Genomic DNA, 55,236 nt, shown 5'->3' on the forward strand with positions numbered 1-55,236 from the left:
CAACAGCTTGAACAATCATTGCTTTCAATCAAATGAAGAATTAATTCAAACACTCAAGAATGATTTATCGAAAGCTGCTGGTGCCAGTGTTTCTGTGCAATTAAATGCGCCAGAACAGCAATGCACCAAAGGCATGAAAGAGATGACCGGAAAATTGTTGGATCGACTGGATTTAGAGATTGATCCCAAGCAATTGCCAGATGCTGCATTACTCTCATCAGACACAAGCCTTGGCATCGTTGAAGAATCACTGGTGAGCCATCTGCTGCGCTCTAACTGCCCAGTGACTGCTCAACCTGATTGGGCAAGTATTCAGATTAACTACGTTGGTCCAAGCATTGATGAAGAAGGTTTACTGCGCTACTTGATCTCATTCAGAGAACATCACGAGTTTCATGAGCATTGCGTTGAAAAAATCTTCATGGACATCAAAGAAAAATGCCGCCCTAGCAAGCTATCGGTTTATGCCCGATACACACGCAGAGGCGGCATTGATATCAACCCATTCAGAGCTGATTACAACGCTGAGTGGCCAGACAATGTCCGTCACTCACGTCAATAATTAAAACGGAATATCGTCGTCGATATCACTGATGCTTGGGCTGCTCATCGGTGCAGATGATCTTGGTGCAGATGAAGCAGACGAGCCTTGGCTTGGCATACTGCCATCAGAAGAACCAGGGGCCTTACCACCTAACATTTGCATTGTTTCAGCAACGATTTCTGTAGAGTATTTTTCCTGACCGCTTTGATCAGTCCATTTACGTGTTCGTAAACGGCCTTCTACATAAACCTGTGAACCTTTTTTGAGGTATTTCTCTGCAACCTCAGCCACCTTGCCAAAGAATGCAACGCGATGCCATTCAGTGTTTTCACGCATCTCGCCAGATTGCTTGTCGCGATAACGATCAGTGGTAGCGATTGAAATATTTGTCACTGCGTCACCACTTGGTAGGCGACGAGTTTCTGGATCACGGCCAACATTACCCACAATGATTACTTTATTAACTGATGCCATTTTTGTCTCCCGAAGAAAAGTTTGTTGTACCGAAGAAATTGATCGAATTAAGTTGGTGAGCTAACCTTTGGAGGTAACTCTCTCATCGATGAAGCGATTATAAGCCAGGCAAAAATCAATGCAGCGCAAGCGTAAAAAACACTCGATTCACCACCCCATTGCAATAACCAGCCTCCGCCCAAGCCACCAATGAATAAACCAATCGATTGAGTGGTGTTGTAGATGCCCAAGGCAGTTCCTTTGGCTTGACTCGCCCAACGAGAAACCAAGGATGGTTGCATCGCTTCCAAAATATTAAAGCCAATGAAATAAATCAGTACTGCTGTTGCAAGAGCTGGCAAGGTGTCAAAGCTGGCAATCATCAACTGAGCAATCATCATAGAAACAATGCCGAAGATGAATGCTGGTTTCATGCGCTTTCTTCTTTCGCTCATCATGATGATGGGTGCCATACAAGCAAAAGAAATCAACACAGCAGGTAAATACAAATGCCAGTGAGAAACCAAAGGCAAGTCAGCTTTCACCAACAATCTTGGCAAGGTCAAAAATAAAGCAATTTGGGCTGCATGCAAAGCAAACACCCCAAAGTTCAATCTCAATAAATCAGCATTAAAGAAAACATCAGAAAACTTCGCTGTGAATGGCGTGTTTGACTTTTCTTGCTGTGGAACCACGAACAAGGCTAACAAAATAGCCCCAATGCCCAAAACAGCCATCAGATAGAACATGCCATCCAAGCCAATCGATTCATGCAGCGGGGAGGCCAATACCAAAGATATGGCAAATGTCAGGGCAATACTGCCTCCAACCATGGCCATTGCTCTTGTGCGGGTCTCTTCCTTAGTTAAATCTGCTAACCATGCTGTAACAGCCGCTGAAACAGCACCCGCACCTTGAATCGCACGCCCCACGATGATCCACATTAAATCGTCCTGGCTACCCGCTATCACGGCGCCTAAAACAAACAATAAAAGCCCGGCCACAACCACTGGTCTTCGACCGTACTTATCAGAAAGCATTCCCAATGGGATGTGCAGGCAAGCCTGAACGAGGCCATAGACCCCCAATGCCAAGCCCACCAATAGGGCTTGATCACCGCCTGGTAAGCCTTTGGCGTGCATACTAAAGACCGGCAGGATTAAAAATAGCCCCAACATGCGTAGAGCAAAGATGCCGGCCAAAGCCAAAGATGCGCGAAGTTCTGTTTTTTCCATAAAGAAGAGCTATATTAACTGGTTACGCAGAGAAAAATCATGGATACGATAAAAATTAGGGGTGCACGCACCCACAACCTTAAAAATATCAATCTCGATATTCCTAGAAACCAGTTGGTTGTCTTAACTGGCCTATCTGGATCGGGTAAAAGTTCTTTGGCTTTCGATACGCTTTATGCCGAAGGACAACGACGTTATGTCGAATCTTTGTCTGCCTATGCTCGTCAATTTTTGCAGTTGATGGAAAAACCAGACGTTGACTCTATCGAAGGTTTATCTCCTGCCATTTCTATTGAACAAAAAGCGACCAGTCATAACCCACGCTCAACTGTGGGTACCGTGACAGAAATACATGATTATTTGCGTTTGCTTTTTGCACGCGCCGGCACACCACATTGCCCAGAACATCAGCTACCACTAGAAGCTCAGAGTGTTTCGCAAATGGTGGATGCGGTCATGTCAATGCCTGAAGACACCAAGCTAATGATCTTGGCGCCCGTTGTGAGCGAAAGAAAAGGCGAGCACGTCGATCTATTTGAAGACTTGCAAGCACAAGGGTTTGTGCGTTTTCGGATTCGCTCAGGTGGCGGCACTGCTTTGCATAACAAAGCAAAAATTTATGAAGTCGATGAATTGCCAAAGTTAGTAAAAAACGAAAAGCACACGATTGATGTGGTCGTTGACCGCATCAAAATAAAGGCCGACATTCAGCAGCGCTTGGCCGAGTCTTTTGAAACCGCTTTGCGCTTGGCCGATGGCAGAGCAATCGCGCTTGAAATGGACACTGATAAAGAGCAGCTTTTTTCAAGTAAGTTTGCCTGCCCTGTTTGTTCTTACTCTTTACAAGAATTAGAGCCAAGATTATTTTCATTCAACAACCCCATGGGGGCTTGTCCTAGTTGTGATGGCTTAGGTCACATCAGCTTTTTTGATCCCAAGCGTGTAGTGGCTCACCCTGAGCTATCCCTTGCTTCAGGCGCCATCAAAGGATGGGATCGTCGCAATCAGTTCTACTTTAGATTGCTACAGAATCTTGCCAAGCATGCGAAGTTTGACTTGGAAGCTCCATTTGAAGAGTTGCCAAAAAAAGCTCAAGAACTACTGCTGTTTGGATCTAACAATGAAGACATTCCGTTTGAGTATTTAAACGAAAAAGGTAAGGTTGTTATTCGAGAGCATGCTTTCGAAGGAATTGTGGCGAACTTCGAGCGGCGCTACAGAGAAACCGACTCTCCAACAGTGAGAGAAGAACTCGCAAAATATCAAAACAACAAACCCTGCCCAAGTTGCGAAGGGACGCGCTTAAGAACTGAAGCCAGAAACGTCAAAGTGGGCGATGGCAAACAAGCTCGGGCCATTTATGAAGTCAGCAACTTACCCTTGGGTCAAGCACGCGACTACTTCCTCTCTTTGGAATTAAAAGGTGCCAAAAAAGAAATTGCAGGAAAAATCATTTCTGAAATTGGTGCGCGTCTTAGCTTTCTCAATGATGTTGGTTTGAATTATTTGTCTTTAGATAGAAGCGCAGATACTCTTTCAGGCGGAGAAGCGCAGCGCATTCGATTGGCCTCCCAAATTGGTTCTGGTTTAACTGGCGTCATGTACGTATTGGATGAACCATCTATTGGCCTGCATCAGCGCGACAACGACCGACTCATTGGCACGCTCAAGCACCTGCGAGATTTAGGTAATTCAGTCTTGGTGGTTGAGCACGATGAAGACATGATCAGAGCTTCAGACCATGTGATTGATATTGGTCCTGGCGCTGGAGAGCATGGCGGAAAAATCATCGCAGAAGGCACACCAAAAGAAATTGAAGCCAATCCAAATTCATTAACAGGCGCCTACCTTTCAGGCAAAGAAGCCATTCAGGTTCCTAAAAATAGAACCCCTGTGGGAGAGCACTCTTTAAAAATATTGGGTGCCACAGGAAACAATCTTAAAAATGTTGATATTGAGATTCCTTTGGGATTATTGACCTGCGTAACAGGCGTATCTGGGTCAGGCAAATCAACTTTGATCAACGACACGCTTCACCACGCCGTTGCTCAGCATCTCTATGGCTCTAATGCAGAGCCAGCGCAACACAAAGAAATCATTGGTCTAGAGCACTTTGATAAAGTGATCAACGTTGATCAATCTCCTATTGGTAGAACACCAAGATCAAACCCTGCCACTTATACCGGCCTCTTCACGCCGATCAGAGAACTGTTTGCTGGTGTACCAGCAGCGCGAGAGCGCGGCTATGAAGCCGGTAGGTTTTCATTCAACGTCAAAGGTGGTCGTTGTGAAACTTGTGAAGGTGATGGCGTCTTAAAAGTTGAAATGCACTTCTTGCCTGATGTTTATGTTCCTTGCGATGTGTGTCACGGGAAACGTTACAACCGAGAAACTTTGGATATTCGCTACAAAGGCAAAAATATTCACGAAGTTTTATCAATGACCATTGAGCAGGCTCATGAATTTTTTGAGGCAGTTCCAACAGTCAAACGAAAACTAAAAACCTTGCTCGATGTTGGTTTGGGTTACGTCAAACTGGGTCAAAGTGCCACCACCCTATCGGGAGGTGAAGCTCAGCGTGTGAAGCTCTCCCTAGAACTTTCAAAACGAGACACCGGTAGAACTTTGTATATTTTGGATGAGCCCACCACCGGTCTTCATTTTCATGATATTCAGCTTTTGCTCAAGGTGATTCATACCCTGAAAAAGCATGGCAACACCATTGTTATCATTGAACATAATTTGGATGTCATCAAGACAGCCGACTGGATCATTGATTTGGGCCCAGAAGGTGGTGGCGGTGGCGGCGAAATTATTGCGGTTGGCACCCCTGAAAAAGTTGCTAAAGTAGCAAAAAGCTACACTGGCAAATACCTGGCCCCCTTATTGAAATAGGTCTAAAGACATATACTCTAGCCATGACTCAACAAACTTCTGCACAAAACCAGCGAGCCATTGATTTGGCTAGAGAAACTTTGGCCATTGAAGCTGAAGCAATTTTGACGCTCCAAAAAAATCTCACGCAAAAAAATGCTGAGAAATTTGCCTATGCGATTGAATTGCTATTAGCTTGCAAAGGTCGCATCGTGGTTTCTGGAATTGGCAAATCTGGTCATATTGGTAGAAAAATTGCAGCGACTTTTGCGTCCACTGGTTCACCTGCCTTTTTTGTTCACCCGGCTGAAGCAAGTCATGGTGATTTAGGCATGGTCACTCAGCATGATGTCTTCGTGGCATTTTCAAATTCTGGAGAAACCAGCGAACTGACTGCAATCGTTCCAATCATCAAAAGAACTGGTGCAAAACTCATTGCACTCACAGGCAATCCAGAATCATCATTGGCTTCATTGGCAGACTCACACATCAATGTGTCAGTCGAAAAAGAAGCGTGCCCTCTCAATCTAGCGCCCACCGCCAGCACGACTGCTGCATTGGCCATGGGAGATGCACTAGCGGTTGCATTGCTTGATGCCAGAGGCTTTAAACCTGAAGATTTTGCACGCTCACATCCTGGTGGCAACTTGGGAAGAAAATTACTCACCCATGTTCGTGATGTGATGAGAGGTGGCGCAGAGGCTCCTCGCACAAATATCAAAGCAAGCATCACCGATGCTTTACTTGAAATTACCTCCAAGCGCATGGGCATGACGGTAGTGATTGATGACTCTCAAAAAGTTGTTGGTATCTTCACCGATGGTGATTTGCGTCGCTTGATCGAAAAGAATATTCAGTTTCAAGGAACATCTTTAAAAGATGCCATGACACCGAACCCAAGAACAATCTCCCCAGATCTATTAGCAGCTGAAGCTGTTGAAATGATGGAGCGCCACCGCATCAATCAACTCGTGGTTGTTGATGCTGAAGGTGTTTTATTGGGCGCCCTCAATCTTCACGATCTTTTTGCAGCACAGGTTATTTAATATGTCTAACGCATTCAGCCCGATGGTCACCAACCCATACACAGAACACCCTCAAGCACTTGATCGTGCTGCGAACGTCAAACTACTTGTTTTAGATGTGGACGGTGTTTTAACTGATGGCAGTTTATTGGTTGGGCAAGATGGCAAAGAAGCTCTCAAGATTTTTGACAGCCTAGACGGTCACGGCATCAAATTACTTCAGTCAACCGGTGTGATTGTTGCCATCATCACAGGGCGCACTTCGCCGATGGTCGAAGGTCGCGCGAAAGAATTAGGCATCAAGCATGTGCAAATGGGTGTCTCTGAAAAATTCAAAGCCCTACAGACATTGCTAGAGCAAACCAAATTAAAGCTTTCAGATTGCGCTGCCATGGGCGATGACTGGCCAGATTTATCAGTACTACCAAAAGTTCATTTTTCAGCCTGCCCTGCTCAAGCTCATGATGAAGTAAAAAAACGCGTGCACTTCATCACAAAGCGCTCAGGTGGCGCCGGGGCAGTTCGTGAAGTTTGTGACATGATTTTGGTGGCCCAAGATAACTATCAGCGTCTACTCCAAGAGTCTTTGTAACAATGGGAATCATGGCTCAGGTTCTAAAGTTTTTGCCCATGTTGTTAATGGCAATCTTGACCCTGGGCACTTATTGGATGGTTCAAATGAATGAACCTAATTTAGATGCCGAAAAACAAAAGCGTCACGTTCCCGACTACATCATGGATGGCATTGTTGTCACCACCTTGGGGCCTGAAGGCAATACAAAATTTCGTGTGGTTGGTCAAAAACTGACTCACTATGAAGATGATGCCAGCTCAGAAATTGATTGGCCCATCGCAAGAAGATTTCATGAGACGAAGCCGCCAATCACTGTTAAATCCGACAAGGGTTTTTTAGATGGCGACATGACAATCTTAGACTTGGTCGGTAACGCAAGCCTCACTCGCCCAGCTCAACCGGCCACCGCCAACCAAGCTGGCAGTGCCAGGTTATTCATGAGCTCGAGTAAATTCACAGTTCTCATGAACGATGACATCGTTAAAACAAATCGCCCAGTGAATCTAGAGCAAGGTCTATCAATCATGACCTCTCAAGAAGGCGCTGTTTTTGACAACGTTCATCAAAAACTCACGATGATTGGTCAGGTCAAAGGACGCATTGAATCAGAACCCAAGGGCAATACCCCGTGAGATTTCGCCTAGCCACCTATTCATTTTGTTTGAGCATTGGCATTGCACTGGGACTGCTATCCATCCCCGCACATGCTGAAAAAGCCGATAAAGACAAACCCATTGCCTTAAGCTCAGACAAAGCTCAGTTTGATGACGTTAAGCAAATTTATTATCTTGAGCGCAATGTTCTTTTGATCAAAGGCTCGCTGATCATCAAAGGCGAAAAAGCTGAAGTCAAAATTGATCCAGAAGGCTATCAATACGTCACCATCTTTGCCAAGCCAGGCGAGCTAGCGAGTCTTCGACAAAAAAGGGACACGGGGTTCAATGATTTTATTGAGGGCTTTGCCGAGCTAATTGAGTATGATGGAAAAACAGAGATTGCCATCCTTCAAAAACAAGCTCGAATGAACCAAATCTCGGGAACGAGAGTCACAGATCAATTGAATGGTGACAAAATTCATTATGATGGAAACGCTGAAAAATATAATGTGGTTTCTAAGGCATCAGTGAAATCCACTTTGTCACCAAGAAGAAAAGAATTAACAGGACCTTCAAAATAATGAGCGCTCATCAATCCACCCTAACGGCTGCTGGCCTTCAAAAAAAATATGGCGCAAGAACCGTTGTTACTGAAGTTGGTGTTGAAGTAAAAAGTGGTGAAGTGGTCGGCTTATTAGGTCCCAATGGCGCAGGCAAAACAACTTCCTTTTACATGATTGTTGGACTTGTGCCGCTTGACGGCGGAGAAATCACTCTCAATGGGCAAGTCATCACTCATTTGCCAATCCATGAACGCGCCAAGCTAGGTCTGTCGTATTTACCTCAAGAAGCTTCCGTGTTCAGAAAACTGACTGTTGAAGAAAACATTCAAGCTGTTCTAGAACTTCAAGAAGAAAACGGTAAGCCACTGTCCAAAAAAGAAATTCAAGATAGATTAGATTCTCTATTGCAAGAATTACAGATTTCTCATTTGCGCAGCAATCCGGCCATGTCATTGTCCGGTGGCGAACGTAGAAGAGTAGAAATTGCCAGAGCCTTGGCATCACAGCCTAAATTCATCCTACTGGATGAGCCGTTTGCTGGCGTTGATCCAATTGCTGTTGGTGAAATTCAAAGGATTGTGAGATTTTTAAAAGATCGCCAAATTGGTGTTCTGATCACCGACCACAATGTTCGAGAAACCTTGGGCATTTGTGATCACGCCTACATCATCAGTGAAGGCAAAGTTTTGGCCTCCGGTAAACCTTCTTCGATCATTGATAACGAAGCCGTTCGAAAAGTCTATCTGGGCGAAAACTTCCGCATGTAATTTTTTAAAGCAAAAAACGTACCAATACAGTAATGGCGGTCTAAAATGACCGTAACATGAAAGCATCTCTTCAGCTCAGATTCTCACAAAATCTAGCCTTAACGCCTCAACTGCAACAATCAATCAAGCTATTGCAGCTCTCAGCCATGGAGCTTGAGCAAGAGCTGATTCAGGCGGCTGAACAAAATCCATTGATTAACTATGAGTCTGAAACAAGTCTTTCAGAAAAAGAACCTTTAGAGCAACTATCGCATCGCAGCCTTGGTGGATCTAAAAGCAATCAATTCAGCGATGAAGATGATGATCGCCTTTCAAGAATTAGCTTGCCAGAGTCCCTACTTGATTCTTTGATTGCACAAATCAAGCTGCTGCGCATCAGTCCAGAAGAAAAATCCCTCATGGGTTTTATTGCCGGAAACCTTGATGAACAAGGCTATCTGGATGCTGACCTAGAAGATTTGGCAGAAGAGCTCAAGACATACATGGATCCAGAGGATGGGAGCCCTCTTGAGCAAATCAAGCGAGCCTTGGTCCGATTGCAACAACTCGAGCCAGCAGGTGTTGGCGCCAGAGATTTGGCTGAGTGCCTACGCCTTCAATTAGAGAACTTTGCCGCGGATAACAAATTAACCATGGCATGGAAAATTGCCCACAAGATATGCAGTGACTATCTTGATATTCTGGCAAGCAAAGACTTGGCCAGAATTAAAAAACTTCTAAAAGTAGATGATGAAGATCTTCAGGACAGCATTCAATTAATTAAAAGCCTAAATCATCATCCCGCAGCGGAATTTGACACCCACGTTGATTCAACCCTGATTCCAGACGTCATCGTCAAAAACCACAAGGGGCAGTGGACTGTCACCCTGAACCCTGCTGCCGCCCCCAAAATAAGCCTTCACGAGGAATACGCAAAAGTCATCAAAGACAATCGTGGCAAAGAAGGCATGGATGGTTTGCAGCAAAAACTACAAGAAGCTAGATGGCTGGTTAAAAATGTGCTACAAAGAAGTGACACCATCTTAAAAGTTGCAAAAGCAATCGTGGATAGACAGCAAAACTTCTTCAATCATGGGCCGATCGCTATGCGACCATTGGTTTTGAGGGAAATTGCAGACACGATTGGCATGCATGAATCCACGGTTTCTAGGGTAACCACACAAAAATACATGGCCACCCCTGCTGGCTGCTTTGAGTTCAAGTACTTTTTTGGCAGCCAAATCTCAACCGATACCGGCGGCTCAGTATCTTCAACAGCCATCAGAACTTTGATCAAACAAGCTGTTGCCGAAGAAAACAAAGAAAAACCCCTCTCAGACACCCAAATCGTTGATCTACTGGCTTCAAAAGGATTTGTGGTGGCTAGAAGAACCATTGCTAAATACAGGGAATCTCTGCGCATCCCTGCCGTTCATTTGCGTAGAAAACAATAGGGAGCAATAGATGAATATCAAAATCTTGGGTCATCACGTCGAAATCACCCCTGCGATGCGCTCGCATTTAGAAGATAAATTAAAAAAAATCAGCGGCCATTTTGACCAAGTACAGAACATGACCGTCACTTTGTCTATTAATAATGAAAAAGAGAAGGATCTTCGAAATCACGCAGAAATCACGCTGCACCTGAAGGGCAAAGACCTCTTTGCTGAGGCTCACAATGGCGACATGTATCACGCCATGGATTTAGTCGTAGACAAACTCGATAGACAAGTGCTCAAACACAAGGAAAAAGTTCAAGATCATCATCATCAAACCTTGAAAAACACTTGATTAAATAGGCCAAGGCAATCTTATAATGCATTGCACACATGAACGCCTTGGCCCAACTCATCACCCCCAACAATATCTCTTTAGATATTGAGGTTTCTACTCGTGAAGAGTTATTTATTTTCGTTGCAAAACAATTTGAAAAAAATCACGGCATTCCAGCAGATTCAGTCATCACCTGTTTGGAAGAACGTGAAGCTCTAGGTTCAACTGCCCTGGGTAACGGTATAGCGATTCCTCATGGCCGTGTGAAATTTCTTGAACAAGCTCACATTGGTTTTGTGAGATTAAAAGATAGCATCAACTTCCATGCATCAGACAGTCACCCTGTCAAAGCATTGGTGATCATGCTGGTACCTGAAGCAGCCACTCAAGCGCACCTAGATATTCTTGCAAAGGTAGCGCAAACAATTTCAGACAATACAAATAAAAACATTCTCCTCACAGAGCCCAGTGCTGATAATATTTATCAATTACTGACCGCCTGGAATTAATCAAATGACCCAGCCACTTAATTTAGCCAGTGTCACCGCACAGACACTCTTCGATGACAATATTTCTGAGTTGAAATTAAGTTGGATTGCAGGGCTTGAAGGTGCTGATAATAGTTTCAGCTCTGAAGCAGTCAAACTTGCCTCATCATCATCTGATCTTGTTGGTCACTTGAATTTAATTCACCCAGATCGAATGCAGGTTTTTGGTGTTCCAGAAATCAACTATTACGAAAAGCTAGATCCTGAGAATCGCAAGCGTGAACTTGCAGGATTGATATCTTTGAAACCACCGTGCTTGATTGTGGCGGATGGATGCGAACCTCATGACGACTTGGTGCTTTATTGCCAAAGATCCTCAACGCCTTTATTTAAATCAAGCACGTCAGCGGCAGAAGTCATTGACCGCTTGCGCATGTATCTGACCAAAGTTGGGGCACCACGCGTCACCATGCATGGTGTCTTCATGGACATCTTGGGTATGGGCGTATTGATCATGGGCGACTCAGGTCTAGGTAAAAGTGAATTAGGCCTAGAACTTATTTCAAGAGGTCATGGCTTGGTGGCTGATGATGCAGTTGATTTTGCCCGACTAGGTCCCGATTACATTGAAGGCCGCTGCCCGCCAATCCTAAGAGACCTCTTAGAGGTGCGTGGTCTTGGCCTGTTAGATATCCGCACTATTTTTGGTGAAACAGCTGTGCGACGCAGAATGAAATTAAGACTGATCGTTCAGTTGGTTAGAAGAAATGATGGTGAGTTTGAAAGATTACCAATCGATGGTCAATCCATCGATGTTCTTGGCTTTCCGATTCGCAGCGTAAAAATTCAAGTGGCGGCCGGACGAAACTTAGCGGTGTTGGTTGAGGCTGCTGTGCGCAACACCATTTTGCAATTGCGCGGCATTGACACCTTAAAAGAATTCATGGAACGTCAGCGTCAGTTGATGGCATCAGAAGATGCTAATAAAAATCAAAGTCGCCTGATTTAATATGCGTGTATTCATCATCACCGGAATTTCTGGCTCAGGCAAATCAGTTGCCTTGAATGCCCTAGAAGATGCTGGATATGATTGCGTAGATAACTTACCGGTTGATTTCATTCATGACTTAGTTCAGTCACTTAGCAAACAAGGCCGAGAAAAGATAGCCGTTGCTGTGGATGCACGTCGCGGACAGTCCATCAAAGAACTTCCAGCCATCATTGAGCAGCTTCAGCAAAACCATGATGTGCGAGTTTTATTTTTAAACTCAAACACAGAAACACTGGTGCAACGTTTCTCTGAAACACGCAGAAGACACCCTCTATCAAAACCTGATGACAACAGAACTCCTCAGGTTGCATTGATTGATGCCATAGAAAAAGAACGCTTACTGTTGGCTGATCTTGCAGAGACTGCGCACAACATTGATACCAGTCATATCAAAGCCCATACCCTGAGATCTTGGATCCAAGATTTATTAAAAGATGAACGCCCGGGGTTAACCATTTTGTTTGAGTCATTTGGATTCAAGCATGGTGTTCCAAGAGATGCAGATTTGGTATTTGATGTTCGCTGCCTACCAAACCCACACTACGATCCACAATTAAGACCATTGACCGGCAATGATCCTGAGGTGGCTAACTTCTTAAGAGAACATCCTGAAGTTCAAGCGATGGGCGACGATATACGCCGCTTTATTGAAACCTGGCTGCCCAAGTATCAAGCCGACAGAAGAAGTTACCTGACCATTGCGATTGGTTGCACAGGTGGGCAACATCGCTCGGTTTATTTGGTGAATTGTTTATTTGATTATTTCAAAAAGAAATCTCAAGCAATCGCTGGAGATGATCTTCACCTACTCATTCGCCATCGCGAACTAGATCTAAATTCTTTAAAAAAAGAGACATCGGCTTAGGCAAACCCAAACCAGCCACATCATTCAGTGAGAACCACTGTTGATTTTCTTGTAAACGAACTCGCTTCTTTAGATGAACTTTCATGGGCTTAATCGTCATCTGTCGATGTGTTAGCACATGCTTAAACGCAGGCATTACTTGAGATGGTTCTTTTACTGACTCTTGGCTTTCTGGAAAGCACCACAAGCCAGCCCAAATTCCTTTCTCGGGCCTTTTCTCCAACAAGACCTGATCTTGATGAATCATCACCCACCAAGTCATATCAATTTTTTCAACTTTGACTTTTTTAACTTTCAAAGGAATTTGATTAATACGCTCGCTTAAATGAGCAACACAAGATTTCTTAAATGGGCATGAACCATTTTGTGGATCGATACATGCCGGTTGATATTGGGTGCAGTGAGTTGCGCCAAAATCCATCAAACCCTGCGTATAAGCAATTAGATCTGTCTTTTTATGAGGCAATAAATTTTCCGCGTGCGCCCACAATTGATTCGCGTGCAAAGCCTTGCTCAAATCCTGATCAAAGCCCCAAATTCTAGCCAACACCCTTTTGACGTTTCCATCCAATATGGCAGCTCTCTTGCCATACGCAAAGACTGCAATGGCAGCGGCTGTTGATCTGCCAATACCTGGCAAAGACTCTAGGACCTTAGGATCACTTGGGAAGACCCCATCATATTCAGCCATCACAACTTGTGCGCAGCGATGTAGATTTCTGGCGCGCGTGTAATAACCCATCCCACTCCATTGAGCCAGAACTTGATCGACTGTTGCAGCTCCTAAACATTCAACAGTTGGGAATATTTTTAAAAACTCATCGTAACGATTCAGAACAGTTGAAACTTGCGTTTGTTGCAACATGATTTCTGATAACCAAACACGGTAAGCAATTCTATTTTTTTGCCACGGCAAATCATGACGGCCTGATTTTTTTTGCCAATCAATCAGATCTTGCGTGAAGTTTTTCACTTCTGAAAATTTCATTACTTTTTCTGACATTTGGAACAGAAGTAAGTAGACCGCTGCCCTTGGACTATTTGTTTGATGGGGGTTTTGCACTGAAGGCACGGCAAACCAAATCGGTCATAGACTTTGGTTTGCAACATGAAGTGTCCAGGATTGCCATCACTGTTCACAAAATCTTTCAAGCTACTACCACCGGCCTTGATTGCTCGACTCAAGGTATCTTTGATTGCAGATGCCAACATCGATGCTCTTGGCTTAGATAACTTTCCAGCTGGCATCTCAGGATGAATACCTGCTAAAAATAAACTCTCTGAGCAATAGATGTTGCCAACCCCGACCACTGCTTGACCAGCCAGCAACCACTGTTTAATCGAAATCTGTCGCCCCTTGGCATGCTCGTATAGATGTTGTCCAGCCCTCTCATCAGAAAAATCATCTGAGAATGGCTCAACGCCTAATTTGGCGATCAATGGGTGACGTTCGATTTCACCATCCTCATCAGCAGCCCACAACACAGCACCAAACTTCCTAGGATCATGTAAACGCAATAATTTTTTACCGAAGCCAATTTCAACGCGATCGTGTTTTTTGAGCTCATCCTTGGGATTGGCCACTCGGAGCACACCAGTCATGCCAAGATGAATCAACAAATATCCATCTTCCATTCTGAATAGCAAGTATTTGCCTCGTCGTTTAATTTGGGTGAGTTTTTTACCTACCAGTAATTTATTTAAATTCGCGGGAACAGGCCAACGCAAGCGGCCATCGTAAATGGCAACACTCGTCACAGTTTTACCCACAACATGGGGCTCAACCCCCTGCTTGGTAACTTCAACTTCTGGTAATTCAGGCATATGCCAATTGTAGGCGGTGAGATTAGAATGTGCTTATGACGATAAAACTTAAATTTTTGCTAAGCATTCTGCTTGCCTCTGCTAGCTTTCATACATGGTCTGCTCCGGCTAAAAGCCTCACACCAGAAGAAATGTTTCAAATCCTGGCATCTGAAATCAGTCTCCAACGAGGAGAAGCCTCGGCGGCCTACCAAACCTATATGAGTATGGCCAGATCATTACAAGATGGAGCACTTGCTCAACGAGCCATGGAAATTGCGATTGCAGGCAACTCTCCAGAATTGGCCTTGGATGCCGCAAAACTTTGGGATGAAATCAACCCAAAAGATGCCAAAGAAATATTAACAACTCTTTTTATGTTGAATCAGCGCTGGGCAGAAAGTGTCAAACCAGCGCAAGCTCAATTAAGTCAATTAAAAAGTATTGCCGCCAAAGAAAAGCTAATTAACTCTTGGCGCCCACTTTTAGCAAGAGCTCGTGATGAAGAAGCCAGTCTCGTCGCTTTTTTCAGCATACTAAAAGCCTCGATTCTTCAAATTAATGATTTAGACATTCTTTACACTTATTCACTAGGCGCTGAAAAAGCAAAAAATTATGACGAGATGGAAAAAACATTGCGTCGCATTATTCAAAAAAAGCCTGACGATAAAAATGCACTCAATGCCTTGGGTTACTCTTTTGCCGATCGTGGCATCAAACTTCCCGAAGCAGTCAGCCTTCTAAAAAAAGCACACCAATTAGCACCCAATGACATGTTCATTCTTGATAGTCTTGCGTGGGCCAACTTTCGTTTGGGCAACACAAACCTAGCGATTGAGCAGTTAAGCAAAGCTTTTGAAACCAAGCCAGAAGCAGAGATTGGCGCTCACTTGGGCGAAGCACTTTGGTCCAAGCAAGATCGCAAAGGTGCTGACCAAGTTTGGAGAAAAGCTGAATCATTGGACGCTAACAATCAAACGCTGAAAGACACCATGGCTAGACTTTGGCCAGATAGAGTTCCAAGCTCATCAAAAAAATCACCTCAATTATGGGATGGTCGTTTTGCTGTTAAGGTCAGCGGCAATGATTCTAAGAATGGTGGAAGCGGTGCATTCACTCTCAGCCATGAAGCTCAAACGGATGTCTTAGATATCAGAAACCCAATGGGTGGCGCCATGGCAAAAATCACCATCAATGCCTCTGGTGCAAAACTAGAAGATGGCGACAAGATTTTTGAGGCTCATGATGCTGATGCATTGTTGCAAAGCTATACAGGCCTTCCCTTGCCTGCCAGGGGTTTATCCAAATGGTTAAACGGTGAAGCCAGAGTTGGTGCACCTGCCAGCATTGAACGCGACGACAAACTAAGAGCGCAAAAAATGATTCAAGATGGCTGGACCATGACATTCCAATGGACCGAAAAAAATCAAATAAAAAAATTAGATCTGACTAGAAACTCACCGACTGGTCTGATTGAGATAAAAATAATTTTTGAAGAACTAGATGACTAAGGCATTGCACCTTCAAGCGCCGGCAAAAATAAATCGCTTTCTTCACATTGTTGGACAAAGAGAAGATGGTTATCACTTGCTGCAAACTGTCTTTCAGTTAATTGATCTTCATGATGATATTTCTCTGACCCTTTCTCCCGATGGATGCGTGCATCGAACTGCAGGGGCTGCAAACATCCCAGCGGATGATGACCTGGTAGTTCGGGCGGCAAAATTACTTCAGGAACACACCCAAACCAAGCAAGGCTGCACCATTCAAGTTGAAAAGCGCATCCCCATGGGGGCTGGCCTAGGTGGGGGATCATCAGATGCAGCAGCAACCCTTTGGGGTCTCAATGAGTTATGGAATCTTCAGTTAAGTCGCCAGGAATTGATGGATTTAGGGGTCAAACTGGGCGCTGATGTGCCATTTTTCTTGTTTGGTCAAAATGCTTTTGCAGAGGGCATAGGCGAGCTTCTTCAAGCTGTAAGCCTTCCAGAGTCCTGTTTTTTATTGGTTTATCCAAAAGTACACATCCCAACCGTGGATGTCTTCAAAGACCCAAATTTGACGAGAAATCACCCAGCCGTTACAATCTCAGACTTTATTGATTCACCCAATCTTGAGCAATTTGGTAAGAACGATTGTGAAGAGGTTGTGATTCAAAAGTATCAGGAAGTTGCAGCAGTATTAGACTGGATTCGCCAACAGGCTCCGCAATCGAGCCCAAGGATGTCAGGATCAGGTAGCAGCGTGTTTGTTGCCCTTGAAACTGATCAAGCCAATCATTTACTGAGTCAACTGCCTCATCAATGGATCGGTTTTGTGGTGCGGGGGCTTTCAAGGCATCCGTCATACAATCCAAGTTCATAGGAGTAGATGCGAGAGGGGAGTCGCCAAGTTGGTTAAGGCACCGGATTTTGATTCCGGCATGCGAAGGTTCGAATCCTTCTTCCCCTGCCAAAACTTGTCGCATAATCTAACTACTCATTCATAAAACACCAAATATGACAAAAGAACCTATGCAACATGAAACCATGATGGTTTTCACTGGCAATGCCAACCCTGCTTTGGCGAAGGCCGTGACTGATCACTTAAAAGTCCCCCTCGGAAAAGCTGCAGTGGGTCGCTTTTCAGACGGTGAAATTCAAGTAGAAATTCAAGAAAACGTTCGTGGCAAACATGTGGTAGTTCTTCAATCAACCTGTGCTCCGGCCAATGACAACCTGATGGAACTCATGATCATGGTTGATGCTCTAAAGCGAGCATCTGCAGGCAGGATTACCGCAGTGATCCCTTACTTCGGTTATGCGCGCCAAGATAGAAGACCTAGATCTGCCCGTGTTGCGATCTCTGCGCGCCTAGTAGCCAACATGCTCCAGCAAGTTGCCGGCGTTGACCGCGTCTTGACCATGGACTTGCATGCTGACCAAATTCAGGGATTTTTCGATATCCCAGTAGATAACATTTACGCCTCACCGATCCTTTTGACTGATCTTCAGACCAAAAAGAGCCCCGATTTATTGGTAGTGTCTCCAGACGTTGGTGGTGTTGTTAGAGCACGAGCTCTCGCCAAACAGTTGGGATGTGACTTAGCCATCATCGACAAACGTCGTCCAAAAGCCAACGTTTCTGAAGTGATGCACGTGATCGGTGAAGTTGAAGGCCGTCATTGCGTGATCATGGATGACATGATTGATACAGGCGGCACACTTTGCAAAGCAGCCCAGGTTCTCAAAGAGCGTGGCGCTAAGAGTGTGGTGGCCTACTGTACCCACCCAGTTCTATCAGGCGGCGCTGTTGGTCGTATCGCTGAATCTGCCTTGGATGAAGTGGTAGTAACTGACACCATTCCATTGAATGATGAAGCTAAAAAACTCAATAAAATCAGAGTTTTATCTACAGCACCATTGCTAGCCGAGACACTCTCTCGCATCAGCACTGGTGATTCTGTGATGTCACTATTTGCTGATTCTTAATTTATTCCCCTAAGAATCAAGCTTTTTACGATAGAATAGAGGGCTTTCCTGTTTGGTCGCGAACAGGAAAGCCTTTATTTTTTAATTATTTGGAGTTCATATGAAAGTTGTCGCTTACGAACGTAGCGTACAGGGAACGGGTGCGAGCCGCCGCCTGCGCAATGCTGGAAAAACACCCGGCATTATTTATGGTGGTACTGAAGCCCCTCAAGCTGTAGAGCTAGATCACAATGCACTATTTCACGCTTTGCGTAAAGAAGCATTCCACTCATCAATTTTAGACATTGAAGTTGCAGGAAAGACTCAAAAAGCTCTTTTGCGTAACTATCAAATGCACCCTTTCAAGCCATTGGTTTTGCACATTGACTTCCAGCGTGTAGACGTCAATAAGAAGATTCACGTTAAAGTGCCTTTGCACTTTGTGAACGCTGAAACTGCACCTGCTGTTAAATTAGGCGGCGCTTTGATCAGCCACATTGCAACTGAAATCGAAGTAGTTTGCTTACCTGCAGACTTACCAGAATTCATTCAAGTTGATTTGGGCAGTATCGAAGTTGGTCATTCAATTCACGTTAAAGACGTTGCTTTGCCAAAAGGTCTTTCACTGGTGCCTCACCTTGAAGTTGAAAACCCAGTGGTTGCGAACGCTCGCGTTCCAACCGTTAAGGCAGAAACAACTGAAGCTCCAGTTGCTCCAGCAGCACCTGTTGCAACGACTGCTAAAGAACCAAAGGAAGAAAAGAAGTAATCTTTTCAACCTGATGAAAAACCCGCATTGCGCGGGTTTTTTTTCGCCCCAAAAATAGACTAAAGTAGCGGTATGTTCAAATTAATTGTTGGCCTTGGTAACCCTGGCACCAAACACGAAAAAGATCGGCACAATGCTGGCTTTTGGTTGCTAGATGAAATCGCACGCCTGCACCAAGGCAACTGGCAAGATGATCCGAAATTTTTTGGGCAAATCTCTAAAGTTAAATTAGGGTCTGAAGATACCTACCTTTTAAAGCCTTCAACCTTTATGAATCGAAGCGGGCAAGCAGTTGCTGCCTTGTGCCGCTTTCATAAAATAAATCCAGACTCGATGCTGATCGTTCACGATGAACTTGACTTAAAGCCTGGCGTTGCGCGCCTGAAGTGGGCTGGCGGCTTGGGTGGGCACAATGGTTTAAAAGATATCAGCGCGCACATGAATACCAATGACTACTGGCGCCTAAGACTTGGCATTGGTCATCCACGAGACTCTGAAGAAGGTAAAAGAAATTTAGATGTGGCTGATTATGTTCTTAAAAAACCACGCCTTGAAGAACAAATCGATATTGATCGAGCGATGTCTTCTTTTTTAAAGGTCATGCCACTGATTGCAAAGAATGACATGAACGCAGCCACCATGGAGCTGCACAGCAATACTTGATTAGCTGGTTTTGCCAGTGAGATTTTTGTATTTTTGCATCAACTGATCTTTGCTCTCCACATGCTCTGGATGAAGTGGGATGCAGTCCACTGGACACACTTGACGACACTGCGGCACCTCGTAATGACCAACACACTCCGTGCACTTATTATGGTCAATCTCATAGATTTCTAAACCCATGGTGATTGCATCATTCGGGCACTCAGGCTCACACACATCACAATTGATGCATTCGTCCGTAATCATCAGCGCCATTGATATACCCTAGATAATGTCATTAAATCTTTTTAGCTAGCCATTTTTCCACTGAAGGAAATACAAACTTGCTCACGTCGCCACCCAGAAGGGCGATTTCTCGAACAAATGTTCCAGAAATAAATTGGTACTGATCTGAAGGCGTCAAGAACAAGGTCTCAACATCAGGCAATAAATAACGATTCATGCCAGCCATTTGAAACTCATACTCAAAATCAGAAACCGCTCTCAAACCACGAACAATCACACGAGCATTGTTCTTTCTCACAAAATCTTTTAATAAACCACTAAAGCCTTCAACACGCACATTCGTGTAATGACTCAAAACTTCACGAGAAATTTCAAGGCGTTCATCAAGAGTAAAAATTGGTTTTTTATTTTTGCTATCAGCAACACCCACAACCACTTCATCAAAAATAGACGATGCGCGGCGAACCAAATCTTCGTGCCCCCTGGTAAAGGGATCAAATGTTCCTGGATATACAGCGATTGCCATGGTGCTCTCCCAACCTTAACCAACTTATATTGTTTTAGGTGCCATCAAAGTACCAATTGCCACCCCGGAACGTATGGTACGACGAATTTCCCAAAAATCACCATATTCTGCAATTTCTTTCAATAATTTTTCGGGATCGATTTCTTTAGGGTGTTCGATATAAATGGCAGATTCGCTATTTTTCTTGGTTATCCTGACCGCTTGCTTAAGGGCATCAATAAACAAGCCTGCTTCTAAAAATGGGGGGTCAATGAAGCAAATATCAATTGAATTATCTGGCTGCTTAGAAGCGCTTGCGATGGCATTGCCCTTGATGAACTCCGCAACCCCCAAAGACCCATCTTTGCTTAAATTTAGATAGTTCTCTTTTAATGCATCGTATGCTTGTTTGGAGGCATCGATCATGGTGACCTTTTGAGCGCCGCGAGACAGGGCCTCAAAACCCAAAGCACCAGTGCCCGCAAACATATCAAAACAAATCAAATCATCGACGCGCTGCCCCAAACAATTGAATAGGGTTTCTCTGGTTCTATCTGCTGTTGGTCTTAATCCTGGTGAGTCAATCACCTTGATGGATCTGCCTCTCCAAGCACCGCCAATGATTCTGACCTTGCCGGGTGTCATGGAGCCCCAACCACCACAGTCACCATCTGATTCACATCCAAATTCTTTTTGAATGCAGCAACCACCTGCTCTTTAGTCACTTTGCGCAGTTGATTGGTCCACTGATCAAGAGTATCTAAAGGCAAATCATTCCAAGCAATACTTGAGACGTTATCCAAAATTTTTCGATTGCTATCAATTCTCAGAGGAAAACCATTCACGAGATTATTTTTAGCGGCTTGAAGTTCTTCATCAGTTGGTCCATTGGCAATGAAATCACCAATGGTCTTTTTCATCACATCCACTGCTAAATCGGCTTGAGCTTTTTGAGTTTGCATGCCTGCCACATAAGGACCAATTTGTCTTCCAGGTGCTACATAGCTATAGACGCTATAAGCCAAACCTCTTTTTTCACGAACCTCTTTAACCAGGCGCGAAACAAATCCACCACCACCCAAAATGTAATTGCCCACCAACATTGGGAAGTAATCTGGATCCTTCCTCGCAATAGCAGGCATGCCCATTGAGATATGCGCCTGTTGCGCCTCATGTGGAATCTTGATAACTAGGTTTGATTCTTTATTTTTATCAAATTTCACAACATCAGGAACTTGTTGCTGCTCTTTCATCTCTTTAGGTATGGATGACATCAATCGATCAAGCAGCTGATCTAATTCAGCACGTCCAATATCACCCACAACGGTGATCTTGCTTCCTTTTGCGGCATACCTTGAGGCATAAAAACGCTTAAGGTCCTCAGATTTAATTGCTTGAATTGTTTTAACTGTTGGCGAATCAGCAAAAGGATGCTGGCCATAGATTTGACGATCAAATTCTTTTGACAATTTTGTCTCAGGCTTTAAGTCAGCCTCTTTAATTGCTGACACTGTGCGCTCTTGTTCTCTCTTGAGAATTTTAGAATCGAACACTGGGGCCTTCAGCACAGAACTTGCCAAATCAATCGCTGCCACTTTTTTCTTTTCATCACTCAAGGTACGCAAACGCATGCTGGCTCGCTCAGCACTGGCGCTGAAACTCAAACCTGCCCCAAGATCTGCTAAACGATCAGATACAGACGCCTCAGACATTAAGCGCCCATTGACCATGGAACCCTTGTCGATCAGGCCTGCTGTCATAGCGGCCAATCCCAACTGATGCTTTGGGTCATTCACTGAACCAGCGTACCAATCAATTTGTAAATCAATCATCGGTATGGTTCTGGCTTCAACCAAATAAACCAAAGCGCCACTACTGTGCACCCAATGATTGATGACTGCATTTGCTTGAGCCAGCGTTGTGGCAAAACTTAAAACAATGATTGCTAGTAATTTTTTCATCTTAGTGCCTCATTCCTGAAGGCATGGCTTGTGGTCGATCTTTCTTTTGACTCGCCTGCTGATCCAAAGTAGCCACAGTTAATGAATCATCGATGAAATATTTCTCAACCACTCGTTGAATATCTTTTGATTGAACTTTTTGAACATTTAGCACCATGTCGTCTAAATACTTCCATGAAATACCGTTCATCTCGGCCATTGCAATTTCCATGGCCTGCGCAAAGATTGAGTCTCTCTTATAAATTTGAGAGGACACCAACTGTGATTTAACACGATCTAACTCAGTATCACTCACGCCCTTGGTTTTAATATCTGCCAGTATTTTTCTGATGTTTTCTTCGATGGCAGTCAAACTTTTTCCTTTAGCAAGACTTGCTGAAATTGAAAATAATTGCGGCCCCCTTCCAGACATCCCGTATGAAGCATCGACACTATCAGCCAAGCGTTGATCTCTCACCATTTGTCGATTCAATCTAGAGTTTGCGTGACCATCCAAAATTGCAGACAGCACACTCAAAGCATAAGGATCCATGGCATTCAAATCACTTGGTTCAATTTTTGGCACTTTCCATGCAAAGGTAATTTCTGGATTTTCTGCGGGAGCCTTCACAATAATTCTTCTGATTCCAATTTGAGGAATCTCAAGCTGAGGCTTTCTTTCCTTGATTTTTTTCGCCGGAATTGGTCCATAGTATTTTTCTGCTAAGGCTTTGACATCCTCTGGCATCACATCGCCACTCACCACCAAGACAGCATTGTTTGGTGCATACCAATCCTGATACCACTCAAGAGCGTCCTCGTAAGTCATGTTTTTCAAATCATCCATCCAACCAATGATCGGATGACGATAAGAACTATTGGTGAATGCCGCTGCCATCAATTGCTCATAAACAATGGCCCTTGACTGATCATCTGTTCTCAAGCGTCGCTCTTCCATCACCACTTGGATTTCTTTTGCAAACTCTTCTTTATCAATTCGCAGGTTCTGCATGCGATCAGCTTCCAATGCCATCATGGCTGGCAGATGACTTTTTTCAATTTGCTGAAAATAGGCGGTGTAGTCCTTGCTCGTGAACGCATTGTCACGGCCACCAACGGCTGCTACTTTTTTAGAAAACTCGCCCGGCTTTAAATGTTTGGTGCCCTTGAACATCATGTGCTCTAGCACATGAGCCACGCCTGTTTTGCCATTGACCTCATCCATAGATCCTGCGCGATACCAAACCATGTGAGCCACAGTTGGCGCACGATGATCTTCTCGAACAATCACCCTCATTCCATTGGATAGCAAAAACTCATGAGTGTTCAGAGCTTTCGGGGAAGCATTTTGTGCATGCCCACCAAATGAAATAATGGCGGCACCAAAAAAAGTTAGCGCTCTAACTGCAAGGGTTGTTAATATGCTCATAATTAATCAATTGTATCGGTCATGTTCGGATTACGTAAAACCTTATCAAACCTATTTAATCTTCAAAAAGTTGATGAACAATGGTACGAATCCCTAGAAGAAGCACTTCTATTGGGAGATGTTGGCATGAGTGCCACTCAAACCCTGATCAGTCAACTTCGCCGTGAAGCAAAAAATCAAAAAGCTGAATCTGCTGATGATCTAAAGGTCATTCTAGCCACATTGGTCGAAAACCTCTTAAGCAAACTTGAAAGACCCCAAAATCCGCTGGATTTATTACCCGGCAATTCAGGGCAACCGACTGTATGGCTGATCGTAGGGGTCAATGGGGCTGGTAAAACAACCAGCATTGGCAAAATTTGTCATCACTTTCAACAATCTGGGCACAAGGTCTTACTAGGCGCCGGCGACACCTTTAGAGCAGCTGCCAGAGAACAGCTCATTGCTTGGGGTGAGCGAAATCAAGTAGCAGTCATTGCTCAAGAGAGTGGTGATGCTGCTGCAGTCGCCCACGATGCCGTTAAGGCTGGTCAATCGCGTCAGCAAGACATAGTCATCATTGACACTGCTGGCAGACTATCCACTCAAGCGCACCTGATGGATGAGCTCAAGAAAGTCAAACGAGTGATCGGCAAGGCACAAGAATCGGCCCCACACGAGACCATTTTGGTGATTGATGGCAACACAGGTCAAAATGGCATGGCTCAAGTAAAGGCCTTTCATGAGGCCCTCAATTTATCGGCCATCATTGTCACCAAACTTGATGGAACCGCTAAAGGCGGTATTTTGTGTGCGATTGCTTCGGAGTTATCCGAGAACCCTCCAAGTGTTCTGGCCATTGGACTTGGTGAACAAATGTCTGATTTAAAGCCATTCAAGGCCTCAGAATTTGCTAAATCCTTGATTCCAAAATAATTTATTCCTATATAAATCATATGGTTATACATTAATTAGCACTCTAATATCAGGAGTGCTAATATAGAGGTATGACAAATATGAATGCCATGATTCCAATGCAATTGAATGTCGGCAGTGTTGATGCCTACATTTCAAGCGTTAATCGTCTGCCGATGCTCAGCGCAGCGGACGAGATTCGCCTTGCTCGTGAATACAGGGATCATGAAAACCTAGACGCAGCCAAAACCTTGGTGATGTCACACCTTCGTTTGGTGGTGTCTATTGCTCGCCAATACCTTGGCTATGGCATCCCTCACGCGGACTTGATCCAAGAAGGCAATATTGGTCTTATGAAAGCAGTGAAACGCTACGACCCTGAACAAGGCACTCGCTTGGTGACTTATTCGATTCATTGGATCAAAGCAGAAATTCATGAATACATTCTTCGCAACTGGAGAATGGTCAAAATTGCTACAACCAAAGCTCACCGCAAATTATTTTTTAATTTGCGCAGCAACAAACCAACGTTAAACGCACTTTCCCCTTCTGAAATTGATCATCTTGCAAAAGCATTGGATGTTCGCCAAGAAGATGTACGAGAGATGGAGAAACGATTGAGCGGTGGTGATGTGGCTATTGAGGCAGACTCATCAGATGATGACGCCTATGCTCCAATCAACTGGTTATCAGACACCCGCTACGAACCAACCGAAGTATTGGCTCGTGAAGAAACACGTCAAATACAAGGTCCAGGTATTGAAAAGGCCTTGGCAAGTCTAGATGAGCGCAGTCGCAAGATTGTGGCATCGCGCTGGTTAGATGTAACAGACGACGGCACAGGTGGAAGCACCTTGCATGATCTTGCTGCAGAATTCAATATTTCTGCAGAACGCGTGCGTCAAATCGAAGCAGCTGCGTTAAAAAAAATGAAGTTAGCATTAACTGCTTAACCTCATTTTTAACTCAACCGCTTCATTCAAAAATAATTCAAAGTAACTTTTTCAAATCTTCTGCAATGGGCTTAGGTCCCTGCTGATGCTTCAAAAATAATCTTAGCTGACCCTTTGTGTCAAACACATAACTACCCGCTGTGTGATCGATGGTGTAGCTTGTAGGGCTCTTTCCTGGCACCTTGCTATAAAAGACTTTGAAGTCTTTGGTGATCTTCTCTAACTCTTCTGCTGATTGCGGTCTTAAGCCCAAAAAGCGCTTATCAAAAGATGGCACATACTGAGATAAAAGTTCCTGGGTATCACGCTCTGGATCAACAGTGACAAACATTACCTGCACACGACTAGCATCCTTACCTAACAACTCCATCACGCCTTGCATTTCAGTCATAGTTGTTGGGCAAACGTCTGGGCACTGCGTGTAACCATAGAACATCACCACCAATTGTCCTTTGAACTCTGATAACTCTCTTCTCTTGCCGTTATGGTCAGTCAAAGAAAAATCTTTACCGAATGCCTTGCTACCCGTGATGTCCACATTATTAAATTTAATGTTTTGATTGGAGCAGGCCATGACACCAAAGACAGTCAAGAGAGCCAGTAAAGCGCGCGCAAAAAAGCGCTGGTTAAGTATTTGAAATGTCATAGGTAGTGATCGATTAAAAGGGCCGCAAATAATAATGAAAGATAAATGATTGAAAATCTAAACGTACGTTTAGCGAGATCGTCTGAGTAATTTCTATAAAGTGCAATGGCATAAGCCAAGAACATACCACCCAGCACCAAAGCGGATGCCAAATAAAAATAACCGCTCATCTTATAAATAAATGGCAGGATTGTGGCTGCGATCAGAACCAATGTGTAGAGCAAGATGTGCAACAGTGTGAATCTTTCGCCATGCGTGACTGGCAACATGGGTAAGCCAGATTGCTTGTAATCTTCACGACGGTACAAAGCCAAGGCCCAGAAATGTGGTGGCGTCCAAGTAAAGATGATCAAGACCAACAACCAAGCTTCAGCAGGTAAATCATTGGCCACAGCCGCCCATCCTAAAGCTGGTGGCATAGCCCCAGACAAACCACCAATCACAATATTCTGTGGCGTTGCAGGCTTGAGCAACAAAGTGTAAATAATTGCATAGCCAACAAAAGTGATGAGTGTTGCCCACATGGTCAATGGATTAGCAAAATTCCATAACAAGACCATGCCCGCCACACCGATCACCAATGCAAACACAATGATTTGTTTTTGACCAATCTCGCCAGTGGCTGAAGGTCGCCAAGCAGTTCTTCGCATCTTGGCATCAAGCTTTTGCTCAACCAAACAATTCACAGCAAAGGCTGCGCCAGCCAATAACCAAATACCAATAGAGCCGCCGATCAATACAGACCAAGGGACCATTCCAGGGGTTGCTAAAAACATACCGATGATGGCGCAAAAAACAGCGAGCTGTGTCACCCTGGGCTTGGTCAAAGCCCAGTACTGTTGCCACTTTTTCATTGGCGCTAAATTAGCTTGAGTCATGAAGAAAGCCTTTCATGATCAATGTTAACAACTCTGATCATCACAAATACCATCGCCGCAGCACCTCCTGTATGCAGCACAGCTGCAAGCAATGGCCAGTCCAAAATAATATTGCTCATGCCAGTGATCACTTGCAAGAGACCTAGGCCAAATAATGAGGTTGCCCAAAACTTCATAGATGATGTCGAATTGGTTTTTGAAATTAGCCACAACTTGGCAGCCAAGTAAAAAACTGCCAGGACTGCAAAAATTGCGCCGACTCGATGAGTCCAATGAATGGCTCTTAAGGCTTCAATGCTTAAGTGATCTCCATCGGCTGCCTTACCAAGCTCACGCCAGAAGGTAAATCCTTCAGAGAAATTCATCTCAGGATACCAAGCCCCATGACACAGTGGAAAATCATCACAGGCTAAAACTGCATAATTGGTACTCACCCAGCCGCCCAAGAAAATCTGCAGAATCAAAATGGCTAAAACAATCCAGGCAATTTTCTTAAATGGCACATCAGTTTTAACGGCTCTCAAATCCCCATGCGAATCCAAACGCGCACTCAAGCTTGATAAATAAGTCAGCGCAGCCAATAAAGTTAATCCCAGCATCAAATGAATCGTGACAATCACTGGTTGTAACTTGAGCGTCACAGTCCATGCACCAAATGCACCTTGAACACACACCAAGATCAAAATACCGATCGATGTACTGCTGATTTTTGCACCAATGGCCTGCTTCTTCATCCAGGACCAAACAACCATGATGATGATTAAAAATCCAACACCCATGGCAAAGTAACGATGCAGCATTTCTATCCATGCCTTACTCAAAGTCACCGGGCCTGTTGGCATCATGCTTTCAGCCTCACGTATTTGAGATAGAGCAGCAATTGGATTTGATACGCCATAACAACCAGGCCAATCAGGACAACCCAATCCTGAATCGGTTAATCGTGTGAAGGCGCCAAACAAAATCAAATCAAAGGTGAAAAATACAGTCAACAAAACCAAGCGATGGAAACTAAATTTCTTGAATTTCCACCACATGATCAACAACAAAACTGCGCCAATAGCGGCACCGATCAACAACAACTGAATCCAGGCGATGAAGCTCATTATTGTGTGGCCTTACCGGTAGCATTCCACTTCAACAACTTTTCCAAATCCTTGGATGTCTTTTTAAAGTCAGGAACTTCTTTATCAGTCGCAAATCGCATCATTCTGTCAGCACGTGGATCTAATAAATGAATCGCTGATTTTTTTCCATCAAGCTCAAGCCATTTTTCAACTTCATTCTTTTTAGCTGGATCTTTTGGCATTCTCACAAAAGTAAATCCTGCCACCTCATGGTCATAGGCCTTAGCAATCTCAGGATCAATATCACCCTGATCGGTCACCAACCAAACCAACTGCACCCTCTGACTCTCTCGGCCCATAGCAATACGAACCTGACGCATCAAATAAAGCAATTGAACGCACTGATCATTACCAACTTTGCACTCAGCAGCTGGACGAGCGATCAACATGGTCCACTTACCTTGTAATGGCGCCTCAATTGAATCTATCGGTGCAGCTTGAACTGGATAAACAAGTTCTCCAATTTTTGTATTACCGCCTGTTGGCTTGATCACATAAAAAGTGAAGTAAGAAACCAATACTGGAGCTGCGCACACCAAAAATAACAAGATCATCTGAATACGTCCACGCTTGGTGGCCGCATCAATTCTTTGCCCTTCCGAAGCTGGAATCAGTGGATTTAAATCACTGTCTTTATTCATCAATTTTTTTCCTTAAGAGACCTGTTATTAACCAAAATACGAGAGCTAAGACCGTTAAAGCAAACCACTGAAATGCATAACCCTGATGCTTTTCAACGCCAGTGGTCATTGACGGCCAATCTCTTTGCAATCCATCATTATTTGCTGTTGCGACTTCTCTCAAAACAAAGGGCAAATAATCGAAACCCACATACTTTGATTGTTTTTTAATATCAAGATTTTGCTGAATTTTTTGACTTTCTGCTGAGGAACCTTGAGTGCCCATACTCATGACGCGTGTAGGATACTCAAATGCCAAACCTTCCACCTGAACAGAGCCTGTAGGCGTATGGATGGTTGGTAAGGTCTCTCGGTTCATGCCATCTCTTGGAGCCCAGCCACGGTTAACCCACAACACTCTTTGAGTACCTTCGAGCTTCAGAGGTGTCATCACTAAAAACCCTGTGGATATACCTGTCTTTGGATCTCTTCCCTGAGGGTGCGGTCTATTCTCCAACCACACAGATTGATCGGCCAAATAAACACCCCTTGCGATCATCCTGTGGTGCTTTACTTCACTCAATTGCCAATCTTTATCATTCGCCAACAAGGGGCGTGATTCTTCTTTTTTAGCAATATCTGCTGCAAGCGTTAATTTTTGCTGCATTCGATCTAATTGCCAAAAACCCAAAGACAATCCTATTGAGCAAACAATCATGGTTGCGGCTGTTGCTATCGGACGTGATAAAACTAATCTTTTAAACATAAAGCAATGATACGATGTACCCCTATGAATTGGATTATCCCTATAGCTTTCTTGTTAATTTTGGGCAGCCTTGGCTCCGCCTTGTTTTTTATGATGCGTGATAAAGGCAAAAGCTCAAAAACTGTTTATTCTCTGATGCTTCGCATTGGCATATCGATTTTGCTCTTTGCTGGCATTTGGATTGCTCATACCTTGGGCTATATCCAAAGTACCGGCATCCGTGTTGCAGCTTAATTAATCAGCTAAACCAAACTAAAACGACTTAACCAACACTTTCCACTGTATTAAAAAACGCCGCATTTGCGGCGTTTTTTAATGATTCAATCGGTACAAGCCGATTGATCAGTATTTACATCCAATAGATCACAACGTAAAGACCTAGCCAAACAACGTCCACGAAGTGCCAGTACCATGCAGCACCTTCAAAGGCGAAGTGATTTTCTGGTGTGAAATGCCCCTTCATGACGCGGACCAAAACAACTGCCAACATGATGGCGCCCATTGTGACGTGGAAGCCGTGGAAACCAGTCAACATGAAGAATGTTGAGCCATAGATACCTGAGCTCAACTTCAAGTTCAAGTCGCTGTATGCGTGGATGTACTCATACACCTGGAAGCACATGAAAATTGCGCCAAGGGCAACAGTAGCTGCCAAACCTTGGATTACTTGCTTGCGGTGACCTTCACGCATTGCGTGATGAGCCCAAGTAACTGTTACGCCAGATGCCAACAACAAAATAGTGTTGATGGTTGGGATTGGCCATGGACCCATGGTCTTAAAGCTTTCAACCAAACCAGCTGGACCGGCATTAGGCCAAGTGGCTGCAAAATCTGGCCACAATAGTTTGTTGTCAATATCACCTAACCAAGGCATAGCGATACTTCTTGCATAGAAAAGAGCTGAGAAGAAAGCGCCGAAGAACATGATTTCTGAGAAGATGAACCATGCCATAGACCATCTATAAGAAACGTCTACGTTCACACTGTTCATGCCACTTTCAGCTTCGCCGATCGCTTCACCGAACCATACATACAAAGATGCAATGGTCCAAACGATACCTGCCAAACAAAGGAACATACCCAATGTGCTGCCATTAACCCACATCGATGCACCTGAACCAAAGCCAAGCAAACCAATGCTTGTAACGATTGGATGGCGTGTTGGAGCCGGCACATAGTAATACGGGGCTTTAGTAACACTGGAAGACATACTCTCTCTCCTAAAAAATCAATTCGATACAACTGCTTTGACAATGAACAACAATATTGTCATAAAAATAATTGCGCCCAAAACACCAGCAAGCACAATGTGAACAAAAGTCACAGACGCCATATCAGCATCCTGACCAGACCTCTTTCTTACTCCTAAAAACCCCCATAAAACTGCTCTCATGGAGATTAAAAACATCATGATGGAACTTCTTTTTTGATTTTCCATCTTAAATCTTTGAAGGCTTGCTGTTGTGCTCACCAGTGATCACTTTTTGACCAGCACCAACTTCAAAGAATGTGTATGACAAAGTAATATTTTTAATACCTTTTGGTAAAGCCGGATCAATGATGAACACCACTGGCATTTCTCTTGATTCATTCGGCTTCAAAGTTTGTTCGTCAAAACAGAAGCACTCCAACTTCGTGAAATGCTCCGTGGCCTGCATCGGCGCATAACTTGGAATAGCTTGTGCTGAAATATTTCTATTTTGAGTATTAACCACCTCATAAACAACCTGCATCATTTCACCAGGATGCACTTGCATTGAGTTTTTTACTGAGCGAAATCTAAACGGCCCTTGAGTATTTGAATCAAACTCTATCGTGATCAAGCGTGAGGTATCAACTTGAGTATTTTTATCAGCGGCACCAACAGCACGAGTGCCGTAGTTATTTTTACTGGTCACCACATTGATGCCAGTCACCTCACACAAAACTCTGTACATTGGAATCAATGCATACCCAAAAGCAAACATGGCCACACTGATAACAGCGAGCTTGACCAGCATTTGACGATTGTATTGGGCCAGGTTAAATGCCATGATCAGCCGAATATCATTTTCTTAGCAACAATACCCACGAAGAAGGCGATTGCAACCGTTAACAACACAAGACCCAAGCGACGATTGTTCGCGCTTGGATTTTGTGTTTTTTGTTCTGATGTTGTCATTTAAATTCCGTTAGGATTTATTACTTAACCGTTGGCGGAGTTTCAAATGTGTGGAACGGCGCTGGAGAAGGAATTGTCCACTCCAAACCATTTGCACCATCCCATGGCTTGTCAGCTGCTTTTTGACCGCCACGGTATGTTGGCAACACCACAAACAACAAGAAATAAATCTGCATCAAACCAAAGCCAAGTGAGCCGATAGAAGCGATTGCATTGAAGTCAGCAAACTGAACTGGGTAGTCTGCATAACGACGTGGCATACCTGCAAGGCCCAAGAAGTGCATCGGGAAGAATGTAACGTTGAAGAAAATCATTGAGCCCCAGAAGTGAACTTTTCCGCGGAACTCATTCACCATGTGACCAGTCCACTTTGGCGCCCAGTAGTAGAAGCCTGCAAATAGAGCAAACAAAGAACCTGCTACTAGAACATAGTGGAAGTGAGCCACAACGTAATATGTGTCTTGAACCAAGATATCAATCGGTGCAACAGCCAAGATCAAGCCTGTGAAACCACCCATTGTGAACACGAAGATGAAACCAATTGACCACAACATTGGAGTTTCAAAGGTCATTGAACCTTTCCACATTGTTGCGATCCAGTTAAAGATCTTCACGCCAGTTGGAACAGCGATCAACATCGTTGCGTACATGAAGAACAACTGACCTGTTACAGGCATACCTGTTGCAAACATGTGGTGCGCCCAAACGATGAAAGACAAAATCGCGATAGAAGCTGTTGCATAAACCATTGAGCTGTAACCGAACAATGTTTTACGAGCAAATGTTGGGATTACTTCACTGATGATGCCGAACGCTGGCAAGATCATGATGTAAACCTCTGGGTGTCCGAAGAACCAGAAAATATGCTGATACATCACAGGGTCACCACCACCAGCTGCTGAGAAGAAGCTAGTACCAAAGTGACGGTCTGTTAGAACCATGGTGATCGCACCAGCCAAAACAGGCATAACAGCGATCAATAGATAAGCAGTGATCAACCATGTCCAGCAGAACATTGGCATCTTCATCAATGTCATGCCAGGAGCGCGCATGTTCAAAATTGTCACGATGATGTTAATTGAACCCATGATGGATGAAGCGCCCATCAAGTGAATTGCAAAAATCGCCATGTCCATACCTGGACCCATTTGCACTGATAGGGGTGCATACAGAGTCCAACCAGCAGCAGTTGCGCCACCAGGAACTAGGAATGAAGTCAAAAGCAATAACGCTGCAACAGGCATGATCCAGAAGCTGAAGTTATTCATACGAGCAAATGCCATATCTGAGGCACCTACTTGCAATGGAATCATGTAGTTTGCGAAGCCCACGAAGGCTGGCATGATCGCGCCAAACACCATCACTAGACCGTGCATCGTTGTGAGCTGGTTGAATAGCTCAGGACGAATGTATTGCAAACCTGGCTGGAATAGCTCTAGGCGAATACCCAAAGCCATGATGCCGCCAGCAATCAAGCTGAAGAAAGAAAACAACAGGTACAGCGTACCAATATCTTTATGGTTGGTGGCGTATAACCAACGTCTCCATCCATGCGGATGATCATGTGCGTGATCGTCGTGATGATCGTGTGCGTGACTTACTGTGCTCATAGTAGCTCCAATTACCTATCTAATTTAATTATTTTGCTGCACGTGCTGTTGAGAAGTCTTTAGGCTGGATTAATTCACCAGTCTTATTACCCCAAGCATTACGTGTGTATGTCATAACTGCAGCCAACTCAACGTCATTCAATTGAGTCCACTTTGGCATTGCGCCCTTACCTTGTAACAAAATCTTGTACTGAGCTTCTTTTGCACCCAAGACAACTTTAGATCCATCTAAACCTGGGAATGCGCCAGCACCTTTACCGTTAGGCATATGGCAAGCTGCACAGTTAGATGCATAAACTTTTTCACCACGTTGCTTTAACTCATCCATTGTGAAAGTTTTTGTTGGATCATCAGCCAAAGAAGCCATTTGCTTTTTCTTACCAGCAACCCATGTTGTGTACTCTGCATCCGTCACAACCTTCACAGCGATTGGCATGAATGCGTGCTCTTTACCGCAAAGCTCTGAACACTGACCGTAGAAGGTACCCAATTTTTCAGCTCTGAACCAAGTGTCGCGAACGAAACCTGGAATCGCATCTTGCTTAACGCCAAATGCTGGAATGGTCCATGAATGAATCACATCATTAGCTGTTGTGACCATACGAATTTTTTTGCCAACAGGCACAACCATCTCGTTATCAACATCAACCAAATATGTTGTTGATTTTTCAGCTTGGTTGTTGATCTGCTCACGAGGAGTTGTCAAAGTTTGCAAGAATGAAATGCCTTCGCCTTCACCCTTGATGTAATCGTAGCCCCACTTCCACTGATAACCAGTCACCTTGATGGTGATATCAGCGTTAGTTGTGTCTTTCATCGCAACCACTGTTTTAGTTGCTGGCAATGCCATCGCAATAACAATGATCAAAGGAACCACTGTCCAAATGATTTCTACTGTTGTGCTTTCATGGAAGCTTGCAGCTTTGTGACCCAAAGATTTGCGGTGCTTGAAAATTGAATAAAACATCACGCCAAATACAGCCACAAAAATAACCGCACAGATGATCAACATCATCCAGTGAAGGTAGGCTACCTCTTCAGCAACTTTGGTCGCTGCAGGCTGAAGATTTAACTGAAATCTTGAAGGGCCGCCAGGCATGTCATTGATAGCCAAAGCAAAATTAGCGTATAGCGAGCTCACCAAACCAAATAGCAAACCGACCAGTGATGTGCGATGTTTCATCTTCGTTCCTATTTAATAAATTCTTGAATCTGTTGCACCGCATGAATGGCAATGCATTTGATATACATCAATTATATTTGTAATTTGATCTAGTGCAATAAATTACTAAGCAATTTAGATGTTTACACTAGGATAATTAGGTATTAAGGTATGTGTGCGCTTGCTTACTTATTTTTTAGGCCTAACAATTTGATCGGGGCTGATGGTTGCTATTCCCGTCTTATTTTGAGAACGCGATGCAACTGGCGACCAGGCATGCCCGTAGACAACTTCGAGGGTGATATTCAACTTCGATTCCACTCCAATCACATGCTGTGCTGAATCAGGCGAAGTTAATAAGCCCAAATTAAAGGCTTCTTTGCACAATAAATGAGGATCTTCGTAGGACAAGGTCAGGTACTCCATGTCCATCACCGGCTCAGAAAAACCAGCCTGCATCAATCCATCCCCCACATCATGCATGTCCAAGCTACCTGCATTCCTCAGTAAACAATCATTGGGGAAGAGCTTTGTGAGCTCTTTGCCTGTATCAGGGCCAAGATAACTGAACATCAATAGACCTTCAGGCTTAAGTTTGCTTCTCCACTGCTTCATCAATGCATTTGGGTCATCTTGAAGATGCAACTCCAAGTTGGACCAAATCAAATCAAAATCTGCACCCCCAATATTTAAAGGCGCTTCGTATTTATAAAACTGTTGGCGGGCGATTCTTTTAAACAGCTGCGAAAGGGCGTTTGAAGAAAATCTTTTTTCAAAACAGTGGTGCTCAGCCTCAGGGTAAAGGGCAGACAAAACAGATAGATTTAACTCACCAAGATGACCTACTTTTTGAGGTTGCAAACGAACAATCTCTAATTTTTCAGCCATGCGCTGCGCAATTTCTAAAGATAGAAATTCAGGAATGGCTCTTGTATCTGAGCTTGACACTGATGATGGTGTGGGCATAGGTGCTCAGTATACTGAGCGTGCGATGAATTTACTCCTGCCTACTTCCTGTATTGGGTGCAAGGAGTTTCAAACGGCAACGATATGTCAAAAATGTCTTAAACGACTAAAAGACTCTCAAATTCAAAGATGCGATCAATGCGCTCTGCCAATAGCACCTCATGAAACAAATCATCTGTGCATTGATTGCCTGAGAAAAAAACCAACTTATGACACAACACTTTGCCTAGATAGTTATGGCGGATTTTTAACGGAAGCCATCCACTCATACAAATACCAACATCAAATCGCCATTGCTCATGGCCTTCTCGATGCTTGGCTAGGGATTCACCCAAGCTGGTCGCAGGGAAGTCAGTCCGTTGACGTGATGTTGCCCATTCCCATGAGCCAGACAAAACTTCATCAAAGAGGCTTTAATCAATCATGGGAACTGTGCAAACTATTTTCAAGAAAACTGAAGATAAAAACCAATTGGAAAGCGCTGAATAGAATTCATCTAGATGGCGATCAAGTTGCAGCGACCAAACAAGAGCGTGCTCAACGCTTGATCAATGTTTTCTCCATTGATCCCAATGGGATTGAGCTCATTAAAAATAAACGAATTGTTTTAATTGATGATGTCATGACCACGGGTGCCACTTTGAGCGTTGTTGCAAAATTACTTAAAGATTTTGGAGCGCAAAGTGTTCATAATTGGGTCATTCTCAGAACACCGAATAAATCACCATGCTAAATATCGTTCTTGTTGAACCAGAAATTCCACCTAACACGGGCAACATCATTCGCTTGTGCGCCAACACTGGAGCGCAACTTCATTTGATTAAACCCTTGGGCTTTCCCCTTGAGGACAAAAGCATGAAACGCGCGGGCTTGGATTATCACGAATACGCCAACATGAAAGTTCATGAAAGTTGGGCAGATTTTTTAGCGCAGGAAAAGCCTGAGCAAGATAGGATGTTTGCACTGACCACCAAAGGAACTGGAACGCTCCTCAAGTGTCAATTTCAAGAAAATGATTACTTGGTTTTTGGCTCCGAAACCAGAGGTCTATCACAAGAAATTCGCGATCAATTTCTTCCAGAAAAGCGTGTGCGTTTACCAATGAGAGCTAACAGTCGTAGTCTGAATCTATCAAACACTGTGGCAGTGATGGTTTATGAAGCTTGGCGCCAAATGGATTTCAAGGGTGGCGAATAGTTGCCCGCTCAATTATTAAGCTTCAGACTTGGCGTCTCTACCCATCAATAACTTAACCGCTGCTGCGGCATCCAACTCTTTGAACAACACTTCACACACCATTTGTGTGATCGGCATTTCAATGCCTTTAGACTTTGCAAGATCACTCACAGCTTGAGCACACAACACTCCCTCTGCAACGTGTCCTAGATTCTTCAGTATTTCTGGTAATTTTTTTCCTGTGGCCAACTGAAGGCCAACACGTCGATTTCTTGATAGATCGCCAGTAGCGGTCAAAATCAAATCACCCACTCCAGTCAAACCCATGGCTGTTTCAGATTTACCACCCATGGCCGTCATCAAACGCATCATCTCTGCCAAACCACGGGTCAATAAAGCAGCTCTGGCATTCAAGCCCAAGCCCAAGCCATCACCAATACCTGTTGCAATGGCTAAAACGTTTTTGATAGCGCCACCCAATTCAACGCCAACAATATCGTTGCTGCCATAAATGCGCATATTGCCATGGTGCAAAGCATCTTGAACCAAGGTAATTAATTCATTTGAATCACTTGCAACTGTCAGTGCACAGGGCATTCCCTTTGCAACCTCTGAAGCAAAACTAGGGCCTGATAAAACGGCTGTTTTAATTCCACGATCATTAGCTAACGCAAGACTTAACTCACGTGCAATCACTTGATGTGGCATCAATGAAGTCTTTGGCTCTAAACCCTTGCATAACCAAACCCAATTTTTTGGAATCTGTTGAAGTTTTAAGAGTTGATCAACCGTTTCTTTTAAACCAGAAACAGGGGTTGCGATGAACAACAAGTCTTCTTCAGTACAGGCTTCAAATAACTGACTCCAATCACTACTGATCAAAAGTTCAGCGGGTAATTGAATGCCTTGAAGATACTGTTGATTAAAGCCTGTTGCTCGAATGTTTTCGGCAAGCTCTGAAGAGCGACTCCACAAAGTAACTGGGAGTCCTTTTTTATTTTTTGAGGCATGCATGGCCATAGCGCTTCCCCATGCACCTGCCCCAAGAAAATAAATGTGCTTCATCAGTTAGGCAGAATAATTCCGCTGTCGTTTGAAGCTTGAGCTTGACCACCCTGGGCCATGCGTTGCTCGTACAAAGCATGGAAATTAATTTCAGCCAAATGAACTGGTTGGAATCCTGCGCGACTGATCATGTCCGCAATGTTTGCGCGCAAATATGGGAACAGAATGGTTGGGCAAGCAATTGCCAACAAAGGACTGATTTGCTCTTCAGGCATATTGCGAATTTCAAAAATACCTGATTGCTGAGCCTCTACCAAAAAGAGCACCTTGTCTTCAATCTTGGTTGTAACGCTGCCAATCAAAGTAACGTGAAAATTAACATCATCCAATTGATTGGCTTGAATATCCACTTGAACTTCTAATTTTGGCTCGCCTTGATTCAACAAAATCTCTGGAGCATTCGGCTGCTCTAGAGAAATATCTTTTAGATAAACGCGCTGAATTTGAAAACTTGGGTCTTGGCCCATTTCACCATTGACTGCTTCTGTCATATTTTTTCCTATTTACTTGCCCAATAATGGGTCTAATTTACCTGCTTTATCCAATGCTGATAGATCATCAAAACCACCAACATGTGTTTCACCAATAAAAATTTGCGGCACTGTGCGACGCCCAGTTCTGCTCATCATTTCTTCACGACGCACTGGATCTTCATCGACCAAGATTTTTTCTGTGATTTCGACACCTTTTGAAACCAACAGCCTCTCAGCCATGATGCAATAGGGGCACACTCTGGTGCTGTACATGGTAATTTTTGTCATGATTTACTTTTGCTTAATGAGCGGCATACCTGCTTGATTCCAAGCAGAAATTCCACCTTCCATGCAAACAACGTCCTTACAGCCAGCTTTTTTAAGCTTTGCAAGGGCAGTATTTGCTCTAGTTCCGCTCAAACAAACTAAAATGATAGGCTTATTGCTATCAATTTTTGCTTGTTTTAAGCCTGAATCAAGCTCAGAAAGTGGCAAATGCTTAGAATTTGCAATGTGTCCTGCTTTGTATTCTTCAGCGGTGCGGATATCCAAAATCTGCGCTTGACGCTGATTAATCAGCTGCACAGACTCATGCACGCTGAGCAACTGTTTGTTAAGGCGGCCCATGATCTGGGGCAATGCCAAGGCCAATCCTGATGTAATCAGGGTGGCAAGAAGTAATAAATTATTTGTATTTGTAAAGAAGTCCATTAGTAAATTATAGAATGTGAATATGAAACAACTCGTACTTATCCGCCATGGCGAATCCCAGTGGAACCTAGAAAACCGTTTTACCGGTTGGGTTGATGTTGATTTAACCCCTACCGGCATCCAGCAAGCTATCAAAGCTGGAGAGAGTTTAAAGGCTGCCGGGTATGATTTTGACATTGCTTACACATCTGTGCTGAAAAGGGCTATCAGAACCCTTTGGCATGCCCAAGAAGCCATGGATAGGCTTTGGTTGCCAGTCGTGCACAGCTGGCGCTTAAATGAGCGTCATTATGGTGCTCTTGCCGGTCTAAATAAGACTGAGACGGCCGCCAAATATGGCGATGAGCAGGTTCACATCTGGAGAAGGTCTTACGACGTTAGACCCCCTTTACTAGATCCAAACGATCCAAGAACATCATTTAATGATCCTCGTTACTCAAAACTCAAAAAAGAAGAAATTCCTTTGGGCGAATGCTTGAAAGACAACGTGGCTCGTGTTTTACCCCTTTGGGAGGAATCAATTGCCCCAGCGTTGCGCTCTGGCAAGAGAGTTTTGATCGCAGCCCATGGCAATAGTATTCGTTCCCTAGTAAAGTACCTAGACGACGTATCTGATTCAGACATCATGGAAATCAATATTCCTAACGGAGTACCTCTTGTTTACGAATTAGATGACAACTTAAAACCAATTAAACATTTTTACTTAGAAAAATAATCTATGCGCCGCTCGATCAAGAGTATTGCCCTCGTTTGCTCAGGTTTGATTGCTGGAGTTGCACTAACTTTGCAACTTTCAGCAACGGCTCAACAAGGAAGCTCCTCATTACCGCTAGATGAACTTCGCAATCTTTCAAATGTATTTGGTCAAATCAAACGTGATTACGTTGAATCAGTTGATGACAAACGTTTATTGACTGATGCCATCAAAGGCATGGTCAGCGGTCTTGATCCACACTCATCTTATTTGGATAAAAAAGATTTTGCAGAAATGCAAGAACATACCCAAGGTAAATTTGCTGGCTTAGGCATTGAAATCACTTCTGAAGATGGCATTGTCAAAATCCTTAATCCAATTGAAGATACGCCTGCAGCAAAAGCCGGCCTTTTATCTGGTGACTTGATCACTCGTTTGGATGACAAGCCTGTGCGCGGCATGACACTTGATCAAGCTGTGCGTCGCATGCGCGGTGAGCCAGGCACAAAAATTACTTTAACCATTTTCAGAAAAAGTGAAGATAGAACTTTCCCAATCACCATCACCCGTGCTGAAATTAAAGTTCAGTCTGTTAAAGCTAAATTTATTGAACCTGGCATTGCCTACGTTCGCATCACCAGCTTCCAAGAAAGAACCATTCCGGATTTAGCCAAGAAGTTAAATGAGTTGGCTGCAGAAAATCCTCAATTAAAAGGCTTGGTGCTTGATCTTAGAAATAATGGCGGCGGTCTATTGCAAGGTGCCGTTGGAGTTTCAGCTGCCTTCTTGCCAACAGATACTCTGATTGTTTCTACCAAAGGTCAAACAGAAGAAGCCAAACAAGTATTTAAATCAACTTTTGATAACTATCGTTTATCAGAAAGCAATGATGCTCTAGCGCAGCTATCCCCGGCTTTCAAGAAAGTACCTTTGGTTGTTCTTGTGAATGCCTTCTCTGCATCAGCCTCAGAAATTGTTGCTGGCGCATTACAAGATCACAAACGCGCAACCATCATTGGTAAAACAACTTTTGGTAAAGGTTCGGTGCAAACTGTTCGCCCATTGAGTGCAGACTCAGCTCTGAAACTAACAACGGCTTACTATTACACGCCAACGGGCAAATCAATCCAAGCATTTGGCATCAAACCAGATATTGCTGTTGATCAAAATGCTGAAGGTGATCCTGACGATGTATTGATCACTCGCGAAATTGATAGTGAAAAGCATCTTAAGAATAAGCAATCTTCTGAAGAGAAGTTAATCAAAGATCGCGAACAGCGTCGCCTTGAAGAGTTACAACGCATTGAAGAGTTGAATGCCAAGAAAACACCTGAGCAAAAAGAGAAGGACCGCAAAAAGCGTCCGGCTGAGTTTGGTTCAGCCGAAGACTTCATGCTCACTCAGGCCGCTGCTTACTTAAAAGGTCAACCAATTAAAAAATCCAAGTCTCGCTTGGAATAAAAGAATCTGGCGATGAACGATCAGGAACTTCTACGATACTCACGCCACATTCTTCTGGATGATATTGGCATTGAGGGCCAAGAAAAGATCCTGTCATCCCATGTTGTTGTGATTGGTGCAGGCGGTCTTGGTTCAGCAGCCGCACCTTACTTAGCAGCAGCTGGCGTTGGCAAAATCACATTGATTGATCATGACGTGGTGGATTTGACCAATCTTCAACGTCAAATCATGCACAAACAAAATTCTATTGGCATGCCCAAGGTGAGCTCTGCAAAAAACATGTTGCAAGAGCTCAACCCCAATCTCAATGTGGTCGCTCTTGAACAAAAAGTCACTGCTGAGTTATTGGATGAACTTTTACCGAACACCACCGTTGTTTTAGATTGCACAGATAACTTCACAAGTCGTCATTTGATCAATGCTGCATGCGTGAAACACAAAACCCCTTTGGTGAGTGGTGCAGCCATTCGTTTTGATGGTCAGTTAACGGTCATCGATCCAAGACAAAAAGGCACGCCTTGTTACGCGTGTTTATTTCCAAAAGATCAAAAGTTTGATGAGGTGCAATGTTCAACCATGGGAGTTTTTTCACCATTGGTTGGCATCATTGGCGCAATGCAATCAGCTCAGGCACTTCAAGTGATCACAGGCGTTGGCAAATCTCTTTGTGGAAAATTACTGCTGTGGGATGCAAGATCCACTCAGATTGACACGATTGAGTTACATCAACGTGATAACTGCGAAGTTTGTTCAAACAATTAATCAAGCATTGATTTTTTGAAATGCCGCCTGAATTTCTTCGGGCTCAATCGCTGCTAACAAACCATCAACCGCTGATTTCAATTGCTGGGTATCAGATCTCAAAACTTCTTGTTTAACCGACAAAAGCTGTTTGAAATGAAGCGAGAAGTCGGTCAAGCCCATACCTAATAAAACTCTGGTCATTGAAGCATCTCCAGCCATCTCACCGCAAACGGACACCGGCATCTGAGCATTTTTTGCATCTCTGATAATGCCCGCAATCAACCTTAAAACCGCAGGATGTAATGGGTCATACAAATGCGCAACCGCATTGTCTGCTCGATCGATCGCCAAAGTGTATTGAATCAAGTCATTGGTGCCAATGGATAGAAAATCTAAACGACGAATGAATAAAGGAAGTGCCAAGGCAGCAGCCGGGATTTCAATCATCGCACCCACTTGAATACCCGGATCAAAACTAATACTTTCTGCTTCCAACTGATTTTTAGCTGTTTGTATCAAATCAAGAGTTTGATCAATCTCTTGAGCATGAGCCAACATCGGAATCAAAATCTTGATCTTGCCAAATACAGAGGCTCTTAAGATCGCTCGTATCTGAATCAAAAACATTTCAGGTTCTGACAATGACCATCTGATGGCACGCAAACCCAAAGGTGATAAATAGTTAGGGCCACCATTGTCTTTCACGTCCAAGGGCTTGTCTGCACCAATATCGATGGTTCTGATACTGACTGGTAAACCCTTCATGGCCTCAGCTGTTTTACGGTAAGCCCAGAATTGCTCTTCCTCGTCTGGCATTTGCCCTTGGCGATTCATGAATAAGAATTCAGATCTGAATAAGCCAATACCAACAGCTCCTGAGTCCAATGCCATGGGAGCATCATCAGGCATTTCAACGTTGGCCATCAAATCAATGTGCTGACCATCCACAGTCACTGTTGGTGTGTGTTTGAGTCTTAAAAGTTTTTTCTTTTCAAGCTTTCTTGCGGACTGTAAATGACGGTATTCCTCAAGAATGAATGGGCTTGGGTCAACAATCACAATGCCGCGATCACCATCGATGATGAGCCAATCATCCTGTCTGATCAACTCACTGGCACTTCTGACACCCACTGCTGCTGGAATATCCAAACTTCTCGCAACAATCGCGGTATGAGAAGTCTTACCGCCCAAATCAGTGACAAATCCACCAAAAGCCAATTCTTTGAAACGCAACATGTCTGGCGGAGAAATATCATGAGCCACCACAATCACTTCGCTCAGCTCTCTATTTTCAGAAACTGTTTTATAGAAGGCTCCAATGGTTTGATGATCTTCACCTAAATGAAGCACCTTCATGACTCGCTCAACGACTTGACGAATATCTGCAGCTCTTTCGCGCAAATAAGCGTCCTCAATTTCTGCAAATTGCTCGAGCACATTTTCTAACTGAGTAGCCAAGGCCCACTCAGCGTTGTATCTTTTTTGTTGAATCAACTCCAGAGGTCGCTCTGTCAGCGTTGGATCGGCCAAAATCATGCCGTGCACATCCAAGAATGCTGCCATTTCTTCAGGCGCTGCCTCTGGCAAACCTGCTCTGAGTGTTTTTAATTCTTGTCTGACAACTTGAAATGCATCGAGAAGTCTTTTTTGTTCTGCTTGTTCACTACCTTCAGTAATCAAGTAATGCTTCACATCCATGGCGGATGGGGCGATCCTCAGGGCACGACCTATCGCAATACCATTCGTAACCGGAATCCCATGAAGCGTAAAAGACAAATTACTGACCTTCCCCAAAGCGATCATTGATGAGTGCTTGAATGGCATCAAAAGCTTCTTGCGCTTGATCACCCTCAGTCTCAAGTGTTACAACACTTCCCATACCAGCAGCCAGCATCATGACGCCCATGATACTTTTGGCATTTACTCTTCTGCCGCCCTTGGATAAAAATATTTCGCAAGGGTACTGGCCTGCTAGCTGAGTTAATTTAGCTGAGGCGCGCGCATGCAATCCAAGTTTGTTGATGATATTAATTTCTGCACTTGGCATTCTTAATCCTTAACTTCCATCTGTTTATTTTCATCGATATGGCCCATGTGGCCAATTGGAATAATTCCTTGCTGACCACCATGCATGGCTTTTTGAGACGCAGAGTCTAAAGGCTCTGCTCTATAAGCAATGGCACGCATCAACATCGGCAAATTGACCCCAGCAATCACTCTCACATGCCCATCAAACTCTTTCATGTGAGCCAAACGACTAGCGACGTTGGCTGGAGTCGCACCCATGATGTCTGTGAGTACCAATAAGCCTTTATCAGAAGTGATTGACTGAGCAGCCTCTATCGCACGCTCCAAAGTAACCTTTGCATCTTCGTGAGCCATCACATCCAAGGCTTTCAAACGATCAGGCACCTCACCATACACATGGCGAGTGAATTCTTGTAATGCAGATGCCAAAGGCGCATGGGCGATGATTAAAATTCCAGCCATTACTGAATATGTTTCTCTAAATTAGTTAACCATTGCAATGCCACATCATGACCTGTTTGCTCAGTAATTTCAACAAAGCAAGTTGGGCTTGTGACATTTATTTCAGTTAAATATCCACCAATAAAATCCAAGCCAATCAAATGCAAACCTCTTTTGGCCAATAAAGGTCCGAGCTCTTGGGCAATATTTACTTCTTGTTGGGTTAAAGGCTGAGCAACCCCCTTGCCACCCGAAGCAAGATTACCTCTCACCTCACCAGCTTGAGGAATGCGCGCCAAACCGTAGGGGACCACTTCGCCACCAATTAACAGGACCCGCTTGTCACCCGCAGCTATTTCAGGAAGAAACTTTTGAATCATCAGTGCTCGCTGACCATTACCACCGAGTGTTTCAACAATGCTGGCTAAATTCAGCCCATTGGCTTGAACCCTAAAAATACCTTGGCCACCCATACCGTCCAAAGGCTTGATGATCACGTCTTGATAACGCTCATGAAAAGCTTTGATATCTACTAAGTCGTGACTAACAATTGTTGGTGGCGCAAACTTCATGAACTCTAAAAGAGCTAATTTTTCAGAGTGGTTCCTTAAGGCATCCGGAGCATTGAATACTTTTGCCCCCTCAAGACATGCTTGAGACAAGAACCAAGTGGCTGTGACATAGCTCAAATCAAATGGAGGGTCTTTCCTCATGATGATGGCGTCAAACTCACAAAGCTTATGCACTTGAGTTTTTACTTCTTTGAACCAAGAACCCTCATGAGGTGTTATCTCAATCTGTTTGCAATCAGCTTGCACGAATGAATCGACACTTTTTAGATGATCAATCTGGCAGTGCCAAACTTCATGACCTCGCTGTTGCGAGGCTTTCATCATGGCCAAGGTGCTGTCTTTTTTGACGACGAAACTGCTCAGGGGATCCGCAACAAAGAGAAGCTTCTTCATGTGATTACTCTGCCTCTGGATCAGTGCGCTCTAACTCTAAGGATGCCGCCAATAAAGCAAGCCTTGCAACTACGCCATACAGATAAAAACGATTCGGTACTGCAATACCTGGTTTTGCCGCCACATCCGGAATCGCGTTGTGCTCAAATGCGAGCGGCACAAAATGCATGCCCGGCGCATTGAGGTTCTCATCGACACCGCGGCCGGTATGAACTCTGTAGAAGCCACCAACCACATAACGGTCCATCATGTACACAACAGGCTCTGCCACGGCTTCATTGATTTTTTCAAAGGTGTAAACACCTTCTTGAACCAAGACATCTGCAACTTCCAAGCCTTCTTTGACAACGCTCATCTTGTTGCGTTCTTTGCGATTCAAATCTTTGACTTCGCTGGCATCCTTGACCGTCATAATGCCCATGCCATAAGTTCCAGCATCTGCCTTGACAATCACATATGGCTTTTCTTTGATACCGTACTCTTTGTATTTGCGTGCAATCTTTTTCAAGATAGCATCGACGCTTTCCTGCAAGCACTCTTCACCGATGCGCTCATGGAAGTTAATGCCAGAACACTTGGTGAAAAATGGGTTGATCATCCATGGATCAATATCAATCACTTTAGAAAACTTTTTGGCCACATCGTCATAAGCGTCAAAGTGATTTGATTTACGACGCACCGCCCAACCAGCATGCAATGGTGGAAGTAAATACTGCTCATAAAGATTTTCTAAAATCTTTGGGATGCCGCCTGATAAATCATTATTCAAAAGAATCGTGCAAGGATCAAAATCCTTGAGACCTAATCGACGACCTTTATTACCTATTCTGGCCAATGGCTCCAAAACCAATCTTTGGCCATCTGGTAAATCAATCGGTGTTGGCTTTGTTATTTCTTCTGACAAACTTCCTAGTCGTACATTCAAACCGGTCTGTCTCAAGATAGAAGCTAAGCGTGCCACGTTTTGCAAATAAAACACATTTCGTGTGTGGCGCTCTGGAATCAACAATAGATTTTTTGCATCTGGGCAAATTTTCTCAATAGAGGCCATGGACGCCTGAACCGCCAAAGGCATCATTTCTGGAGATAGGTTATTAAACCCTCCAGGGAATAAATTTGTGTCTACAGGAGCAAGCTTGAACCCAGCATTGCGCAGATCCACTGAACAATAAAATGGAGGCGTGTGCTCTTGCCACTCCAACCTGAACCAGCGCTCGATGGCAGGTGTAGCTTCTAAAACTTTGCTCTCTAATTCAAGCAAAGGACCATTCAGGGCAGTAATAAGATGAGGAACCATGTTGTCATTCTAAGACAGATAAAAAAAGAGCGGGTTCTAATTAAAGAAACCGCCCTTTAAAAGGCCCCCAGCAAGACATCTGCCAGGGGATACTTACTTCACATTTCACACAGATTTACTACAAAACCATTAACTTTCGTACGCTGTTTCGCCGTGTGAAGTAATGTCCAAACCTTCACGCTCAGCATCTTCAGGAACACGCAAACCAATCACCATATCAACTAGTTTGTAGGCAATGAATGACACCACGCCTGACCATACAACTGTTGTTAACACAGCCTTGGCTTGTACCCATACTTGGCCAGCGATTGAGTAGTCAGTTGCAACAGCATTGGCTACGTAGTCATAGATGCCTGTGCCGCCCAATGCTGGGGCTGCAAATACGCCAGTTAAAAGCGCACCCACAATACCACCCACACCGTGAACACCGAATACATCCAAGCTATCGTCTGCACCAAGCATGCGCTTCAAACCAGTCACACCCCATAAGCATAGGAAGCCTGAGATCAAACCGATGATGATGGCGCCCATTGGGCCAACAAAGCCTGCTGCTGGAGTAACGGCAACCAAGCCAGCTACTGCACCAGATGCTGCACCCAACATTGATGGCTTGCCTTTGCCCATCCACTCACCCAAAGACCAAGTCAATACAGCTGCTGAAGTTGCTAAGAATGTATTAGCAAAAGCCATCGCTGCACCGCCTGAAGCTTCTAGTGCTGAACCAGCGTTAAAGCCGAACCAACCGAACCACAAAAGTGATGCACCAACCATTGTCAAAGTTAAGCTATGTGGCTTCATGGCTTCTTTACCGAAACCAATACGCTTACCGATCACATAAGCACCAACCAAACCAGCCACAGCAGCATTGATATGCACCACTGTACCGCCAGCGAAGTCTAATGCGCCCATTTGGAACAACCAACCAGAAGCTGCTGTTGCTGCTTCGGCTGCGGCTGCATCTGTGTAAGCGTCAGGACCAGGCCAGAACCAAACCATGTGAGCGATTGGTAAATAGCTGAATGTGAACCATAGAACAATGAACAACAACACAGCTGAGAACTTTGCACGCTCTGCGAACGCACCGATGATCAAGCAGCAAGTAATTGTTGCGAATGCGCCTTGGAATGAGAAGAATGAAAACTCAGGAATCACAACGCCTTTACTGAATGTGGCGCCCATTGATTCTGGTGTCAAACCAGCCAAGAAGAGTCGATCAAATCCACCAAAGAATGCGTTACCTGGTGTGAAGGCAATACTGTAGCCATACACTGCCCAAAGAACGGCAACCAATGAGAAGATGACCATACATTGCATCAACACAGACAACATGTTTTTGCTACGCACTAAGCCACCGTAGAAAAGACCCAAGCCTGGCAATGTCATCAATACCACCATAGCAGTACAGATCATGATCCAAGCTGTGTCACCTTTGTTTGCAACTGGTGCTGGAGCTGCAGGAGCAGCTGGAGCAGCACTTGCAGCAGCAGTAGCAGGAGCCGTTACAGCTGGCTTAGCTTCATCTTTAGCATATGCTGGAGATGAAACTGCCATCGTGACGGATCCTAGTGCCAAAGCTGTTGCACCAGCTGCGAGTAGACGTTTAATCCAATGTGTCATTTTGATACCTCGCTTTAAAGAGCAGACTGACCGGTTTCACCGGTGCGAATGCGGATAACTTGTTCAATAGATGACACGAAAATCTTGCCATCACCGATCTTGCCGGTTTTTGCTGATTTTTCGATCGCTTCGATGGCGCGCTCAACAATGCCATCATCCACTGCTGCCTCAATTTTTACCTTAGGCAAAAAATCAACAACGTACTCAGCACCGCGATACAACTCAGTGTGACCCTTTTGTCGTCCAAAGCCTTTAACTTCAGTAACGGTAATGCCTGAAACGCCAACTTCTGATAGCGCCTCACGCACTTCGTCAAGCTTGAAAGGCTTGATAATTGCTGTGATTAATTTCATAGGTTTCTCCGTGAGATCGCTAAATTAGAATGCTTTAAGAACTGAAACTGCGAAGCCGTCTTTGTAAAGTTTTGTACCTGTATCACTTCCAGCTGAACTTGCATATGATTTAGTACCAGCACTTACGTCATTCCAAAAATATTTAGCTCCAAGAATGAAGCCATTCAAGTCATAAGTTAAACCAACGTTGTAGTCTGAGTAAGAAACTTTAGACGCAGCTGTATCTAATTTGTAATCAGTGTATCCAGCATGGATTGATGCAACTAACTTAGGCGCTACTTCTTGGCTTAATGTTAAATCGTAATAAATTGTTCCACTTGCATCTTGGCCACTTGATGTTGATGCAAAATAATTTTTACCCAATGTGTAAGAAGTTTTGAATACAGCCGGTCCATATGTGAAACCTACAAAGGCCTCTTCAGTATCACTTGTATATGAACTGTTTCCTGGATATTTGTAAGCAATCAAGCCAACGTTAACACCAACTCCAGCAACTTCTGTTGTGTACCCGCCATATAAGTCAACTTCAAGACCCTGTGAGTTAGTACCTGACGCCCAGTCATCTACATTTGATGCCCAAGTACCCAAATAAAATCCAGATTTATGAGCCACATCAAAACCACCTTGAATAGCACCACTTCCATCATTCTGTTGTAGACCACGGAAACGGTAGTCACTCACCGCACCAAAGTTACCTGTAATAGTAAATTCAGGCGCAGGGGCTGCGGCTTGAGCCAATACTGTGCCAGAAGATAAAGTAGCAGCTGCTGCCAAAGCGATCGCTGAGAGAGTTAAGTAAGTTTTCATGTGTTGCACTCCTAATAAACAATCCAAGGGAAATTCCTTGCAAAGATATTAAGCAAAAGCCGTGCCAGTTTTATTTATATCAATATAAACAATCACTTATATACCATATTGATTTATTGATCAGTCATGAATGCTTCATTGCACCATTTAGGGATGCACCCTATGCACCAAAATGAAGCACCGTATTGGTGCATGGCATTCTCATAACTTTGGTAAAAAGATACTATTGAAGAAATACCTCTGGAGACATTATGAAGCCGCAAGACATCATGGAAAAAATGCAGACCATTGCCAATGACATGCAAAGCAAAGTGGGCGATGCGATTCGCCAATCACCGGCAAAAGACTTAGAAAAAAATGTTCGCGGCTTAATGACCCAAGGCTTTCAGAAACTAGATTTGGTCACTCGCGAAGAATTTGATTTACAAACACAAGTCTTGGCTAAAACTCGCGCCAAATTAGAAGAGCTTGAAGCAAAGGTCAACGCTTTAGAAAAGAAGTGATTGTTTATTTAGCTGCCAAGTGATGCTTCAAAGGTTTTGGATAATATAAAAACCAAATAAATGACATCACTTGCAGAACTAAAAATACCAAAAAGACTTGGCGGAATGCATCTGGCTTTGCAAAGCCTTGGGCAGCCATCAGATCAATGCCCCAACCAATGCTCCATTGGAAAATAAAAGCTCCAACAAAGATCAATAAGTTGTAACTGGTACTGGCCAAGCCCGCATTGCGCGATGGAAATGCTGTGATCACAATGCTCTGACCCAAAATATGACCCGTGGCAGAGATGGCCAACACAATCCACAAAATCCAACTCAATTGAATTTGCCAAGTCATCGCGATCAACTGCGCTACCAAACCAATAGCCAATAAATACTTCATGTAAGTCAGAGTTTGGAAACCCTGACGATTGGCGCGCGGCATGAACCAAGCGTTGAAGGCATATCCCAACAACATCACACCATTGAATAAAAATAAAATTTGCGCACTTTCAACCGAGCTATAACCCAGCACGTCCATCATCCATGGACCAATCCAAAGTGTTTGCAAAGCTAAAAAGCCACCATGATTGATCACACCGACTGGCAACATTCTTAAGAAGAATGGATTTAAAAAAATATCTTTCAAACCAATTGACTGATGATCACTACTCAAAGGCTCATTATTGACATGAGGATGATCGTCAAATTTTGGCAAACCAAAACGAATGCCAACAAAGCCAATCAAGACCAATACTGCCATCACTAAAAACACACCGCGCCAACCAATGTAAGGCAGAGAAAATTGAACAGGGACCGTTGTCATCAAAGCGCCCACTGTGCCAAACACCAACATCGCTGAAGCAAGCTGTCCTTGCTGCTCTATGGCAAACCAACGGCGGTAAGCCGTGAACGCTGCCATCAAACAGGCTGAAACACCAACACCGATCAATAAGCGGCCAATTGTTAAACCAAGCAACGAATCTGAAAAAGCAAAAATAAGTGTGCCGGCCAAAGCCATCAACAACAAAATACTCTCTACTCTTCTGACACCAAATTTATCCAACGCAATACCCAAAGGTATTTGCATTGCTGAAAATCCAATGAAATAAGCGGCTGATAAAAGCCCCAACTGAGCATTGCTGATTTGCAAATCTGCCATCAACTCAGGAGCAATCACTGCATTCACAGAACGGAATGCGTATGACAAAACATAAGCAAAAGCAAAAACGATAAAAACCTTGAGTGCTAAAGCACCCTTCATCGGCAAAGCTGGAGCGGAATGACTCATGGCCACTTAGTAAGGCTTGAACCCAGAAAAGAACATCTCGTGAGCATCTGTCTGAATCAACTTCTCAATCGATACATCACTGCTGATTGTTTGCAAAAGACTTTGTTGATAAATTTGAATTTGACCATCAGGAAACTGGCGCTGCACAATCCTAAATCTCAATGATCTTTTTTTGGCATCCGGACCATCGCCTTGGATTAAGAACTCTTTAGCAGTCAAATTAATGCTGTCTTGTCCGGAAGTCTTAATGATCATCGTCTTTTCAACAGGCGCCGGAGAGTTCTTCAAATTACTCAACATGCCTGTTTGCAAATATTTCAACAAGCCATTGATGTCGATTTTTTGGCTGATGTCTTTAGGAATATTAATAACCCCAACCGCATAAAGTGAATTCTCGACTTTAGAAGCTTCAATCGTCATGGTCAGTTTTTGACCATCAAACATGATTGATTTTTCAGCACGACTCGGCTTGCCTGGATACAAGGCCTCATAGAGCAAATCATCCGAACGAACGGTTCTCCAATCCAAAGTTGGAGAACAAGCAGAGAGGGTCAGTAATGCCCCAAGAATGAGGAATAAATTTCGCAACATGATTTGTTTAATTTGCATAAAATAAGATTATGCCCATACAACATCACTTCAGCAGATTTATGACAATCAAACACTTTTTAGCAGTTAGCCTCATCTCTGTGTTCAGTCTCTTATCAGGCTGCTCATCAGACACCCAACAATCTGTACCAGCATTCAAGATTTCTGAAATATCAGGAAAAACTTTGACTCAAGCTGATATCGCCGGGAAAGTCACAGTGATTAATTTTTGGGCAACCAGCTGCGTGACTTGCGTGAAAGAAATGCCTGATTTGGTCAACACCTATGAAAAGTACAAATCACAAGGCTTAGAGTTCATCGCCTTGGCGATGTCTTATGACCCACCGATGTACGTGGTGAACTTTGCTGAAACCCGTAAACTGCCATTCATTGTTGCCATGGATTCAGATGGAAGTGCTGCAAAAGCATTTGGGAAAATTCAGCTGACCCCAACGACACTTGTGATCAACAAGCAAGGAAAAATCATCAAACGCTATGTTGGTGAGCCTGAGTGGAATGACTTCCACAAGTTACTAGAAAAATCATTGGCAGATAAAAGCTAGTTTCGAGCTAGCGAGTAATCCACCTGCCAAAGATTATTAATTAAACAACGCCTGCTTTGTGGGCTTGTTCGTCTGCGTGATAGCTTGATCTAACCATCGCACCAACCGCTGCATGAGTGAAGCCCATCGCATAAGCTTCTTTTTCAAACATGGCAAATGTGTCAGGGTGAACATAACGACGCACAGGTAAATGATGCCCTGATGGCGCCAAGTACTGGCCAATGGTTAACATGTCGATGTCATGCTCACGCATATCTTTCATCACTTCCAAAATTTCTTCATCAGTTTCACCAAGACCAACCATCAAACCACTCTTGGTTGAAACATGTGGATAGCGTGCCTTAAAGTCTTTTAACAACTTCAAAGAGTGCATATAGTCTGAGCCAGGTCGCGCTTCTTTGTACAAACGTGGCACAGTCTCCAAGTTGTGATTCATCACATCTGGCAAACCATCATTGAAGATGTCCAAAGCCTTCTCAAGTCTACCCCTGAAGTCTGGAACTAAAACTTCAATTTTTGTTTGAGGTGATGATTCTTTTGTCTTGGTGATGCAATTAACAAAATGTTGAGCACCGCCATCGCGAAGATCATCACGATCCACACTGGTGATCACCACATAAGATAGTTTTAGCGCTGCAATTGTTTTAGCAAGATTATTAGGCTCTTCTAAATCAAGAGGGTCTGGTCTGCCATGACCGACGTCGCAAAATGGGCAACGGCGCGTACATTTATCACCCATGATCATGAATGTTGCAGTACCTTTACCAAAACACTCGCCAATATTTGGGCAACTGGCTTCTTCGCAAACGGTCACCAATTGATTCTCGCGAAGAATCTTTTTGATTTCATTAAAGCGAGAATTACCAGAGGCAGCCTTCACTCTGATCCAATCAGGTTTTTTTAAGACCTCTTCAATTGGCACAATCTTGATTGGAATGCGCGACGTCTTATCAGCAGATTTTTGTTTTTGATTTGGATCGTAGGTCTTGGTCATGACCGCACCTCTAATTGTTGAGATAAATGGCTCACTATATTTTTTGCCACAATGTCGATATTGTCGCTCACCCCAAGACTCTTCATATCAATTGTCTTTAAACCCTCATAACCACAGGGGTTGATTGCCAAAAATGGCTTCAAATCCATATCCACATTGAGTGCCAGCCCATGATAACAACATTGCTTGGTCACTTTCAGACCCAAGGCAGCAATTTTTGCTCCATGCAGCTCTGTAGGGATGACTGGCTCAGTAGCCAGGTAGATACCCGGCGCCCCAGCTTTTCTTTGGCTTGCGATATCAAAATCCGCCAAGGTATCAATGATGGCTTGCTCTATGCGATGAACCAAATCTCGAACAAACAGATGTCTGCGTCGCAAATCCAATAATAGATAAATGACTAATTGCCCAGGGCCGTGATAAGTGATCTGGCCACCTCGATCAATCGGAATCAATGGTATTTGTGTATTAGGCTGAAGTAAATGTGCTGCATCGCCAGCTTGACCCAAGGTGTAGGTTGGCGGATGCTGCAAAATCCAAAGTTCATCGGGTGTTTCACTGGTGCGTTGCGCCGTGAAGTTTTTCATCGCCTCAAATGTTGGCAAATACTCCTGCAAACCTAATTGGCGAATGATGATCGTCATTGTTTATAAAACAACACTCACCATTGGGTGGGTCGATAGAGTTCTATAAAGCTCATCCAATTGTTCACGGCTTGTGACGTGAACAGTCACTGTCAGGCCCAAATAATTACCGTTTTTTGATGGTCTGCATTCAGTGGTCTTGATATCAAAATTTTTATCAAACTGCAAAACAACATTCTCAACTGCCTCTCGATACCCTGGAACAGACTTGCCCATGACTTTGATGGGAAAGTCACAAGGGTATTTGATCAGTGATTCTTCTGCTGGTATATCCATACTCATCGATCAGCCCTTGGATCAGGTTGACCATGAAAAGCGCTCACGATCAAATCTCGAATGCAATGTAGTTTGCGGTGGAAAAAATGATCCGCTCCTGGTATCACTTGAACGGTCAACTCTTGAGGTCTGGCCCAATCCAAAACACTTGATAGAGGAATCACATCATCCACCTCACCATGTATCACGATCGTATTCTTAGGCACTGGCGCAACATCCCACTTACCAGTTGCAGAACCGACCATGATGAGTCGCTCAGGTGGCATTTGCATTTCCTCTAAATGCTTCACAACATAACTGCTGACGTAACTGCCAAAAGAAAAGCCTGCCATCACCAACGGTAACTCACCAACCAACAATGGCCAGCCCTGTCCCTCTAGTTCTGGAATCTCTTGCCAGCCAAAAGAATCTTTCATCCAAGCAATGACCGCCAATAAATCTTGGGTTTCACCCTTGCCATCATCATGCACACCTTCGGATGCGCCAACTCCTCGGAAGTTTGGCCTGACGGTCACATAATTCAATTGTGCAAAAGTACGAGCCAAGGTTTGCGCTACCTTGTTATCCATCGTGCCACCCAAAAGAGGATGAGGGTGCGCGACCAAAGCAATGCCTCTTGGACGAAAATTTGCTGGGTCGTGTTTCAAACCCTCAGGCAAATCCAAGGATGCCTCAATGATTCCGGCTGGACCTTTTAAATGAATTTTGATGGTTCGATTCACTTAATCAATCCTTAAACGATCAACCACTTGGCCTTTAACAAAATGTGTGTCAATGATTTCATCAATGTCACTTTGATCGATAGCGGTGTACCAAATTCCCTCTGGGTAAACGACCATCACGGGGCCATGAGCACAGCGATCCAAACATCCCGCTTTATTCACTCTCACCTTGCCTTCACCTGACAGCCCCAACTCCTTGCAACGGATCTTGGCATGCTCAAAGAGTCCTTGAGCATTGTGCTGAGCACAACAGTCCTTGCCGTTTTCACGCTGGTTTAAACAAAAGAATAAGTGGTATTTAAAGTGGCTCATAGTGAAAATTATATAGACGACTTGAGTTTTAAGCCTTTTATTAAAGATAAACAAGCTGCCACTGGCCAAATCCAGGCCAACCATGACATCAAATGGTTAAAGTGCAGCAATCGACCCTGGCGCCACTCTTGGATGGTCACCAAATAGTATGGGTTTTGCGGAAAGAAATTCACCAGGAA

At 44.0% G+C, this 55,236-nt stretch carries 69 protein-coding genes, 1 tRNA gene and 1 pseudogene (2 of these 71 cut by a window edge); 29 read left to right on the forward strand and 42 right to left on the reverse strand.

Features of this window, described 5'->3' with window-relative positions; genetic code table 11:
- Nucleotides 1–562 carry the 3' portion of an NADPH-dependent 7-cyano-7-deazaguanine reductase QueF gene (queF, locus tag GQ367_RS07745; protein ID WP_215290396.1) on the forward strand. 272 nt of this gene lie to the left of the window's left edge, so 562 of the gene's 834 nt are visible here — the last part of the coding sequence; the start codon falls outside the window, past its left edge; the stop codon is at nt 560–562.
- On the opposite strand, the gene ssb is transcribed toward queF, so the two are convergent.
- Nucleotides 563–1,018 (reverse strand): single-stranded DNA-binding protein, encoded by a 456-nt coding sequence (ssb, locus tag GQ367_RS07750; protein ID WP_215290397.1) that lies wholly within the window; start codon nt 1,016–1,018, stop codon nt 563–565.
- Nucleotides 1,019–1,065: 47 nt separating this feature from the next.
- The gene (locus GQ367_RS07755) at nt 1,066–2,232 is read right to left on the reverse strand and encodes an MFS transporter (RefSeq protein WP_215290398.1); all 1,167 of its coding nucleotides are present in this window, start codon (nt 2,230–2,232) and stop codon (nt 1,066–1,068) included.
- Nucleotides 2,233–2,271: 39 nt separating this feature from the next.
- Here GQ367_RS07755 and uvrA point away from each other — a divergent pair, with 39 nt between their 5' ends.
- Genes uvrA through rapZ form a run of 11 tightly spaced genes read left to right on the forward strand, consistent with a single transcriptional unit; the run spans nt 2,272 to nt 12,787 of the window.
- A complete protein-coding gene (uvrA, locus tag GQ367_RS07760; RefSeq protein ID WP_215290399.1) occupies nt 2,272–5,127 on the forward strand; it encodes an excinuclease ABC subunit UvrA in 2,856 nt (951 codons plus the stop codon).
- A gap of 23 nt (nt 5,128–5,150) precedes the next feature.
- Entirely contained in the window at nt 5,151–6,152 is a 1,002-nt protein-coding gene (locus GQ367_RS07765) for an SIS domain-containing protein (protein WP_215290400.1), read from the forward strand.
- A gap of 1 nt (nt 6,153) precedes the next feature.
- Nucleotides 6,154–6,723, forward strand: coding sequence for an HAD family hydrolase (locus GQ367_RS07770; RefSeq protein ID WP_215290401.1), 570 nt, complete (start codon nt 6,154–6,156; stop codon nt 6,721–6,723).
- Nucleotides 6,724–6,734: 11 nt separating this feature from the next.
- Nucleotides 6,735–7,337, forward strand: coding sequence for an LPS export ABC transporter periplasmic protein LptC (gene lptC, locus GQ367_RS07775; protein WP_215290402.1), 603 nt, complete (start codon nt 6,735–6,737; stop codon nt 7,335–7,337).
- 29 nt (nt 7,338–7,366) lie between these two features.
- Complete coding sequence (gene lptA, locus GQ367_RS07780) at nt 7,367–7,882, forward strand: lipopolysaccharide transport periplasmic protein LptA (protein WP_215290403.1); 516 nt, start codon at nt 7,367–7,369, stop codon at nt 7,880–7,882.
- A complete protein-coding gene (lptB, locus tag GQ367_RS07785) occupies nt 7,882–8,631 on the forward strand; it encodes an LPS export ABC transporter ATP-binding protein (protein WP_215290404.1) in 750 nt (249 codons plus the stop codon). The genes lptA and lptB overlap by 1 nt, the downstream gene beginning before the upstream one ends.
- A gap of 56 nt (nt 8,632–8,687) precedes the next feature.
- Complete coding sequence (gene rpoN / locus GQ367_RS07790; RefSeq protein WP_215290405.1) at nt 8,688–10,064, forward strand: RNA polymerase factor sigma-54; 1,377 nt, start codon at nt 8,688–8,690, stop codon at nt 10,062–10,064.
- Nucleotides 10,065–10,074: 10 nt separating this feature from the next.
- Nucleotides 10,075–10,401: a ribosome hibernation-promoting factor, HPF/YfiA family gene (hpf, locus tag GQ367_RS07795; protein WP_215290406.1), complete on the forward strand. Its 327-nt coding sequence runs from the start codon at nt 10,075–10,077 to the stop codon at nt 10,399–10,401.
- Between the two features lie 38 nt (nt 10,402–10,439).
- Nucleotides 10,440–10,892: a PTS sugar transporter subunit IIA gene (locus tag GQ367_RS07800; RefSeq protein ID WP_215290407.1), complete on the forward strand. Its 453-nt coding sequence runs from the start codon at nt 10,440–10,442 to the stop codon at nt 10,890–10,892.
- A gap of 4 nt (nt 10,893–10,896) precedes the next feature.
- Nucleotides 10,897–11,880, forward strand: coding sequence for an HPr(Ser) kinase/phosphatase (gene hprK / locus GQ367_RS07805; protein ID WP_215290408.1), 984 nt, complete (start codon nt 10,897–10,899; stop codon nt 11,878–11,880).
- A gap of 1 nt (nt 11,881) precedes the next feature.
- Nucleotides 11,882–12,787, forward strand: a complete 906-nt coding sequence (rapZ, locus tag GQ367_RS07810) for an RNase adapter RapZ (RefSeq protein ID WP_215290409.1) — start codon at nt 11,882–11,884, stop codon at nt 12,785–12,787.
- On the opposite strand, the gene mutY is transcribed toward rapZ, so the two are convergent.
- Complete coding sequence (gene mutY, locus GQ367_RS07815) at nt 12,732–13,775, reverse strand: A/G-specific adenine glycosylase (RefSeq protein ID WP_251370152.1); 1,044 nt, start codon at nt 13,773–13,775, stop codon at nt 12,732–12,734. The genes rapZ and mutY overlap by 56 nt on opposite strands.
- Entirely contained in the window at nt 13,775–14,611 is an 837-nt protein-coding gene (gene mutM, locus GQ367_RS07820) for a bifunctional DNA-formamidopyrimidine glycosylase/DNA-(apurinic or apyrimidinic site) lyase (protein ID WP_215290411.1), read from the reverse strand. Before mutM ends, mutY begins: the two co-directional genes overlap by 1 nt.
- Nucleotides 14,612–14,646: 35 nt before the next feature.
- On the opposite strand from mutM, the gene GQ367_RS07825 reads away from it, so the two are divergent.
- From GQ367_RS07825 to pth, 6 genes are all read left to right on the forward strand, one after another.
- Complete coding sequence (locus GQ367_RS07825; RefSeq protein ID WP_215290412.1) at nt 14,647–16,101, forward strand: lipoprotein insertase outer membrane protein LolB; 1,455 nt, start codon at nt 14,647–14,649, stop codon at nt 16,099–16,101.
- Entirely contained in the window at nt 16,094–16,954 is an 861-nt protein-coding gene (gene ispE / locus GQ367_RS07830) for a 4-(cytidine 5'-diphospho)-2-C-methyl-D-erythritol kinase (RefSeq protein WP_215290413.1), read from the forward strand. The genes GQ367_RS07825 and ispE overlap by 8 nt, the downstream gene beginning before the upstream one ends.
- A 13-nt stretch (nt 16,955–16,967) precedes the next feature.
- Nucleotides 16,968–17,044: transfer RNA gene (locus tag GQ367_RS07835), tRNA-Gln, on the forward strand.
- A gap of 59 nt (nt 17,045–17,103) precedes the next feature.
- Nucleotides 17,104–18,060 carry a ribose-phosphate pyrophosphokinase gene (locus GQ367_RS07840; protein WP_215291925.1) on the forward strand — a complete coding sequence of 319 codons (957 nt, stop codon included), beginning with the start codon at nt 17,104–17,106 and terminating at the stop codon, nt 18,058–18,060.
- 100 nt (nt 18,061–18,160) lie between these two features.
- Entirely contained in the window at nt 18,161–18,808 is a 648-nt protein-coding gene (locus tag GQ367_RS07845) for a 50S ribosomal protein L25/general stress protein Ctc (protein WP_215290414.1), read from the forward strand.
- A gap of 72 nt (nt 18,809–18,880) precedes the next feature.
- Complete coding sequence (pth, locus tag GQ367_RS07850) at nt 18,881–19,471, forward strand: aminoacyl-tRNA hydrolase (protein WP_215290415.1); 591 nt, start codon at nt 18,881–18,883, stop codon at nt 19,469–19,471.
- Here pth and GQ367_RS07855 read toward each other — a convergent pair whose 3' ends face one another.
- The 5 genes from GQ367_RS07855 to GQ367_RS07875 are packed head-to-tail and all read right to left on the reverse strand — an operon-like array spanning nt 19,472 to nt 23,570.
- Nucleotides 19,472–19,726 carry a YfhL family 4Fe-4S dicluster ferredoxin gene (locus GQ367_RS07855; protein WP_215290416.1) on the reverse strand — a complete coding sequence of 85 codons (255 nt, stop codon included), beginning with the start codon at nt 19,724–19,726 and terminating at the stop codon, nt 19,472–19,474.
- A 22-nt stretch (nt 19,727–19,748) separates the two neighbouring features.
- The gene (coaD, locus tag GQ367_RS07860; RefSeq protein WP_215290417.1) at nt 19,749–20,222 is read right to left on the reverse strand and encodes a pantetheine-phosphate adenylyltransferase; all 474 of its coding nucleotides are present in this window, start codon (nt 20,220–20,222) and stop codon (nt 19,749–19,751) included.
- A gap of 24 nt (nt 20,223–20,246) precedes the next feature.
- Nucleotides 20,247–20,846, reverse strand: coding sequence for a 16S rRNA (guanine(966)-N(2))-methyltransferase RsmD (gene rsmD / locus GQ367_RS07865; RefSeq protein WP_215290418.1), 600 nt, complete (start codon nt 20,844–20,846; stop codon nt 20,247–20,249).
- A complete protein-coding gene (locus tag GQ367_RS07870) occupies nt 20,843–22,162 on the reverse strand; it encodes a pitrilysin family protein (protein WP_215290419.1) in 1,320 nt (439 codons plus the stop codon). Before GQ367_RS07870 ends, rsmD begins: the two co-directional genes overlap by 4 nt.
- 1 nt (nt 22,163) lies before the next feature.
- Nucleotides 22,164–23,570 (reverse strand): pitrilysin family protein, encoded by a 1,407-nt coding sequence (locus GQ367_RS07875; RefSeq protein WP_215290420.1) that lies wholly within the window; start codon nt 23,568–23,570, stop codon nt 22,164–22,166.
- A gap of 21 nt (nt 23,571–23,591) precedes the next feature.
- On the opposite strand from GQ367_RS07875, the gene ftsY reads away from it, so the two are divergent.
- Nucleotides 23,592–24,485, forward strand: coding sequence for a signal recognition particle-docking protein FtsY (gene ftsY / locus GQ367_RS07880; RefSeq protein WP_215290421.1), 894 nt, complete (start codon nt 23,592–23,594; stop codon nt 24,483–24,485).
- 71 nt (nt 24,486–24,556) lie between these two features.
- Nucleotides 24,557–25,417 carry an RNA polymerase sigma factor RpoH gene (rpoH, locus tag GQ367_RS07885; protein WP_251370153.1) on the forward strand — a complete coding sequence of 287 codons (861 nt, stop codon included), beginning with the start codon at nt 24,557–24,559 and terminating at the stop codon, nt 25,415–25,417.
- A gap of 37 nt (nt 25,418–25,454) precedes the next feature.
- On the opposite strand, the gene GQ367_RS07890 is transcribed toward rpoH, so the two are convergent.
- Genes GQ367_RS07890 through GQ367_RS07910 form a run of 5 tightly spaced genes read right to left on the reverse strand, consistent with a single transcriptional unit; the run spans nt 25,455 to nt 29,454 of the window.
- A complete protein-coding gene (locus GQ367_RS07890; protein ID WP_215290422.1) occupies nt 25,455–26,063 on the reverse strand; it encodes an SCO family protein in 609 nt (202 codons plus the stop codon).
- Complete coding sequence (gene cyoE / locus GQ367_RS07895) at nt 26,060–26,941, reverse strand: heme o synthase (protein WP_215290423.1); 882 nt, start codon at nt 26,939–26,941, stop codon at nt 26,060–26,062. Before cyoE ends, GQ367_RS07890 begins: the two co-directional genes overlap by 4 nt.
- Nucleotides 26,938–28,047 (reverse strand): heme A synthase, encoded by a 1,110-nt coding sequence (locus tag GQ367_RS07900; RefSeq protein ID WP_215290424.1) that lies wholly within the window; start codon nt 28,045–28,047, stop codon nt 26,938–26,940. Before GQ367_RS07900 ends, cyoE begins: the two co-directional genes overlap by 4 nt.
- Entirely contained in the window at nt 28,047–28,709 is a 663-nt protein-coding gene (locus GQ367_RS07905) for a hypothetical protein (RefSeq protein WP_215290425.1), read from the reverse strand. The genes GQ367_RS07900 and GQ367_RS07905 overlap by 1 nt, the downstream gene beginning before the upstream one ends.
- Complete coding sequence (locus GQ367_RS07910) at nt 28,702–29,454, reverse strand: SURF1 family protein (RefSeq protein WP_215290426.1); 753 nt, start codon at nt 29,452–29,454, stop codon at nt 28,702–28,704. Before GQ367_RS07910 ends, GQ367_RS07905 begins: the two co-directional genes overlap by 8 nt.
- Nucleotides 29,455–29,478: 24 nt before the next feature.
- Here GQ367_RS07910 and GQ367_RS07915 point away from each other — a divergent pair, with 24 nt between their 5' ends.
- Nucleotides 29,479–29,688: a twin transmembrane helix small protein gene (locus tag GQ367_RS07915; protein WP_215290427.1), complete on the forward strand. Its 210-nt coding sequence runs from the start codon at nt 29,479–29,481 to the stop codon at nt 29,686–29,688.
- 115 nt (nt 29,689–29,803) lie between these two features.
- On the opposite strand, the gene GQ367_RS07920 is transcribed toward GQ367_RS07915, so the two are convergent.
- From GQ367_RS07920 to GQ367_RS07950, 7 genes are all read right to left on the reverse strand, one after another.
- Nucleotides 29,804–30,664, reverse strand: coding sequence for a cytochrome c oxidase subunit 3 (locus GQ367_RS07920; RefSeq protein WP_215290428.1), 861 nt, complete (start codon nt 30,662–30,664; stop codon nt 29,804–29,806).
- Nucleotides 30,665–30,682: 18 nt separating this feature from the next.
- Nucleotides 30,683–30,865, reverse strand: coding sequence for a DUF2970 domain-containing protein (locus tag GQ367_RS07925; protein WP_251370154.1), 183 nt, complete (start codon nt 30,863–30,865; stop codon nt 30,683–30,685).
- Nucleotides 30,866–30,893: 28 nt separating this feature from the next.
- Nucleotides 30,894–31,487, reverse strand: a complete 594-nt coding sequence (locus tag GQ367_RS07930; protein ID WP_215290430.1) for a cytochrome c oxidase assembly protein — start codon at nt 31,485–31,487, stop codon at nt 30,894–30,896.
- A gap of 2 nt (nt 31,488–31,489) precedes the next feature.
- Nucleotides 31,490–31,615, reverse strand: coding sequence for a cytochrome oxidase small assembly protein (locus GQ367_RS07935; RefSeq protein WP_215290431.1), 126 nt, complete (start codon nt 31,613–31,615; stop codon nt 31,490–31,492).
- 20 nt (nt 31,616–31,635) lie between these two features.
- Entirely contained in the window at nt 31,636–33,225 is a 1,590-nt protein-coding gene (gene ctaD, locus GQ367_RS07940) for a cytochrome c oxidase subunit I (RefSeq protein WP_215290432.1), read from the reverse strand.
- Between the two features lie 28 nt (nt 33,226–33,253).
- Nucleotides 33,254–34,408, reverse strand: a complete 1,155-nt coding sequence (gene coxB / locus GQ367_RS07945; protein ID WP_371818535.1) for a cytochrome c oxidase subunit II — start codon at nt 34,406–34,408, stop codon at nt 33,254–33,256.
- 168 nt (nt 34,409–34,576) lie between these two features.
- Nucleotides 34,577–35,353, reverse strand: coding sequence for a hypothetical protein (locus GQ367_RS07950; RefSeq protein WP_215290433.1), 777 nt, complete (start codon nt 35,351–35,353; stop codon nt 34,577–34,579).
- Between the two features lie 25 nt (nt 35,354–35,378).
- Here GQ367_RS07950 and GQ367_RS08685 point away from each other — a divergent pair.
- Nucleotides 35,379–35,486: pseudogene (locus GQ367_RS08685) on the forward strand (hypothetical protein); the annotation flags it as partial.
- On the opposite strand, the gene GQ367_RS07955 reads toward GQ367_RS08685, so the two are convergent.
- Nucleotides 35,452–35,748, reverse strand: coding sequence for a hypothetical protein (locus GQ367_RS07955; protein ID WP_215290434.1), 297 nt, complete (start codon nt 35,746–35,748; stop codon nt 35,452–35,454). The pseudogene GQ367_RS08685 and the gene GQ367_RS07955 sit on opposite strands and share 35 nt — an antisense overlap.
- On the opposite strand from GQ367_RS07955, the gene GQ367_RS07960 reads away from it, so the two are divergent.
- Complete coding sequence (locus tag GQ367_RS07960; protein WP_215290435.1) at nt 35,736–36,086, forward strand: ComF family protein; 351 nt, start codon at nt 35,736–35,738, stop codon at nt 36,084–36,086. The two genes, GQ367_RS07955 and GQ367_RS07960, sit on opposite strands and share 13 nt — an antisense overlap.
- The gene (trmL, locus tag GQ367_RS07965) at nt 36,080–36,550 is read left to right on the forward strand and encodes a tRNA (uridine(34)/cytosine(34)/5-carboxymethylaminomethyluridine(34)-2'-O)-methyltransferase TrmL (protein WP_215290436.1); all 471 of its coding nucleotides are present in this window, start codon (nt 36,080–36,082) and stop codon (nt 36,548–36,550) included. Before GQ367_RS07960 ends, trmL begins: the two co-directional genes overlap by 7 nt.
- Nucleotides 36,551–36,565: 15 nt before the next feature.
- Here trmL and GQ367_RS07970 read toward each other — a convergent pair whose 3' ends face one another.
- The 4 genes from GQ367_RS07970 to GQ367_RS07985 are packed head-to-tail and all read right to left on the reverse strand — an operon-like array spanning nt 36,566 to nt 38,778.
- Entirely contained in the window at nt 36,566–37,594 is a 1,029-nt protein-coding gene (locus tag GQ367_RS07970) for an NAD(P)H-dependent glycerol-3-phosphate dehydrogenase (protein WP_215290437.1), read from the reverse strand.
- Nucleotides 37,594–38,085: a protein-export chaperone SecB gene (secB, locus tag GQ367_RS07975; protein WP_215290438.1), complete on the reverse strand. Its 492-nt coding sequence runs from the start codon at nt 38,083–38,085 to the stop codon at nt 37,594–37,596. Before secB ends, GQ367_RS07970 begins: the two co-directional genes overlap by 1 nt.
- Before the next feature lie 12 nt (nt 38,086–38,097).
- Complete coding sequence (grxC, locus tag GQ367_RS07980) at nt 38,098–38,355, reverse strand: glutaredoxin 3 (protein ID WP_215290439.1); 258 nt, start codon at nt 38,353–38,355, stop codon at nt 38,098–38,100.
- Nucleotides 38,356–38,358: 3 nt separating this feature from the next.
- Nucleotides 38,359–38,778 (reverse strand): rhodanese-like domain-containing protein, encoded by a 420-nt coding sequence (locus tag GQ367_RS07985; protein ID WP_215290440.1) that lies wholly within the window; start codon nt 38,776–38,778, stop codon nt 38,359–38,361.
- A gap of 22 nt (nt 38,779–38,800) precedes the next feature.
- Between GQ367_RS07985 and gpmA the strand changes: the two genes are divergently transcribed.
- From gpmA to GQ367_RS08000, 3 genes are read left to right on the forward strand one after another with little or no spacing between them, the layout of a single operon-like run.
- Entirely contained in the window at nt 38,801–39,493 is a 693-nt protein-coding gene (gene gpmA, locus GQ367_RS07990; RefSeq protein WP_215290441.1) for a 2,3-diphosphoglycerate-dependent phosphoglycerate mutase, read from the forward strand.
- Nucleotides 39,494–39,496: 3 nt separating this feature from the next.
- Nucleotides 39,497–40,933: a S41 family peptidase gene (locus GQ367_RS07995; protein ID WP_215290442.1), complete on the forward strand. Its 1,437-nt coding sequence runs from the start codon at nt 39,497–39,499 to the stop codon at nt 40,931–40,933.
- A gap of 12 nt (nt 40,934–40,945) precedes the next feature.
- Nucleotides 40,946–41,695: a HesA/MoeB/ThiF family protein gene (locus tag GQ367_RS08000; RefSeq protein ID WP_215290443.1), complete on the forward strand. Its 750-nt coding sequence runs from the start codon at nt 40,946–40,948 to the stop codon at nt 41,693–41,695.
- Here the strand turns inward: GQ367_RS08000 and ptsP are convergent, their stop codons facing one another.
- From ptsP to GQ367_RS08040, 8 genes are all read right to left on the reverse strand, one after another.
- On the reverse strand, nt 41,696–43,453 hold the full coding sequence (gene ptsP / locus GQ367_RS08005) for a phosphoenolpyruvate--protein phosphotransferase (RefSeq protein WP_215291928.1): 1,758 nt from the start codon (nt 43,451–43,453) through the stop codon (nt 41,696–41,698).
- Nucleotide 43,454: 1 nt separating this feature from the next.
- Nucleotides 43,455–43,724 (reverse strand): HPr family phosphocarrier protein, encoded by a 270-nt coding sequence (locus GQ367_RS08010; RefSeq protein WP_215290444.1) that lies wholly within the window; start codon nt 43,722–43,724, stop codon nt 43,455–43,457.
- A gap of 2 nt (nt 43,725–43,726) precedes the next feature.
- Nucleotides 43,727–44,167 (reverse strand): PTS sugar transporter subunit IIA, encoded by a 441-nt coding sequence (locus GQ367_RS08015; protein ID WP_215290445.1) that lies wholly within the window; start codon nt 44,165–44,167, stop codon nt 43,727–43,729.
- Nucleotides 44,167–45,111, reverse strand: a complete 945-nt coding sequence (gene gshB, locus GQ367_RS08020) for a glutathione synthase (protein WP_215290446.1) — start codon at nt 45,109–45,111, stop codon at nt 44,167–44,169. The genes GQ367_RS08015 and gshB overlap by 1 nt, the downstream gene beginning before the upstream one ends.
- Nucleotides 45,112–45,115: 4 nt before the next feature.
- Entirely contained in the window at nt 45,116–46,408 is a 1,293-nt protein-coding gene (gene gshA / locus GQ367_RS08025) for a glutamate--cysteine ligase (protein WP_215290447.1), read from the reverse strand.
- A gap of 129 nt (nt 46,409–46,537) precedes the next feature.
- Nucleotides 46,538–48,025 carry an ammonium transporter gene (locus GQ367_RS08030; RefSeq protein ID WP_251370155.1) on the reverse strand — a complete coding sequence of 496 codons (1,488 nt, stop codon included), beginning with the start codon at nt 48,023–48,025 and terminating at the stop codon, nt 46,538–46,540.
- 14 nt (nt 48,026–48,039) lie between these two features.
- Nucleotides 48,040–48,378, reverse strand: a complete 339-nt coding sequence (locus GQ367_RS08035) for a P-II family nitrogen regulator (protein ID WP_089514849.1) — start codon at nt 48,376–48,378, stop codon at nt 48,040–48,042.
- A gap of 24 nt (nt 48,379–48,402) precedes the next feature.
- A complete protein-coding gene (locus tag GQ367_RS08040) occupies nt 48,403–49,185 on the reverse strand; it encodes a TorF family putative porin (protein ID WP_215290448.1) in 783 nt (260 codons plus the stop codon).
- A 251-nt stretch (nt 49,186–49,436) separates the two neighbouring features.
- Between GQ367_RS08040 and GQ367_RS08045 the strand changes: the two genes are divergently transcribed.
- Nucleotides 49,437–49,688 carry an accessory factor UbiK family protein gene (locus GQ367_RS08045; protein ID WP_251370156.1) on the forward strand — a complete coding sequence of 84 codons (252 nt, stop codon included), beginning with the start codon at nt 49,437–49,439 and terminating at the stop codon, nt 49,686–49,688.
- Between the two features lie 4 nt (nt 49,689–49,692).
- Here GQ367_RS08045 and GQ367_RS08050 read toward each other — a convergent pair whose 3' ends face one another.
- On the reverse strand, nt 49,693–50,958 hold the full coding sequence (locus tag GQ367_RS08050; protein ID WP_215290449.1) for an MFS transporter: 1,266 nt from the start codon (nt 50,956–50,958) through the stop codon (nt 49,693–49,695).
- A gap of 6 nt (nt 50,959–50,964) precedes the next feature.
- A complete protein-coding gene (locus GQ367_RS08055) occupies nt 50,965–51,549 on the reverse strand; it encodes a hypothetical protein (protein ID WP_215290450.1) in 585 nt (194 codons plus the stop codon).
- 59 nt (nt 51,550–51,608) lie between these two features.
- Here GQ367_RS08055 and GQ367_RS08060 point away from each other — a divergent pair, with 59 nt between their 5' ends.
- On the forward strand, nt 51,609–52,109 hold the full coding sequence (locus GQ367_RS08060; protein ID WP_251370157.1) for a TlpA disulfide reductase family protein: 501 nt from the start codon (nt 51,609–51,611) through the stop codon (nt 52,107–52,109).
- Nucleotides 52,110–52,149: 40 nt separating this feature from the next.
- Here the strand turns inward: GQ367_RS08060 and lipA are convergent, their stop codons facing one another.
- The 6 genes in view from lipA to GQ367_RS08090 are tightly spaced (at most 8 nt apart) and all read right to left on the reverse strand, a layout consistent with a single transcriptional unit that may run on beyond the window.
- Nucleotides 52,150–53,103 carry a lipoyl synthase gene (gene lipA / locus GQ367_RS08065; protein WP_089514854.1) on the reverse strand — a complete coding sequence of 318 codons (954 nt, stop codon included), beginning with the start codon at nt 53,101–53,103 and terminating at the stop codon, nt 52,150–52,152.
- Complete coding sequence (gene lipB, locus GQ367_RS08070) at nt 53,100–53,747, reverse strand: lipoyl(octanoyl) transferase LipB (protein ID WP_215290452.1); 648 nt, start codon at nt 53,745–53,747, stop codon at nt 53,100–53,102. The genes lipA and lipB overlap by 4 nt, the downstream gene beginning before the upstream one ends.
- 3 nt (nt 53,748–53,750) lie before the next feature.
- Nucleotides 53,751–54,023 (reverse strand): DUF493 family protein, encoded by a 273-nt coding sequence (locus GQ367_RS08075; protein ID WP_215291931.1) that lies wholly within the window; start codon nt 54,021–54,023, stop codon nt 53,751–53,753.
- Between the two features lie 2 nt (nt 54,024–54,025).
- A complete protein-coding gene (locus GQ367_RS08080) occupies nt 54,026–54,745 on the reverse strand; it encodes an alpha/beta hydrolase (protein WP_215290453.1) in 720 nt (239 codons plus the stop codon).
- Nucleotides 54,746–55,057 (reverse strand): ferredoxin, encoded by a 312-nt coding sequence (locus GQ367_RS08085; RefSeq protein ID WP_215290454.1) that lies wholly within the window; start codon nt 55,055–55,057, stop codon nt 54,746–54,748.
- Between the two features lie 8 nt (nt 55,058–55,065).
- Nucleotides 55,066–55,236 carry the 3' portion of a VanZ family protein gene (locus tag GQ367_RS08090; RefSeq protein WP_215290455.1) on the reverse strand. The gene runs 918 nt beyond the window's last position, so the window shows 171 of its 1,089 coding nt (coding positions 919–1,089); the start codon falls outside the window, past its right edge; its stop codon occupies nt 55,066–55,068.

The organism is Polynucleobacter sp. MWH-CaK5 (assembly GCF_018687615.1).
In the GTDB taxonomy this organism is placed as follows: Bacteria; Pseudomonadota; Gammaproteobacteria; order Burkholderiales; family Burkholderiaceae; genus Polynucleobacter.

Bases quoted from the DNA above. Each gene is read 5' to 3' on its own strand.
- coxB (WP_371818535.1), bottom strand. From the start codon at position 34,408: ATGAAACATCGCACATCACTGGTCGGTTTGCTATTTGGTTTGGTGAGC.
- gshB (WP_215290446.1), bottom strand. From the start codon at position 45,111: ATGAAGAAGCTTCTCTTTGTTGCGGATCCCCTGAGCAGTTTCGTCGTC.
- lipA (WP_089514854.1), bottom strand. From the start codon at position 53,103: ATGACCAAGACCTACGATCCAAATCAAAAACAAAAATCTGCTGATAAG.
- ftsY (WP_215290421.1), top strand. From the start codon at position 23,592: ATGTTCGGATTACGTAAAACCTTATCAAACCTATTTAATCTTCAAAAA.
- GQ367_RS07995 (WP_215290442.1), top strand. From the start codon at position 39,497: ATGCGCCGCTCGATCAAGAGTATTGCCCTCGTTTGCTCAGGTTTGATT.
- GQ367_RS07905 (WP_215290425.1), bottom strand. From the start codon at position 28,709: ATGAATAAAGACAGTGATTTAAATCCACTGATTCCAGCTTCGGAAGGG.
- GQ367_RS07855 (WP_215290416.1), bottom strand. From the start codon at position 19,726: ATGGCGCTGATGATTACGGACGAATGCATCAATTGTGATGTGTGTGAG.
- GQ367_RS08045 (WP_251370156.1), top strand. From the start codon at position 49,437: ATGAAGCCGCAAGACATCATGGAAAAAATGCAGACCATTGCCAATGAC.
- GQ367_RS07950 (WP_215290433.1), bottom strand. From the start codon at position 35,353: ATGCCCACACCATCATCAGTGTCAAGCTCAGATACAAGAGCCATTCCT.
- trmL (WP_215290436.1), top strand. From the start codon at position 36,080: ATGCTAAATATCGTTCTTGTTGAACCAGAAATTCCACCTAACACGGGC.
- rapZ (WP_215290409.1), top strand. From the start codon at position 11,882: ATGCGTGTATTCATCATCACCGGAATTTCTGGCTCAGGCAAATCAGTT.
- GQ367_RS08035 (WP_089514849.1), bottom strand. From the start codon at position 48,378: ATGAAATTAATCACAGCAATTATCAAGCCTTTCAAGCTTGACGAAGTG.
- pth (WP_215290415.1), top strand. From the start codon at position 18,881: ATGTTCAAATTAATTGTTGGCCTTGGTAACCCTGGCACCAAACACGAA.
- GQ367_RS08040 (WP_215290448.1), bottom strand. From the start codon at position 49,185: ATGAAAACTTACTTAACTCTCTCAGCGATCGCTTTGGCAGCAGCTGCT.
- mutY (WP_251370152.1), bottom strand. From the start codon at position 13,775: ATGAAATTTTCAGAAGTGAAAAACTTCACGCAAGATCTGATTGATTGG.
- cyoE (WP_215290423.1), bottom strand. From the start codon at position 26,941: ATGACTCAAGCTAATTTAGCGCCAATGAAAAAGTGGCAACAGTACTGG.
- GQ367_RS07960 (WP_215290435.1), top strand. From the start codon at position 35,736: ATGAGCCAGACAAAACTTCATCAAAGAGGCTTTAATCAATCATGGGAA.
- GQ367_RS08010 (WP_215290444.1), bottom strand. From the start codon at position 43,724: ATGCCAAGTGCAGAAATTAATATCATCAACAAACTTGGATTGCATGCG.
- GQ367_RS07840 (WP_215291925.1), top strand. From the start codon at position 17,104: ATGCAACATGAAACCATGATGGTTTTCACTGGCAATGCCAACCCTGCT.
- GQ367_RS07890 (WP_215290422.1), bottom strand. From the start codon at position 26,063: ATGACATTTCAAATACTTAACCAGCGCTTTTTTGCGCGCGCTTTACTG.
- ispE (WP_215290413.1), top strand. From the start codon at position 16,094: ATGACTAAGGCATTGCACCTTCAAGCGCCGGCAAAAATAAATCGCTTT.
- ssb (WP_215290397.1), bottom strand. From the start codon at position 1,018: ATGGCATCAGTTAATAAAGTAATCATTGTGGGTAATGTTGGCCGTGAT.
- ctaD (WP_215290432.1), bottom strand. From the start codon at position 33,225: ATGAGCACAGTAAGTCACGCACACGATCATCACGACGATCACGCACAT.
- GQ367_RS07875 (WP_215290420.1), bottom strand. From the start codon at position 23,570: ATGAGCATATTAACAACCCTTGCAGTTAGAGCGCTAACTTTTTTTGGT.
- GQ367_RS08015 (WP_215290445.1), bottom strand. From the start codon at position 44,167: ATGGCTGGAATTTTAATCATCGCCCATGCGCCTTTGGCATCTGCATTA.
- GQ367_RS08055 (WP_215290450.1), bottom strand. From the start codon at position 51,549: ATGTTGCGAAATTTATTCCTCATTCTTGGGGCATTACTGACCCTCTCT.
- hpf (WP_215290406.1), top strand. From the start codon at position 10,075: ATGAATATCAAAATCTTGGGTCATCACGTCGAAATCACCCCTGCGATG.
- GQ367_RS08085 (WP_215290454.1), bottom strand. From the start codon at position 55,057: ATGAGCCACTTTAAATACCACTTATTCTTTTGTTTAAACCAGCGTGAA.
- GQ367_RS07915 (WP_215290427.1), top strand. From the start codon at position 29,479: ATGAATTGGATTATCCCTATAGCTTTCTTGTTAATTTTGGGCAGCCTT.
- GQ367_RS08050 (WP_215290449.1), bottom strand. From the start codon at position 50,958: ATGAGTCATTCCGCTCCAGCTTTGCCGATGAAGGGTGCTTTAGCACTC.
- GQ367_RS07770 (WP_215290401.1), top strand. From the start codon at position 6,154: ATGTCTAACGCATTCAGCCCGATGGTCACCAACCCATACACAGAACAC.
- lipB (WP_215290452.1), bottom strand. From the start codon at position 53,747: ATGACGATCATCATTCGCCAATTAGGTTTGCAGGAGTATTTGCCAACA.
- rsmD (WP_215290418.1), bottom strand. From the start codon at position 20,846: ATGACACCCGGCAAGGTCAGAATCATTGGCGGTGCTTGGAGAGGCAGA.
- hprK (WP_215290408.1), top strand. From the start codon at position 10,897: ATGACCCAGCCACTTAATTTAGCCAGTGTCACCGCACAGACACTCTTC.
- GQ367_RS07800 (WP_215290407.1), top strand. From the start codon at position 10,440: ATGAACGCCTTGGCCCAACTCATCACCCCCAACAATATCTCTTTAGAT.
- GQ367_RS07935 (WP_215290431.1), bottom strand. From the start codon at position 31,615: ATGACAACATCAGAACAAAAAACACAAAATCCAAGCGCGAACAATCGT.
- GQ367_RS07755 (WP_215290398.1), bottom strand. From the start codon at position 2,232: ATGGAAAAAACAGAACTTCGCGCATCTTTGGCTTTGGCCGGCATCTTT.
- GQ367_RS08030 (WP_251370155.1), bottom strand. From the start codon at position 48,025: ATGACACATTGGATTAAACGTCTACTCGCAGCTGGTGCAACAGCTTTG.
- rpoN (WP_215290405.1), top strand. From the start codon at position 8,688: ATGAAAGCATCTCTTCAGCTCAGATTCTCACAAAATCTAGCCTTAACG.
- GQ367_RS07985 (WP_215290440.1), bottom strand. From the start codon at position 38,778: ATGGACTTCTTTACAAATACAAATAATTTATTACTTCTTGCCACCCTG.
- coaD (WP_215290417.1), bottom strand. From the start codon at position 20,222: ATGGCAATCGCTGTATATCCAGGAACATTTGATCCCTTTACCAGGGGG.
- GQ367_RS07925 (WP_251370154.1), bottom strand. From the start codon at position 30,865: ATGATGTTTTTAATCTCCATGAGAGCAGTTTTATGGGGGTTTTTAGGA.
- grxC (WP_215290439.1), bottom strand. From the start codon at position 38,355: ATGACAAAAATTACCATGTACAGCACCAGAGTGTGCCCCTATTGCATC.
- GQ367_RS08000 (WP_215290443.1), top strand. From the start codon at position 40,946: ATGAACGATCAGGAACTTCTACGATACTCACGCCACATTCTTCTGGAT.
- GQ367_RS07920 (WP_215290428.1), bottom strand. From the start codon at position 30,664: ATGTCTTCCAGTGTTACTAAAGCCCCGTATTACTATGTGCCGGCTCCA.
- gpmA (WP_215290441.1), top strand. From the start codon at position 38,801: ATGAAACAACTCGTACTTATCCGCCATGGCGAATCCCAGTGGAACCTA.
- GQ367_RS07825 (WP_215290412.1), top strand. From the start codon at position 14,647: ATGACGATAAAACTTAAATTTTTGCTAAGCATTCTGCTTGCCTCTGCT.
- GQ367_RS07870 (WP_215290419.1), bottom strand. From the start codon at position 22,162: ATGAAAAAATTACTAGCAATCATTGTTTTAAGTTTTGCCACAACGCTG.
- GQ367_RS07900 (WP_215290424.1), bottom strand. From the start codon at position 28,047: ATGAGCTTCATCGCCTGGATTCAGTTGTTGTTGATCGGTGCCGCTATT.
- GQ367_RS07845 (WP_215290414.1), top strand. From the start codon at position 18,161: ATGAAAGTTGTCGCTTACGAACGTAGCGTACAGGGAACGGGTGCGAGC.
- GQ367_RS07910 (WP_215290426.1), bottom strand. From the start codon at position 29,454: ATGTTTAAAAGATTAGTTTTATCACGTCCGATAGCAACAGCCGCAACC.
- GQ367_RS07970 (WP_215290437.1), bottom strand. From the start codon at position 37,594: ATGAAGCACATTTATTTTCTTGGGGCAGGTGCATGGGGAAGCGCTATG.
- GQ367_RS07930 (WP_215290430.1), bottom strand. From the start codon at position 31,487: ATGGCATTTAACCTGGCCCAATACAATCGTCAAATGCTGGTCAAGCTC.
- rpoH (WP_251370153.1), top strand. From the start codon at position 24,557: ATGACAAATATGAATGCCATGATTCCAATGCAATTGAATGTCGGCAGT.
- GQ367_RS08075 (WP_215291931.1), bottom strand. From the start codon at position 54,023: ATGGATATACCAGCAGAAGAATCACTGATCAAATACCCTTGTGACTTT.
- uvrA (WP_215290399.1), top strand. From the start codon at position 2,272: ATGGATACGATAAAAATTAGGGGTGCACGCACCCACAACCTTAAAAAT.
- lptB (WP_215290404.1), top strand. From the start codon at position 7,882: ATGAGCGCTCATCAATCCACCCTAACGGCTGCTGGCCTTCAAAAAAAA.
- secB (WP_215290438.1), bottom strand. From the start codon at position 38,085: ATGACAGAAGCAGTCAATGGTGAAATGGGCCAAGACCCAAGTTTTCAA.
- lptC (WP_215290402.1), top strand. From the start codon at position 6,735: ATGGCTCAGGTTCTAAAGTTTTTGCCCATGTTGTTAATGGCAATCTTG.
- mutM (WP_215290411.1), bottom strand. From the start codon at position 14,611: ATGCCTGAATTACCAGAAGTTGAAGTTACCAAGCAGGGGGTTGAGCCC.
- gshA (WP_215290447.1), bottom strand. From the start codon at position 46,408: ATGGTTCCTCATCTTATTACTGCCCTGAATGGTCCTTTGCTTGAATTA.
- GQ367_RS08060 (WP_251370157.1), top strand. From the start codon at position 51,609: ATGACAATCAAACACTTTTTAGCAGTTAGCCTCATCTCTGTGTTCAGT.
- GQ367_RS07765 (WP_215290400.1), top strand. From the start codon at position 5,151: ATGACTCAACAAACTTCTGCACAAAACCAGCGAGCCATTGATTTGGCT.